Genomic DNA, 54,281 nt, shown 5'->3' on the forward strand with positions numbered 1-54,281 from the left:
GAAGATCGAGGTCGACGACCCGTGGGGCTACGGCCGCTCCCTGGAGTGGGCCACCTCGTGCCCGCCGCCGCGGCACAACTTCCTCACCCTGCCGCGGATCCGCTCCGAATCCCCGGCCTTCGACCTCCACCACCCGGAGATCGCCGCCCTCGACCAGCTCGAGAACGCCGGTCACGGTGAGAAGGTCCTCTCCGGCGGCAAGGAGGCCGGCAAGTGAAGATCCAGGGCAAGATGTTCATGTGGCTGAGCCTCTTCCTGCTCGTCGTGGCGGTCGTCTACGGCGTGTGGTCGAAGGAGCCGGCCGGCACCACGGCCCTCTTCCTGGCCTTCGGCCTGAGCATCATGGTCGGCTTCTACCTGGGCTTCACCGCCCGGCGGGTCGACGTGGGCGCGCAGGACAACAAGGAGGCGGACGTCGCCGACGACGCCGGCGAGGTCGGGTTCTTCAGCCCGCACAGCTGGCAGCCGCTCTTCCTGGGCATCGGCGGTGCCCTCGCCTTCCTGTCCATCGCCATCGGCTGGTGGCTGATGTTCTTCGCGATGCCGGTGATCCTGGCCAGCATCTGGGGCTGGACCTTCGAGTACTACCACGGTGAGAACCGCACCCAGTAGCACATGTCGCGCGACGCAGGGCCCGGACACTCCGTCAGGAGCGTCCGGGCCCTGCGTCTGCCACGCCGAAAATCACTCGTTCGAGTCGCCCGGCGCGCCGGAGTTGACGAGGCTCCCTAGCGTGAGGTCATGAGACGTGATCTGCGCAACCGCACCGTCGTCGGCTGCACGCTGCTGGTGATCGCCCTTGGTGCGAGCGTCGCCGGTTGCTCCGCCGTCGGCGACCCGCTGTCCGCCGAGCCCTACGACGCGGCGGACCAGATCTCCTTCAACGGCCCCACCGCCGAGGGCGCGACGGCCGACCCGGACACCCCCCTGGAGGTCGTCGCCGAGGACTCCGACGGGCGCATCACCGACGTCACGGCCGTGGACACCAAGGGCCGCCACGTGGCCGGTGAACTCGCCGCCGACGGCAGCCGCTGGCACAGCACCTCCCCGCTCGTCGCCGACGCGAGCTACACGATCCGGGTGAGCACCGAGGGCGTGGACGGGGCTCCCGGCCGCAAGGTCCTCGCCCTCACCACCGGCAAGCCCGCCACCAAGAGCCTGGGCGTCGCCTTCGGCCCCGAGGCGGGCACCTACGGCGTCGGCCAGCCGCTCACCGCCGAGCTGACCGAGCCGGTCGCGGACCCCGCGCAGCGCGCCGTCGTGGAGCGCGGCCTGAAGGTGTCCTCCACGCCCCCGGTGGAGGGCTCCTGGCACTGGGTGGACGACAAGAAGCTCCACTTCCGCCCGAAGGACTACTGGCCCGAGAACGCCACCGTCCGGGTGCGCAGCACCCTGGAGGGCGTCAGGATCAACGACCGTCTCCGGGGCGGCAGGACCGAACCGCTGACGATCAGGACCGGCGAACGCGTCGTAGCCGTCACCGACGTCGCGTCGCACCGGCTGACGGTCTACAAGGGCGACAAGCAGATCAGGACGATCCCCGTCACCGCCGGCAAACCCGGGTTCGAGACGCGCAACGGCATCAAGGTGGTCCTCGGCAAGGAGCGCACCGTGCAGATGCGCAGCAGCACCATCGGCATAGCCGAGGGCTCCGCCGATTCGTACGACATGCCCGTCCACTTCGCCACCCGGGTGACCTGGAGCGGCGAGTACGTGCACGCCGCCCCCTGGTCCGTCGGCTCCCAGGGCTACGCCAACGTCAGCCACGGCTGCGTCGGCATGAGCACCGGCGAGGCCGAGTGGTTCTACAACACCGTTCGCAGGGGCGACCTGGTCACGGTCGTGAACTCGGGCGGCGCCGACATGGATCCGTTCGGCAACGGCTTCGGCGACTGGAACCTCAGCTGGACCGACTGGCGCGCGGGCAGCGCACTGACGGGCGGCGCCGCGGGAGGCCCCGCCCCGGAGGAGAAGGCGCGCCTGCGCCCGCAGCCGACCTGACCTCGAGCGCCGAGCCGCGAGCCACCGCGAGCGCCGCGCCGCTGAGGGCCGTGCGTTCAGGCGTTCAGGGCGCTCTTCTGCCGCAGCAGGGAGGCGAGGGCCGAGGCGAACTCCACCGGCTCCACCGGCAGCGTCACAGCCGCCTCCGCACGGCTCCAGGTGGCCAGCCATGCGTCCTGGGGACGGCCCATGAGCAGCAGCACCGGCGGGCACTCGAAGATCTCGTCCTTGATCTGCCGGCACACGCCCATGCCGCCCATGGGCGTGGCCTCGCCGTCCAGGACGCAGACGTCGATGCCGCCCCGGTCCAGCTCCTCGAGGACGGCCGGGACGGTCGCGCACTCCAGGAACTCCACGACGGGCGTGTCCGGGGCCGGCCGCCGGCCGGTGGCGAGCCGCACCTGCTCCCGGGTGTTGGCGTTGTCGCTGTAGACCAGCACCGTGGCGGTCGCCTGCATTGTTCCTCCACGCTTCTGAGGGGGCTCGGCATCGTCGGTACCGCGCGTGCCGATGGCGCGGATGCTACCCCTTCGGACAGCTTGTCAACACTGGTTCGGACGTCACTTCGATGGGCCATCCGGGCCCTGCGGGAGGGGCGAACACACCGAACGGCACCCCCCGGGGTGAGGGCGGGATAAGCGACCGACATAATGTCGGCGTGGCGACAGCAACGACAGTAGACACCGGGCACGCGCTCCCGTCGGTCAACCGACCGAACCTCACCAGCGTCGGAACCATCATCTGGCTGAGTTCCGAGCTGATGTTCTTCGCGGCCCTCTTCGCGATGTACTTCACCCTGCGATCGGTGACCGGACCCGACTTCTGGTCGAAGCAGGCCGACACCCTGAACTTCCCGTTCTCGGCGACGAACACCACGGTCCTGGTGCTCTCCTCACTCACCTGCCAGCTCGGCGTGTTCGCAGCCGAGCGCGGTGACGTGAAGAAGCTCCGGGCGTGGTTCATCGTCACGTTCATCATGGGCTCGGTCTTCATCGGCGGTCAGGTCCTGGAATACACCGAGTTGGTCAAGCACTACGGTCTGACCATCTCCTCCGACCCGTACGGCTCGGTCTTCTATCTGACCACCGGCTTCCACGGCCTGCACGTTCTGGGCGGCCTGTTCGCCTTCCTGCTGGTCCTCGGCCGGACCTACGCGGCTCGGAGGTTCACTCATGACCAAGCGACGGCGGCCATCGTCGTGTCCTACTACTGGCATTTCGTCGATGTCGTCTGGATCGGCCTCTTCGCCACGATCTACATGATCAAGTAGGCGGGCTCGAATCCGCGCGCTCGAAGAGCGCACCTCTCCAGAAGCATCGACGCAGAAGATCCTGACACCGGGGTAATCCGTGAAAAAGCTCTCCGCACGACGACGCCACCCGTTGGCGGCGCTCGTCGTTCTGCTCCTCGCGCTGGCATGCACCGGGGGGCTGTACGCCGTGTTCGCACCCGCGAGCAAGGCGCAGGCCGACGAAACCGCCCAGTCCCTCGCCATCGAGGAGGGCAAGAAGCTCTACGCCGTCGGCTGCGCCAGCTGCCACGGAACCGGCGGTCAGGGCAGCACCGACGGCCCCAGCCTGGTGGGCGTGGGCGCCGCGGCCGTTGACTTCCAGGTGGCCACCGGCCGCATGCCGGCCGCGACCTCGCAGAGCGCGCAGCTCCCGCGGAAGAAGGCCGTCTACAACCAGGCCGAGATCGACCAGCTGGCGGCGTACATCGCCTCCCTGGGTGCCGGTCCGGCCATTCCCACCGAGGAGCAGTACGGCCCCGAGGGCGCCGACATCGCCAAGGGCGGTGAGCTGTTCCGCAACAACTGCGCGCAGTGCCACAACTTCACCGGCAAGGGCGGTGCGCTCACGCACGGCAAGTACGCCCCGAGCCTCGACAACGTGGACCCCAAGCACATCTACGAGGCCATGCTGACCGGCCCGCAGAACATGCCCTCCTTCCCCGACGGTTCACTGTCGGAGCAGAACAAGAAGGACGTCATCGCCTACGTGAACGCGGTCAACGGCAAGGACACCGAGAGCCCCGGCGGCCTGGCGCTCGGCGGGCTCGGCCCGGTCGCCGAAGGTCTGTTCGCATGGATCTTCGGACTCGGCGGGCTGATCGTGATCGCCGCCTGGGTCGCCGCTCGGACCGCAAAGGCCAGGAAGTCATGAGTAGCCAAGAGACTCCCGACGAGAAGCTGCCCGCGGAGCAGGGCGCCGCGCACGGCGCGGTCCGCGTCGCGGACGAGAAGAACCCGTTCGCCGACCCCGGGCTGCCTCCGCACGAGCCCCGGATCCAGGACGTCGACGAGCGGGCCGCCAAGCGGTCCGAGCGTACGGTCGCCCTCCTGTTCACGGTGTCGATGCTGGCCACCGTCGCCTTCATCGCCTCGTACGTGGCGATCCCGATCGACAAGTCCGTCTTCATCTTCCCGCTCGGCCGGATCGGCGCGCTGAACTTCGCGCTCGGTACGACCCTCGGCATCGCCCTGTTCACCATCGGCGCCGGCGCGGTCCACTGGGCCCGCACGCTGATGTCGGACCAGGAGCTCACCGACGAGCGGCACCCGATCACGGCCTCGCCCGAGGTCCGCGAGAAGGTCATGGACGACTTCCGTCAGGGCGCCAAGGAGTCGGCGCTCGGACGGCGCAAGCTGATCCGCAACACGATGTTCGGCGCGCTCGCCCTGTTCCCGCTCTCCGGAGTGGTGCTGCTGCGTGACCTCGGGCCGCTGCCCGAGGACAAGCTGCGCCACACCCTGTGGTCCAGGGGCAAGCTGCTCATCAACATGAACACGAACGAGCCCATGCGGCCGTCCGACATCGCCGTGGGCTCGCTGACCTTCGCCAAGCCCGAGGGCCTGGAGGAGGACCAGCACGGGTTCATGAACGAGATCGCCAAGGCCGCCCTGATGCTCGTCCGCATCCAGCCGGACAACATCAAGGACAAGCAGTCGCTCGAGTGGTCGCACCAGGGCATCCTCGCGTACTCGAAGATCTGTACCCATGTCGGTTGCCCGATCTCCCTGTACGAGCAGCAGACGCACCATGCGCTGTGCCCCTGCCACCAGTCCACCTTCGACCTTGCCGACGGCGCCCGGGTGATCTTCGGTCCCGCCGGACACGCCCTGCCGCAGCTGCGCATCGGTGTGAACGACGAGGGCTACCTCGAAGCGCTCGGCGACTTCGACGAGCCCGTCGGTCCTGCATTCTGGGAGCGCGGATGAGTACCACGACCAGCAGCACGAACCCATCGGGCGCGGGCCGCTCCCGCGGGAAGGCGCCGGCCGGCGAACGGGTCGCCGACTGGGCGGACGGCCGGCTGGGGATCTACTCCCTGGCCAAGGCCAACATGCGCAAGATCTTCCCGGACCACTGGTCGTTCATGCTCGGTGAGGTCTGCCTCTACAGCTTCATCATCATCATCCTCACGGGTGTGTATCTGACGCTGTTCTTCCACCCGTCGATGAACGAGGTGGTGTACCACGGCAGTTACGTCCCGATGCAGGGACAGCTGATGAGTGAGGCGTACAAGTCGACGCTCGACATCAGCTTCGACATCCGTGGTGGTCTGCTGATCCGGCAGATCCACCACTGGGCGGCGATCGTCTTCCTCGCCGGCATGTTCGTGCACATGATGCGCGTGTTCTTCACCGGCGCGTTCCGCAAGCCGCGTGAGATCAACTGGGTGTTCGGCTTCCTGCTGTTCGTCCTGGGCATGTTCACCGGTTTCACCGGTTACTCGCTCCCGGACGACCTGCTCTCCGGCACCGGTGTCCGCTTCACGCAGGGCGCGATCCTGTCCGTGCCGATCGTCGGCACGTACATCTCGATGTTCCTGTTCGGCGGGGAGTTCCCGGGGACGGACTTCGTCGCCCGGTTCTACTCGATCCACATCCTGCTGCTGCCGGGCATCATGCTCGGCCTCGTGGTGGCGCACCTGATCCTGGTCTTCTACCACAAGCACACGCAGTTCGCGGGTCCCGGCAAGACCAACAAGAACGTCGTGGGCATGCCGCTCCTGCCGGTGTACATCGCCAAGGCCGGAGGCTTCTTCTTCCTGGTCTTCGGTGTGCTGGCCATCATCTCGGCGACCGTGTCGATCAACGCGATCTGGAACATCGGTCCCTACCGGCCGGACATGGTCTCCACCGGGGCTCAGCCCGACTGGTACATGGGCTTCGCCGAGGGCCTGGTCCGTGCCATGCCCGGATGGGAAGTCAACTTCTGGGGTCACACGCTGGTTCTGGGCGTCTTCATCCCGCTGGCGCTGTTCGGCGTCTTCCTCGCGATGATCGCGCTCTACCCGTTCATCGAGTCCTGGATCACCGGGGACAAGCGCGAACACCACATCCTGGACCGGCCGCGCAACGCCCCGACCCGTACGGCCTTCGGTGTCGCCTGGGTCACCGCGTACATGATCATGTTGATCGGTGGTGGCAACGACATCGTCGCCACGCACTTCAACCTCTCGATCAACGCGGTCACCTGGTTCGTCCGCATCGGGTTCTTCCTGGGACCGGTCGTCGCGTTCATCGTCACCAGGCGGATCTGCCTCGGCCTGCAGCGCCGGGACAAGGACAAGGTGCTGCACGGCCGCGAGTCGGGCATCATCAAGCGCCTGCCGCACGGTGAGTTCATCGAGGTCCACGAGCCGCTCAGCCAGGAACAGCTGCACACCCTCACGGCGCACCACCAGTACGCGCCGGTCGAGATCGGCCCGCTGGTCGACGAGAACGGCGTCGAGCGCAAGGTGAAGCCGACCGAGAGGCTGCGCGCCAAGCTCAGCAAGGAGTACTACGGCGAGGGGTCCCAGATCCCGAAGCCGACCGTCGAGGAGTACAAGGAGATCACGAGCGGCCACGGCCACCACTGATCACCTGAACCTCGTACGACATCCAAGTCGCCACACGACGGCGAAGGGCCCCCGTCCGCAGACCGGACGGGGGCCCTTCGCCGTGCTCCGGGCTGGATAAGGTGGGGGACGAACCCCCTTTACACCTGTCTACGACCCAGGAGCGGCAGATGAGCGCTGTGACCCCCGCAGGAGGCAATACCGCGGCGGACCGCTCCTGGCCCGTCCTGCTGAACGGACTGCTGGACGGACACGACCTGTCCGCCGACGACACGGCCTGGGCGATGGACCTGATCATGCGCGGTGAGGCCACCGACGCGCAGATCGCCGGGTTCGCCGTGTCCCTGCGGGCCAAGGGAGAGACGGTCGACGAGATCGTCGGCTGCGTCCGGGCGATGTACGACCACGCCATCGCGATCGAGGTGCCGGGGGAGACCGTCGACATCGTCGGCACCGGTGGCGACGGCGCCAAGACGGTGAACATCTCCACGATGTCCTCGATCGTCGTCGCGGGCACCGGGGCGAAGGTCGTCAAGCACGGGAGCCGGGCCGCCTCCTCCGCGTCCGGTGCCTCCGACGTCCTGGAGAAGCTCGGCGTCAACCTGGAGCTGACCCCGCGGCGGGTCGCCGAGGTCGCCGAGCAGGCCGGGATCACCTTCTGCTTCGCGGTGAAGTTCCATCCGGCGCTGCGCCATGTGGCCGCCGCGCGAGGACAGCTGGGCATCCGTACGGTGTTCAACTTCCTGGGCCCGCTGGCCAACCCGGCCCGGGTCCGGGCCCAGGCCGTCGGGGTCGCCGACCCGAGGATGGCGCCGATCATGGCCGGTGTGTTCGCCGACCGCGGTCACTCCTCGCTGGTGTTCCGCGGTGACGACGGCCTCGACGAGCTGACGACCACCGGCACCTCGCGGGTGTGGGTGGTCCGGGACGGCAAGGTGACCGAGGAGCACTTCGACCCGCGGGACGTCGGCATCGAGCCCGTGCCGCTGGAGGCGCTGCGCGGTGCCGACGCCTCGTACAACGCCGAGGTCGCCCGGCGGCTGCTGGACGGCGAGCGGGGCCCGGTGCGGGACGCGGTGCTGCTGAACTCGGCGGCGGCGCTGGTGGCGCTGAAGCCGGGCGCCGGAACCCTGGCGGAGCAGATCCGGGCGGGGATGGCCGAGGCCGCCGAGTCCATCGACTCGGGAGCCGCCAAGCGGGTCCTGGAGCACTGGGTGGCGGTCAGCAACGCGTGAACCGCCGCGGCGGCCGGCCCCCGTTCGGCCGCCGCCCGGCCGCATCCGACGCGACAGGGGCGCGGTCCGGAACCGTCCAGGATCCGGACCGCGCCTTGCGCGTCGCGGACCGTGTGGCAGGATCTGGGACCAGGTCATGAGCGACAGCCATCAGGCCCCGGCCGGCTGTCCGGCAACCCTCCGTCCGTGGCGGGGTGCCCCGGGTGAGGACCAGGCCGCGAGCAGCAGGGCTCGCGGCAAGCGCGGACCCCTCGCACTCGATCGAGTGGAGACACCAGGGGTCCTGGTCGTTCGAGGGAGCCTCCCGGTGAACCAGCGAATGCGCTAGGGCGTTTCTGACGGCCCCGAAGAGGCCGCAGAGCCCCGCCTCCGCACCCCTCCTTTCGCCTCTCCCACGCTCGAGCCGTGTGCGCTCGCGTGGTGATTCCGCCTGCCCCCACGGGAGTCCACCCATGTCCGTCTCCGCCGTCTCCGCCCCCGCCACTGTCCCCGCGGTCTCCGCTGTCACCCCCGCCCCCGCCGTCGCCGGCGACCGGTTCGGCGGTGCGCTGCTGCCGGTCCTGGGGCGCGACGTCGCCGTCCCGCTCGTCACCGGCGGCGAGATCGGCCACGCCGCGCTCGACTACGCCGCCAGCGCCCCCGCACTCCAGCGTGTGTGGGACGACGTGGCCGCGTACGCGCCGTACTACGGCAGCGTCCACCGGGGCGCGGGACATCTCTCCCGACTCTCCACCGACCTTTTCGAGAGCGCCCGCCGGACCGTCGCCGAGTTCCTCGACTGCCGCATCGAGGACAGCCCGGGCGAAGCCCGGTCCGGCAAGGGCGGTGGTGGGCGACGGGAGGGCGACCAGGTGGTCTTCACCCGGTCCACCACCGACTCGCTCAATCTGCTCGCCGCCGCCCTCCCGGACGACTGCCGGGTCTTCGTCTTCGAGACCGAGCACCACGCCTCGCTGCTGCCCTGGCGCGGCGGTTCCCGCGTCACCCTCCTCGACGCCCCGGACAGTCCGGAGCAGGCGGTGCGGTCCCTGGAGCACGCCCTCGCCGACCGTGAGCCCCACGGCCCGGCCCTGGTCTGCGTCACCGGTGCCTCCAACGTCACCGGCGAGCTGTGGCCCGTACGGGAGCTGGCCGCCGCCGCCCACGCGCACGGCGCCCGGATCGTCCTGGACGCCGCCCAGCTCGCCCCGCACCGCGCGGTGAGCGTGCGTGACCTGGACGTCGACTGGGTGGCCTTCTCCGGGCACAAGCTGTACGCGCCGTTCGGCTCCGGTGTCCTGGCCGGCCGCGCCGACTGGCTGCGCCAGGCCGAGCCCTACCTCGCGGGCGGCGGCGCCAGCCGCACCGTCACCCGGCGCGAGGACGGTGCGCTGGACGTCCGGTGGCACGACGGCGCGGCCCGGCACGAGGCGGGCTCGCCCAACGTCATCGGAGCCCACGCCATCGCCTCGGCCTGCGAGGCGCTCCGTGAGGCCGGGTTCGACGCGCTGGCCGCCCGCGAGGAGCGGCTGATCCGCACGGTGCGGGCCGGGCTCGCGGACGTGCCCGAGGTGCGGTTCCTGTCCCTGTTCGGGGACGACGCGCCGCGCGTCGGAGTGCTCTCCTTCGTCGTCGACGGCTGGAACAGCTCCCACTTCGCCGCGGCCCTGTCCGCCGAGTACGGCATCGGCGTACGGGACGGGCTGTTCTGCGCCCACCCGCTGCTGCGCGCCCTGCTCGGCGGTGACCCGCGGACCCCGGGCGAGTGCGGTGCGCCCGAGGCGGCGTCCGGCGAGAGGCCCCTCGACGCGATCCGCGTCAGCTTCGGCGCGGGGACACCGGACGAACACGTGGAGCGCTTCGTCCGCGCCGTCAGGGAGCTCGTGCGGGACGGCGCCCGGTGGAGCTACCGCACGGTCGCCGGCCGTTGCGTACCGGACACGTCCGCCTGAGCCGGGCCGCCCGGGACGGCGGGCCGGAGCCCGGCGGAGGCGGGACCGGGCAGACGGGTGCCCAGGACGATCATGCGCAGGGCGCGTTCCGTGGCGTCGGTGAGGAGTTCGGCGCCGCGACCGGGCTCACCCCGACGCCCACGGAGGCCGCGACCACCAGCGGCACCAGGGCCGAGGAACGGGCGGAACGGGACTGCAGGACCGGATGGGCCGCCGTACTGACCACGACGACCACGGCCAGTAACAGCATCGGGGCCAGGGCACTGGGATCCGCCCGGGCGGCGGGTCCCAGCCCCCGTGCTCTGCTCCGCAGGAACTCCGTTTCCTCCCCCTGGCTGAAGCCGGTGGCATCCACGAAGGAACCCGGATGGAGAACTCTTCATCTCCGACGCATCCGGCCGCCCGACCGCGGTGGCCGCCTCAGCTGTCCAGACCGATCGCGAACGCGGCCTCCAGGTCGTGCTGCGAGTACGCGCGGAACGCCACGTGCGTGTCGGTCCCCTCCACGCCCGGGATCTTGCTGATCCGGCCCGGGATGACCTCCGCCAGGTCCTCGTGCTGCCTGACCCGCACGATGGCGATCAGGTCGTAGGTGCCGGTGACGGAGAAGACCTCGCTGACGCTGTCCAGCGCGGCGATCTGCTCCGCGATCTCGGGGATCCGGTCCACGCTGGTCTTGATGAGGACGATCGCGGTGATCACGGCTGGTTCTCTCCCTCGGGGGCCGGAGCTGGGGCGGCTCTCACTGTAGTCGCCCCTTGGAAACGCGCCCACGCGCAGCAGAAGCCCAGCCCGAAGCCCACCAGGTGCGCCAGGTACGCCACCCCGGGACCGTCGGAGGCGGGCACCGCCGCCAGACACTGCGACACCGCCCAGAACGGCAGCACGACCCACGCCGGGAAGCGCACCGGCAGGAAGAACAGGAACGGCAGCAGACTGGTCACCCGCGCCCGGGGGAACAGGAGGAGAAACGCGCCGAGGACCGCCGAGATGGCTCCCGAGGCCCCCACCACGGGCTGCTCGGAGTCCATGTGGACGGCGGCGTACCCGAGCAGGGCCAGGTAGCCGCAGCCGACGTAGAACAGGAGGAACTGCAGGCGGCCCATCCGTGCCTCGGCCATCGTCCCGAAGACATGGAGGAAGAGCATGTTGCCGAGCAGATGCACCCAGCCGCCGTGGACGAACAGGGCCGTGGCGGGGGCGAGGGCGGCGCCGGGGTGGCCTTCGAACAGTTCTGCGGGGATCACGCCCCAGCGGCGGAAGTAGCTCCGCTGCGCGGCCGGCAGCTCCTCCCCGGACCCGTACGCCGGATCGAGCCCCGAGGCCGGCCCCATGAGGAAGACCGCGCAGCACAGGACGATGAGGGTGTGGGTCACCGGTGCCGACGGGCGCCTCAGCGCTCTGGCGGCCGACGCCCCCCAGTCACGGATCATGAACACAGAGCATGACGTAAGGGGACGCAACCGCACAGACCGCCTCGCCGCCGTGGACGGGCGGGCGGCGAGGACCCGCCAGGCCGTAGGGTTACGTGCCACACGTGCCGGGGTGCCCGGCACGTCACGGACACTGGAAGAAAGGCGAAGAGCCACGATGACGGTCCCCCAGCCGACTGCCTCGACACGGTGGCGCTGCACCCTCTGCGGCAACCTCACCCGGTTCGACGTGACCCGCTCGTCCAAGGTCGTCGAGTACGTCCACCTCGACCTGGCGGGGGAGCCGAAGGTCGAGGAGCGCGAGGTCCTCGGTGAGACGATCGAGTCGGTGCGGTGCCGCTGGTGCAACGCCGTGGACCAGGTGGAACTCGTCGACAGGCCGGGTGCCGGCTCCTGAGCGGAGCGGGCCCCGCTCAGGAGGCCCCGTACGCGGGGTCGCACACAGGCATTGGGGTGTGACGGATGGTGGAGACCGTGGGCGGGAGGCCGGAGGACGGCGCCGCTGAGGTGCTCGACCGTCCGCTGCCCGACGGCGTGCGCCGCCGGGTCGTCCAGATCGTCTCCGACGGCTTCGGCGGACTGACGGTCGCCGAGTTGCCCGCCCAGCTCAGGCAGTACGCCCGGTTCACCCCGAACCGCCGCGCCAAGTTCGCCGGCAACGCCATGGCCGCCGCGCTGGAGAGCGAACCGCTGTTCCGCCAGCGCATCGCGGAGCGGCTGAAAGAGGCCCAGCCGGAACTGTCCGGCGCCCTCGAGTCGGGTTCCCCGCCCCCGGCCGCCGATCCGCTGGACGTGGCGGCCGCGGCCTATGTCATGCGGCCGCCCGGCTGGGTGAAGCTGGTGACCGCCGCGGGCGAGGAGGCCCAGCGGGCCGACGCCGAGCGCGCCGACGAGGAGAGCCGGGCCGAGGTGGAGCGGCTGCGCGCCGAACTCGCCCACGCCCGCGAGCACGCCAGGTCCGAGACCGAGCGGCTGCGCGGCGACCTGGACTCGGCCAGGAAAGAAGCGGACTCCCTGCACCGCAAGCTGCGGTCCGCGCTCAGTGACGTCAAGCGCGGCGCGGCCGCGCTGCGCAAGCTGCAGGGGGAGATGGACGCCGTCCGCGCCGAGGGGCAGGCACAGGTGTCCGCCGCCGAGAGCGAGAGCCGGCGCCTCAAGGCGCGCCTCGGCGAGTCGGAGGCCGCCCTGGAGGCCGCCCGCCGGGCCGCCCGTGAGGGCCGCAGCGTCGAGGACATGCGGGTGCGGCTGCTCCTGGACACCGTGCTGGACGCCGCCCAGGGGCTCCGGCGCGAGCTCGCGCTGCCCCCCGTGTCCGTCCGGCCCGCCGAGACCGTGGACGCCGTCGAGCCGGGGCGCATGTCCCCCAAGGACATCGCGGCCCGCGCGCTGTCCGAGGACGACCCGGCCGTCCTCGACCAGCTGCTGGCGCTGCCGCAGGCGCATCTCGTCGTCGACGGCTACAACGTCACCAAGACCGGCTATCCCCAGATGCCGCTGGAGAAGCAGCGCCTGCGGGTGCTCGGCCAGCTCGCCCAGCTCGCCGCGCAGACCGGCGCCGAGGTGACCTGCGTCTTCGACGGGGCCGAACTGGTCGCTCCCGTGCTGCTGGCGCCGCCGCGCGGGGTGCGGGTGCTGTTCTCCAAGCCCGGTGTCACCGCCGACGAGCTGATCCGCCAGCTGGTCCGGGCCGAGCCGCCGGGGCGGCCGGTCATCGTCGTCTCCACCGACCGAGAGGTCGCCGACGGAGTCGCCCGCGCGGGTGCCCGCCCGGTCGCGTCGGCGGTCCTGCTGAAGCGCTTCTCCCGGGCGTAGGGCGCAGAACACGAAGTCCGGTGGCGGCGGCGGTGCGGTACGTCCCATCCAGAACGTAAGCCCCAACCGCAACGTACCTGCTGATTGACCGAATTGGCGCGGTATTCACGCAACGTAGTGTCAGGTCGATATCACTGCACGTGAGTTGAGGGCAGAGAAACGCACTGTGACATAGATTTTGTGCCCGAGGATTTGAACTGATCACAAGAGAATCACTAGGGTCAGGCCTCGAACCTCCGCTCGGGTGATCGTTCACATGGGGTGGCGACGGCGGAGGTCCCGCCCGCCGGCGTGTCGGTAGGCGGCTGGAGGAAGAAGGAGCTCGCCTCCGTGGCGTCCCACCGTCGTCCCAAGCAGCCGAACCGGGCACGTGTCACTGTGCTCACCACCGCTGCCGCAGCTGCCGTCGTCCTGAGCTCGCAGGCCGCCAACGCGGCCCCCAGCGAGAAGCCGAGCAAGGACGAGGTGAAGGCCAAGGTCGACAAGCTCTACCAGCAGGCGGAGCAGGCCACCGAGAAGTACAACGGCGCCAAGGAGAAGCAGGAGAAGCTCCAGAAGGAGATCTCCACCATCCAGGACAACGTCGCCAAGGGCCAGCAGGAGCTCAACGAACTGCGCGACGGCCTCGGTTCGATGGCCAGCGCCCAGTACCGCAGCGGCGGCCTGGACCCTTCGCTCCAGCTCTTCCTCTCCGCCGACCCGGACGACTACCTCGACAAGGCGTCCACCCTCGACCAGCTCAGCATCCAGCAGGTCGACGCGCTGAAGAAGATCCAGGAGAAGCAGCGCGAGCTCGCCCAGCAGCGCTCCGAGGCCTCCGGCAAGCTCGAGGACCTCGCCTCCACCCGCACCGAACTGGGCAAGAAGAAGAAGGAAGTCCAGGGCAAGCTGGGCGCCGCGCAGAAGCTGCTCAACAGCCTGACCGCGGAGGAGAAGGCGAAGCTCGCCGAGGAGGAGGCCCGCGCCACCCGCGCCAGCGAGCGGGAGGTCCTCAAGGCTTCCGGCACCGACGCCGGCACCGCCGCCGGCACCGGCACCTCCGCCCCGGTCTCGAGCGGCTCCGGCCGCGCCGGCGCCGCCTTCGCCGCCGCCCAGAGCAAGCTCGGCACCCCTTACGTCTACGGCGCCACCGGCCCGTCCTCCTTCGACTGCTCGGGCCTCACCTCCTGGGCGTACGCCCAGGCCGGCGTCGGCCTCCCGCGCACCTCCGAGGCGCAGACCGGCGCGGGCACCAGGATCTACTCGGCCAGTCAGCTCCAGGTCGGCGACCTGGTCTTCTTCTTCAACGACCTGCACCACGTCGGTCTCTACGCGGGCAACGGCCAGATCATCCACGCCCCGCGCAGCGGCACCGTCGTCCGCTACGAGTCGATGAACACCATCGGCGGCCCGTTCATGTTCGGCGTCCGCGTCTAGGAGCGGTCGGACCACAGGGTTCGTCGGAGCCCCGTACTCCTGTCGGCCTCCTGTCGGCCGCGGCGGGGTCGCGTGCCTCCGTTCGGGGGAATCGTGGCCCGCCGCCCGACCCCGCGCCCCGCCTGTGACCTGCGGTCAGAGGCGGGGCGTCACCGTGTGTGGCCACCCGGGTCGTTGGTCGGTCGCCCGCCCCGGGGTTACTGTCTGCCGCGTTTCCCCGTCCGTCAGCGGAAGGAGCGCGGTCCCCGTGGGGTCCCATCGACGCCTTGCACCCTCCCCCGGTCTCGACCGGGGCACCACCGTCGCCTTAGGCCTCCTGTCCGCGGCGGCAGCCGCCCTGGGCGCCGTACCGGCGACGGCCGCCCCGCACGACGACCCGACGGCCGACGTGGACCGCCTCTACGAGGAGGCCGAGCGGGCGACCGAGGCGTACAACGAGGCCGACTCCCGCGCGGACGCCCTGCGGGGGCGGATCAACACCGTCCAGGACGAGATCGCCCGGCAGCAGGAGCGTGTCAACACCCTGCGGGAGTCGCTCGGTTCGCTGGCCGGCGCGCAGTACCGCTCCGGCGGGCTCGACCCCTCCCTCACCCTGCTCCTCTCCGACGACCCGGAGGACTACCTCGAACGGGCCTCGGTGCTCGACCGGCTCACCGCCCGCCAGGCCGGCCGGCTGAAGGAACTCCAGAAGGCCGGGCGCTCCCTGGACCAGAACCGCGCGCAGGCCTCCCGCAAGCTGGAAGAGCTGGAGCGGAGCCGCAAGGCGGCCGCCGCCCACAAGAAGACCGTGGAGCGCAAACTCGCCGAGGCCCGGCGGCTGCTCGACGCGCTCCCCGAGGCCGAACGCGCCGCCTACGAGCGGGCTGCCCGATCCGGCCGATCCGGCCTGCCCGGCCCGATCGGTGCCGCGGCCGCCTCCGGCCGCGCGGCCGCCGCCGTCGCCGCCGCCCGCTCCGCCCTCGGCTCGCCCTACGTCTGGGGCGCCAACGGGCCCTCCGGATTCGACTGTTCCGGCCTGATGCAATGGTCGTACGCGCAGGCCGGAGTGGCCCTGCCACGCACCTCGCAGGCCCAGCGGCACGCCGGCCGGCAGGTCCCGCTCTCCCAGGCCCGACCCGGCGACCTGGTGCTCTACCGGTCCGACGCCAGCCATGTCGGGATGTACGCGGGCAACGGTCAGGTGATCCACGCGCCCCACCCCGGCGCCCCCGTGCGCTACGACCCGGTCGGGATGATGCCGGTCTCCTCCGTCACCAGGGTCTGACCGGAGCGGTCCGGCGCCCGTACCCTCACAAGGATGGCTGGTCGAAGGCGGGTGTCGGGTGCGCCGGTGATGGCGCTGTGTCTGCTGCTCGTCTCCCTGGTCGGCTGCGGCGACCGGCCGGCCGTCGACGGCGCGCACGCCGAGGTGCAGGCACTGCTCGACCGGCGGGCCGGGGCCGTCCTCGGCCACGACGCCGCCGCCTACGCCCGCACCGGCACCCGGGCCGGGTACGACAGCCTGCGGGAGGTGCCGCTGGCCGACTGGGCCTACCGCGTGACCGCGGTGCGCCGCACGGGCGACACCGCCACCGTCGACGCCGACCTCGGCTACCGCGTCGCCGGCTACGACCGGGCCCCGGTCACCACCGCCCGCACCCTGCGCCTGACCCGGCACGACGACGGCCGGTGGTCCGTCGACTCCGACCGGCCGGCCGAGAAGGCCGGCCGGCAGCTGTGGGACCAGGGAGCGGTGCGTGCCGTGCACGGGGAGCGGAGCCTGGTGCTCGGTGTCGGACAGCCCGAGGGGAAACTGCGCGACTACGCCGAACTGGCCGACCGCGCGGTGCCGTCGGTGTCGGACGCGTGGGGTCCGCGGTGGGAACGGCGCGTCGTCGTCCTGGTCCCGGGCTCCCTGGAGGAGATGGCGGGGCTGCTGGGCTCGCCCGCCTCCTCCTACCGGGGGATCGCGGCCGTCACCACGGGCGAGACCGGTGCCGGCGCGAAGTCACCCGCGGACCGGGTCATCGTCAACCCGGACGCCTTCGGAATGCTCGGCGACTCGGGCCGGCAGGTCGTGGTCACCCACGAGACCACCCACGTCGCCACCCGCGCCCACACCACCGCCTCGACCCCGCTGTGGCTGTCCGAGGGCTTCGCCGACTGGGTCGGCTACCGGGGCGGCGACCGCCTCCCGGCCGACGCGGCACCGGAACTCGCCCGTGCGGTGAGGCACGGAGAGGTGCCCTCCGGGCTGCCGGACGACGACGACTTCGGCTTCTCCGGCGACGCCGACGACCTCGCCCGCGCCTACGAGAGCGGCTGGATGGCCTGCCGCCTCATCGCGGAGCGCTGGGGCGAGGAACGCCTCGGCGCGTTCTATCGCGCCGTGGGCGCGCACGCGCGGCGGGACGGCGCGGTCGAGGACGCGATGCACCGAGTCCTCGGCACCACACCGGAGGCCTTCACCTTCGCCTGGCAGGACTACCTGCGCGAGCAGCTCGACTGACCCGGCCCGGACGTTCGCCGCACCGGGAGACCGGGCCGGAGTCAGGAGGAGACCGGTGTTCTCGTGGCGCTCCGGGGGTGGGGGGCGGGAGCCGCGGGCGGGAGCCCTCGGGGGACCGTCGCGCGCCACAGGGTGCGGGCGGCGAGGAAGGTGGCGGCCACCAGCAGGCCGTTGCGGAGGAACAGCAGGGCGATGCCGAGCGGGTCACTGGCCACGACGTGCGCGAACCACAGCGGGAACTCCAGCACCGTCACGAACGACGCGACCAGCACCAGGGCCACCGGCAGCCGCATCCGGCTCCCACGGTGGCACAGGCAGACCGCGGCGAGCCCGACCAGCCACACCATGTACTGCGGGCTGATCACCCGGCTGGTGGTGGTGAACATCAGCACGGCCACGAACGCGGCGTCGGCGAGGGTGTGCGGCTCGAAGCGGGTGGCCAGCAGCCGCCACAGCACCAGCCAGGCCAGGGCCGCCCCGGTCAGCACCATGGCGCCCGTGCTCACCCAGGTCACATACGGGCCGAGGAACTCCACCGAGCCGTAGTTGAGCAGCACCTGGCCGTCCCAGCCGTGGTGCCGGGCGACATGGAGGACCAGCGCGCCCAGCGACTCCACCTCCGTGCCCCGGTCGCGCTGAAAACCCAGGAACGCGAAGGCGCCCGGCATGAACACCGCGAACACGCCCGCCACCGCGACACCGGTCACCACGGCCGACACCCACGCGGAACGCCGGCGGACACCGAGCAGCAGCATCGCCGGCCACACCTTCAGCAACGCGCCGAAGGCCGCCAGCGCCCCCAGCAACCGGGGACGCCGGGCACCGGCCAGCAGCGCGGCCACCGCCACCGCGGTCACCATCACGTCGTAGCGGGCGTACACCGTCGGCCCGAGCAGCGGCACGCCCGCCACCCACACCCAGGCGCCGCGACGGCTTCGGCCCGGCCGCCCGCCCGCGTACAGCAGCAGTGCCAGGGTGGCCAGGTCGGCGAGGAGCACCAGGACGAAGAACGCCGTGGCGTACTCCAGGAACGGCAGCAGACCGGGGGAGAGGATCGCCAGCGCCGCCGCGGGCGGGTACTGCCAGGTCACGTCGTCCAGTGGGAACGTTCCGGTGCGCAGGACGTCGTACCAGCCCCGGTAGATCCCGGACACGTCGCTGGTGACGTCCGGGCCGGGGAAGACGACCACCTTCAGGACCCACAACAGCAGGACGGTCCTCGTCAGCCCCCAGAGCACGAGCAGCCGAGCCGGGGACCCGCGCGAGCCCATCGTGTTCACGTGATCTCCTTCGAGGACGCCCAGGCCTTCAGGCCGGGGCGGGGGTACGTGACCGGGTGGAGTGCCTGCCGTGCGTTGCGAGAACCAAGCGCGCACACCGTGCCGATCGAGAGCCAAGACGGCACACCCGAGCTTCGCTCGACAAACCGGGCAGGTTCCGTCCCGGCTGGTGTTGAGGGAGTAGGACCTTGCAGGTCGCTGACCTGTGGGGCTTCCTGAGCCAGGAATCCCCTCGCTTGAGCTGGGGGAGGGTTCAAGTGATTCCTGCCCGTCCGTGTGCGGCCCTGAGGGGCCATGATGTCGCGGACCCCGGTGAGCGTGCCACAGCGGCCCGCCGGGACCCGGCGCCGAATCAGCCCTCCCGGCCGGTTCGGTGCCGGGCGCCGGCGGTTCGGTAGGGTCGGCGACGATGCACAAGACCCTGATCGTGACCAATGACTTCCCGCCCCGGCCCGGCGGCATCCAGGCATTCCTGCACAACATGGCGCTGCGGCTCGACCCCGAGCGCCTCGTCGTCCACGCCTCCACCTGGAAGCGTTCCCGGGAGGGCGTCGAGGCTACAGCCGCCTTCGACGCCGAGCAGCCCTTCACCGTCGTACGCGCCCGTACGCCGATGCTGCTGCCGACCCCGCAGGCGACCCGGCAGGCCGTCGCCCTGCTGCGCGAACACGGGTGCACCTCGGTGTGGTTCGGGGCGGCGGCGCCGCTCGGACTGATGGCGCCGGCGCTGCGCCGGGCGGGCGCCGAGCGGATCGTGGCCACCACCCACGGCCACGAGGCGGGCTGGGCCCAGCTCCCCGCCGCCCGGCAACTGCTGCGCCGGATCGGCGAGTCCACGGACACGCTCACCTACCTCGGCGAGTACACGCGCTCGCGGATCGCGGGGGCGCTCACGCCCGGCGCGGCCTCGCGGATGGTGCGGCTTCCGCCCGGGGTCGACGAGAAGACCTTCCACCCCGGCTCCGGCGGCGACGAGGTCCGGGCCCGGCTCGGCCTGACCGACCGCCCGGTGGTCGTCTGCGTCTCCCGGCTGGTGCCGCGCAAGGGGCAGGACACGCTGATCCGCGCCATGCCCGCGATCCTGGCCGCCGAGCCGGACGCCGTACTGCTGATCGTCGGCGGCGGGCCCTACGAGAAGGACCTGCGCCGGCTCGCCCAGGACACCGGGGTGGCCGGCTCCGTCCGCTTCACCGGCGCCGTGCCCTGGTCCGAGCTGCCCGCCCACTACGGCGCCGGGGACGTCTTCGCGATGCCCTGCCGCACCCGGCGCGGCGGACTGGACGTGGAGGGGCTCGGCATCGTCTACCTGGAGGCCTCCGCGACCGGCCTGCCCGTCGTCGCCGGTGACTCGGGCGGCGCCCCCGACGCGGTCCTCGACGGCGAGACCGGCTGGGTCGTCCGGGGCGACACCCCCGCCGAGTCCGCCGACCGCGTCATCGCCCTCCTCGCCGACGAGGAACTCCGCCGCAGGATGGGCGAGCGGGGCCGGGCCTGGGTCGAGGAGAAATGGCGCTGGGACCTCCTGGCGGACAAACTGAAAGCCCTGCTCTGATCCCAACTCGGCCCCCCGGCCGCAAGCCGGCCCCTCCGGCCTCAACTCAGCCCCTCCGGCGCTTGAGGAGCGGGGGGCCGGGTGGCAGAGCCCCCGTGGACGGGAAGGGGCGACGGGGGCGAAAAACGCCTACTTCGCGTAGATCGCCTCGATCTCGTGCGCGTAATCCTTCGCCACCACATTCCGCTTCAGCTTCAACGACGGGGTCAAATGCCCCGACTCCTCCGTGAACTGAGCAGGCAGCACCCGGAACTTCCGCACCGACTCCGCCTTGGACACCGCCGCGTTCCCGTCGTCGATCGCCGTCTGGATCGCGGCGATCAGATCGGGGTCCTCGCTCAGCGACGCCGCCGTGGACCCCTCCGGCTTGCCGTGCTCCGCCGCCCAGCGGACCAGGAACTCCTCGTCGACGGTGACCAGCGCGCCCACGAACGGCCGCCCGTCGCCGACCACCATGCACTCCGCGACCAGCGCGTGCGCGCGGATCCGGTCCTCGATCACGGCCGGCGCCACGTTCTTGCCGCCCGCGGTCACGAGGATCTCCTTCTTGCGCCCGGTGATGCTCAGGTACCCGTCCTCGTCGAGGGTGCCGATGTCGCCGGTGTGGAACCAGCCGTCGGCCAGCGCCTCCTCCGTCGCGCCCGGGTTGTTCCAGTACTCCTTGAACAGGTGCTCGCCGTGCAGCAGCACCTCGCCGTCGTCGGCTATGCGGACCACCGAGCCGGGCAGCGGCTGTCCGACCGTGCCGATCTTCGGCCGGTCCCAGGGGTTGAACGTGGTGGCCGCGCAGGACTCGGTGAGCCCGTACCCCTCCAGCACCGTGAAGCCGATGCCGCGGAAGAAGTGGCCGAGGCGCTCGCCCAGCGGCGCGCCGCCGGAGATGGCGGCCTCGCCGCGCCCGCCGAGCACCGCGCGCAGCTTGCCGTACACGAGCCGGTCGAAGAGCTTGTGCTTGATCCGCAGACCGAGGGACGGGCCCGACGGCGTGTCCAGCGCCTTGCTGTACGCGATGGCGGTGTCCGCCGCCTGGTCGAAGATCCGGCCCTTGCCGTCGGCCTGCGCCTTGGCCCGCGCCGAGTTGTAGACCTTCTCGAAGACCCGCGGCACGCCCAGGATCAACGTCGGCCGGAACGCGGCCAGTTCGTCGGTGAGCTGCTTGATGTCCGGGACGCAGCCCAGCTTGATCGGCGCCATCATCGGCGCGATCTGCACCAGCCGGCCGAAGACGTGCGCGAGCGGGAGGAAGAGCAGGACCGAGCACTCGCCGGTGCGGAACAGCGGGCGCAGCCGCTCCACGATGTTGCCGCACTCGGCGAAGAAGCTGCGGTGGGTGAGCACGCAGCCCTTGGGGCGGCCGGTGGTGCCGGATGTGTAGACGATGGTCGCCGGGTCGTCGGCCCCGGCGACGGAGCTGCGCTCCTCGACCGTCTCGTCGGTGACGTCCCGACCGAGCCGTCCCAGCTCGGCGATCGCACCGCCCGCGATCGCGCCGTCGATCTGCCACACGTGCTTCAGCGCGGGCAGCCGATCGCGCAGCGACTCCACCGCGGCCGCGTGGCCGTCGCTCTCCACCACGCAGGCGGTGGCGCCGGAGTCGCCGAGGATCCAGGCCACCTGCTCCGGCGAACTGGTCTCGTACACCGGCACGGTGACCGCGCCGGCGCTCCAGATCGCGAAGTCCAGCAGGGTCCACTCGTAGCGGGTGCGGGACATCAGCCCCACCCGGTCGCCGGGCCGGACACCGGAGGCGATGAGCCCCTTGGCGGCAGCCCGCACCTCGTCGAGGAAGGCGGTCGCCGTCACGTCCTGCCACGCGCCGTCGACCTTGCGGGCGATGACGGCGACGTCGGGGTGCTGCGCGGCGTTTCTGCGGATGATGTCGGTCAGATTGCCGTCCGCAGGGACCTCGTACAGAGCCGGAAGGCTGAACTCGCGCAAGACTGCTGCTCCTCTTAGGGCGCCGGCGCCACGACGTTGTGCGACGCGACGAAGGTGCGGTCCAAGGCTTGGGCGGGTACTCGAGGATTCAGCCGTTGAAAACCCGAGCACGAGTGGACTGCCCGGACGTTACCCGTCGGTATGGGTACTACGACAGGGGGCCCGGAGAGATGTTCGCTGCGTCACACAGCTGGGTGGTTCATCACGCACAGTATTCCACTGCCGCACCGCCGAGCCAGTTACCGCAGGTCCGGCCACCACTGTTCACACGGGACGTACCCGCCTACCCTTGATCGTCATGGCTTCCACACCAGACGGGGACCGGCGCACGCGCGTCCATGTGGTCAGCGACGTGCACGGCAACGCCCGTGACCTGGCCCGCGCCGGCGACGGCGCGGACGCCCTGATCTGCCTGGGCGACCTGGTGCTCTTCCTCGACTACGCCGACCACTCCCGCGGCATCTTCCCCGACCTGTTCGGCGTGGAGAACGCCGACCGGATCGTGGAACTGCGCACCGCTCGCCGCTTCGAGGAGGCGCGCGTGTTCCAGTCCCGGCTGTGGGCGGGCATCGGCGAGGACCGCGCCGGGGCGATCGAGAAGGCGGTGCGCAAGCAGTACGCCGAGATGTTCGCCGCCTTCCCCGCACCCACGTACGCCACCTACGGCAATGTCGACATACCGGCCCTGTGGCAGGAGTACGCCGGCCCCGGCACCACCGTCCTCGACGGCGAACGGGTGGAAATCGGCGGCCGGATCTTCGGCTTCGTCGGCGGCGGACTGCGTACGCCCATGAGAACGCCGTACGAGATCAGCGACGAGGAGTACGCGGCGAAGATCGAGGCCGTCGGCGAGGTCGACGTGCTGTGCACGCACATCCCGCCGGAGGTCCCGGAGCTGGTGTACGACACCGTGGCGCGCCGCTTCGAGCGCGGCAGCCGGGCCCTGCTGGACGCCATCCACCGCACCAGGCCGCGGTACGCGCTGTTCGGGCATGTGCACCAGCCGCTGGTCCGGCGCATGCGGATCGGGGCCACCGAGTGCGTGAACGTGGGGCACTTCGCGGCCGGCGGCCGGCCCTGGGCCCTCGAATGGTAAGGATGTCCCAGGTCGGACGAGTCGCGGTCGGATGAGTGGCGCCCGCCGGGTGCGCGATAGCCTTCCGCTGCACAGGCGTGCGCGTGGGCCGCGCACGGCGATCCGAACTACCGGCCCGCACCTGGAGGAGCCACGGCGATGGCGGAACACACCAGCTCGAGCATCACGATCGAGGCGGCACCGGCCGATGTCATGGGGGTGATCGCCGACTTCGCCCGCTATCCGGACTGGACCGGCGAGGTGAAGGAGGCCGAGGTCCTCAAGTCCGACGACCGGGGCCGGGCCGAGCAGGTGCGCCTCGTCATGGACGCCGGAGCGATCAAGGACGACCAGACCCTCGCGTACACCTGGACCGGTGAGCACGAGGTCTCCTGGACGCTGGTGAAGTCCCAGATGCTGCGCTCCCTGGACGGCTCCTACCTCCTGACGCCGACCGGCGCGGGCACCACCGAGGTCACCTACCGGCTCACCGTCGACGTCAAGATCCCGATGCTCGGCATGATCAAGCGCAAGGCCGAGAAGGTCATCATCGACCGGGCCCTGGCGGGACTGAAGAAGCGGGTGGAGTCGGGTGAGGAGCCGGCCGCCGGGCCCGGCGGGAAGCCGACGGCGGAGTAGCACCGGCCGGGAGGGAACGGCGCCGGCCGGGCACGGGCCCGGGTACCGTTCACCCTCATGCGTACCCTCCTGATCACGGGCCCCGGCGGCAACGGACGTACCACCGTCGCGGCGGCCACCGCGCTCGCCGCAGCCCGTGCGGGCACCCGCGTCCTGGTGCTGGGCACCGACCGGGTGGACACGCTGGGCGCCGTCCTGGGGACGCCCGTGGGCGCCGAGCCCGTCGAGGTCGAGCAGGGGCTCACGGCCCGGCGGGTCGACGCCGACGCGGACTTCCGCGCCGACCTGGCCGCCCTGCAGGACCGGGCCGCCACGGCGCTCGACCTGCTCGGCGCGTCCCGGCTCGACCCCGAGGAGCTCGGCCCGCTGCCCGGCGCCGAGGAGCTCTCCGTGCTGCGCGCCCTGCGGGACGCGGCGCTGTCACAGGCGTACGACCTGCTCGTCGTCGATCTCCCGCCCACCCCGCAGTCCCTCGCCCTCCTCGCCCTCCCCGAGGAGCTCCGCCGCTGCCTGCGCCGCCTGCTCCCGCCGGAACGCCAGGCCGCCCGCGCCCTGCGCCCCGTGCTCGGCCGCCTCGCCGGGGTCCCGATGCCCGCGGAGTGGCTGTACGAGACGGCCGCCCGCTGGGACACCGAACTGGCCGCGGTCGAGGCCGTCCTCGCCGACCGGGGCACCGCCGTACGGCTGGTCGCCGAACCCGGACCGGCCGGCGCCGACGCGGTACGCGCCGCGGGCCTGGGCCTCGCCCTGCGCGGACTGCGCACCGACGCGCTGGTCGCCGGACGCCTCCTGCCCGAGGACGTCGAGGACGGCCGGCTCGCCGGCCTGGTCGCCCAGCAGCGCAAGACCCTGGACGAGTGGCGCGAGACGTATGACGTCCACCCGGTCGCCCACCTGGGACGCGATCCGCGGGGCCCGGACGACCTCGCCGCGCTCGCCGTACCCGGCGTGCCGGCCGTCGAGGGGACGCGGGCCGGGGTCGAGTGGCCCGTCACCGGCCTTCCCCACTCCCGGCTCTCCTCGAGCGGGGAGCCCTCCACCGCCGACGACGTACTGGTCTGGCACATCCCCCTGCCCGGCGCCCGGCGCGAGGAACTGGACCTGATCCGGCGCGGCGACGAACTCACCGTCACCGCCGGGCCGTTCCGGCGGACCGTCCCGCTTCCCTCCGCGCTGCGCCGCTGCACCGTGGACGGCGCGGCCCTGCGCGAGGGCGAGCTGCGCATCCGGTTCCGGCCGGATCCGCGGCTGTGGCCGCGCACCCCGTGAAGCCGGTGCGGCCGTTCGGGTAACGTCGGAAGGGCCCACCGTAGTCAGGAGTCCGTCATGAGCGATCAGCTCCCCCCGCCCGACGCCGCCGGGGACGACCCCGTGGAGGACGTGCGCGCAGTGGAGGACGACGTGCGCGCCGTGGACGAGACGCGCACCGCCTTCGACGCGGACGCCTGGGCGACGGCGTGCGCCGAGGACCTCGAGGCGGAGAAGGCCCGCCGCCGCGCCCAGTACGGGCCGCCGCCCGGGTCGGCCGCCGAGGAGCTGAAGAAACTCGTCGACGCGGTCGCCGAGAAGTTCGACCAGCTCACCGGAGGCCTCCAGGCCCCCCTGTTCGGAGCGGTCGCCGGGCCGGCCGCGCAGCAGGTGGTGCGCCAGGTCGTCCAGCAGGCCAAGGCAGTCGTGGAACCGGTCGTCGAGCGCAACCCGGACGTCTTCGACCACCTCGCCGCCGCGGGCAACGAACTGCTCGCCGCCTACCGTTCCGCGGTCCAGGACCAGGAACGCCGCTGGACGACCCGGGACACCCGCGCCTGGGACCCCGACGAGGCCCGGGACGAGGACGGCGAGGGCGACCCGGGCCGGGACCGGGGCGACGAGCCGGGCCCCGGCGGGGAACGCATCGACCTGGACTGAGGGCCCCGGAGTCGGTGAGCGGTCCCGCCGGTGCCGGGAACCCGGCGGCAGGGCCTCGGGTACCGTGGGCGGTAGCGGGGCTCGACCGGAACTGAGGGATTCATGGGACTCACCATCGGCGTCGACATCGGCGGCACCAAGATCGCGGCCGGCGTGGTCGACGAGGAAGGCAACATCCTCTCGGTCCACAAGGTGCCGACCCCGGGCACGCCCGACGGCATCGTGGACGCCATCGCCTCCGCGGTGGAGGGAGCACGCGCGGGCCACGAGATCGTCGGCGTGGGCATCGGTGCGGCCGGATACGTCAACCGCCAGCGTTCGACGGTGTACTTCGCCCCCAACATCTACTGGCGCAACGAGCCGCTCAAGGAGAAGGTCGAGGCCCGCACGGGTCTTCCCGTCGTCGTGGAGAACGACGCCAACGCCGCGGCCTGGGGCGAGTACAAGTTCGGTGCCGGCAAGGGCCACCGCAACGTCATCTGCATCACGCTCGGCACCGGCCTGGGCGGCGGCGTCATCATCGGCAACAAGCTGCGCCGGGGCCACTTCGGCGTGGCTGCCGAGTTCGGGCACATCCGGATGGTGCCGGACGGCCTGCTGTGCGGCTGCGGCTCGCAGGGCTGCTGGGAGCAGTACGCCTCCGGCCGCGCCCTCGTCCGGTACGCCACCCAGCGCGCCAACGCGACCCCCGAGAACGCGGAGGTCCTGCTCTCCTTGGGCGACGGCACCCCCGAGGGCATCGAGGGCAAGCACGTCTCCATGGCCGCCCGCAAGGGCGACCCGGTGGCCGTCGACTCCTACCGCGAACTGGCCCGTTGGGTCGGCGCCGGCCTCGCGGACCTGGCCTCCCTCTTCGATCCGTCCGCATTCATCGTCGGCGGCGGTCTCTCCGAGGAGGGCGAACTGGTCCTCGACCCGATCCGCAAGTCCTACAAGCGCTGGCTGGTCGGCGGCAACTGGCGTCCGGTGGCCGAGGTCCGCGCCGCCGAACTCGGCAACAAGGCCGGCCTGGTGGGCGCAGCCGACCTGGCCCGGCAACCCGACCCCATCATGTGATCTCCCCTACCCACGCGCACGGCGGCGCCCGCCCGGCCCCCTCGGGGACCGGGCGGGCGCCGCCGTTTCCGCGCCGTACGCGCCGCGGCCTTCTGTAACAGGACGGCCGCAGGCTGCATAGGACGGCCGCACGACACTTCTGACGGGGCGGGTCGGCGTATCTTGATCCCCATGGCGACGACTCCGCTGCTGCCGGACTCCCGTACCGAGCCGGACGGTTCGGCCGTGGTCCGGGTGCTGAGTTACAACATCCGTTCGATGCGTGATGACACCGACGCGCTGGCCCGGGTGATCGGGGCGTGTGCGCCCGATCTGGTGCTCGTGCAGGAGGCGCCGCGGTTCTTCCGGTGGCGCAAGAAGCTGGCACGGCTCGCCTCCGCCTCCGGACTGGTCACGCTGTCCGGAGGCGCCACGGCCGCCGGACCCGCCGTCCTGTGCTCCCTGCGGACGACCGTCGAGCGCACCGAGGACGTGCTGCTGCCGCTCACCCCGGGGCTGCACCGGCGCGGCTTCGCCACCGCCGTCGTACGGTTCGGCGGTGCCCGGCTCGGGGTGCTGAGCTGTCACCTGTCGCTGGCGAAGGACGAGCGGTACGAGCAGGGCGGCATGCTCCTGGACCGGCTCGCCGGGATGGGCGTGGAGCACGCGGTCGCGGGCGGTGACGTCAACGAGCGGCCGGACGGCCGCACCTTCCGGCGGCTGGGCGACTCCCTCACGGACTGCTGGGCGGCCGCGCCCTGGGGCGGTGAGTACACCTCGACGCCCACCGAGCCGCAACAGCGCATCGACGCCCTGTTCGCCACGGAGGGCGTCGAGGTCCTGGGCTGCGGTGTCCCGCTCGACCAGCCGGGGGTGAGCGAGGCCGACCTGAGGGCGGCCACCGACCACCTGCCGGTCCTGGCCGCCCTCAGAGTGCCGGCGGCCGCGTAGACCGCGTGGGTGAGGGGCCCGTTCTCAGACCACCGCGCCGCGGCCGGGATCGTCGTCGTCCTCGTCGCCGGTGCGCATCCGCATCACCAGGGTGGCGAAGCCGCCCAGGAAGCCGCCGATGCAGAGCGTGGTCAGCCACCAGGTCATCTCCCAGCCGAGCAGTATCGCCAGCAGGAGCAGCACCGGACCGCCCAGCACCCCCAGCCAGGCGAGCTTGGAGGTGAGGTCTGACTCGGGCAGCGGCGGCGGCTCCGGCGGTACGAAGTGGCCCTCGTCGCCGTCGTCGAAGTCGTCGTCCGAGGGCTCGGACACGCTGTAGTCGCGCGGGCCCACACCCGGCGCGAAGGCGATGGAGCCGCCCAGCGGCTTGGCCGGCTTCTCCCCGGTCCTCGTGGGGGCCTCGGCCTGTGCCGACCCCTCGTCATTGGTCTCGGACTCCAGCAACGCCAGATCCTCGACCGACTTGAACGGCTTGGCGCCCGCGGGGTCCGGCGGCTCGTCCCCGTACCCGGCGACGATCGCCGCCCACGCGGCGTCCTCGTCGAAGGGAACGGCCTGTTCCTCCGGACCCCGGCCGTCACGGTCCCGGCCGACCTCGCGCGCCTCCCGGTCCTCACGCCCCTCGCGGTCCTCGCGGTCCGAGTCGTGCTCAGCCACCTGTGGTCGTCCCTTCCTTGCCGAGACCGGGCTCGTTGACGGCGCCGGGTGCGAGCCGGCCGATGAACGCGGTGCTCTCCTGGAAGATCCGCTCCGCGTCGTAGTCCAACGTCGCCACGTGGTAGCTCTGTTCCAGCAGGATCTCCGTCACGTCGAGCGACGAGACCCGGCCGAGGATCCGGGCCGAGTCCGCGGGCGGCACCACATGGTCCTGCGGGCTGCGCAGGAGTAGCAGCGGCTGGGTGACCTGGGGCAGTTCGCCGTCGAGCATGCGCAGGAAGGCGCGCAGGGAGTGGGCCGCGTGCAGCGGTACCCGGTCGTACCCCAGCTCCGTTACCGACGGGTTCGCGATGTCGCTCGCGATCCCCTTCGTCGTGGGGATCAGATGGCGGGCCACGGGCAGCGCGTGCGCGGTCGGTCCGTGCACCTTGTTCGCCGGGTTGACGACCATGACGCCGCTCACCGCGTCGCCGTGCCGCGCGGCCAGCCGCAGGGCGAGCGCGCCGCCCATGGACAGGCCGGCCACGAACACCCGCGCACACCGGTCCCGCAGCAGCCGCAACTCGCGGTCCACCTCCGCGTACCAGTCCTGCCAGCCGGTCAGCCGCAGGTCCTGCCAGCGGGTGCCGTGCCCGGGGAGCAGGGGCAGCGAGACGGTCAGGCCGTGCTCGGCGAGGTGCTCCGCCCAGGGGCGCAGCGACTGCGGTGAACCGGTGAAGCCGTGGCAGAGGAGGACTGCGGTCTCCCCGCCCTCATGGCGATACGGCTCGGCTCCGGTCAGGAGCGGCACCTTGGCCTCCCGGTCTGAAAGTCGTAGGAGTCGTAGCAGTCGTACGGAGGGGCTGTACGTCATGACGGTCATGGCACGGGTGTCATGGGTCGCGCCCGCAAACGAGTTGCAGGACCTTCACCGTACGCGACCGCACTGACACCGACCAGGGCCGTCGGAGCCATTGACGGCGCCCCGGGATATGGTCTGATTCACACGCACAGGAAGGCACTCGCTTGTTGTACGGCGCGATGAAGTTCACCGTCGGAGGGTCGCTGAAGCTCGCCTTCAGGCCCTGGGTGGACGGCCTGGAGAACGTACCCGCCGAGGGCCCGGCCATTCTGGCCAGCAACCACCTGTCGTTCTGTGACTCCTTCTTCCTGCCGGCCGTGCTCGACCGCAAGGTCACCTTCATCGCCAAGGCCGAGTACTTCACCAGCCCGGGTGTCAAAGGCCGGCTCACGGCCGCCTTCTTCAAAGGGGTGGGTCAGCTCCCGGTCGACCGCTCCGGCGCGCGCGGCGCGGGCGAGGCGGCGATCAGGAGCGGTATAGAGGTCGTCGAGCGTGGCGAGCTGTTCGGCATCTACCCCGAGGGCACCCGCTCGCCCGACGGGCGTCTCTACCGGGGCAAGCCCGGCGGTCTCGCGCGCGTGGCGCTGGCCACCGGCGCGCCCGTGATACCCGTCGCCATGATCGACACGGAGAAGGTCCAGCCGCCCGGGAAGGTCGTCCCGAAGCTGATCCGGCCGGGCATCCGCATAGGCAGGCCGTTGGACTTCAGCCGCTACCACGGTATGGAGCACGACCGTTTCGTGCTCCGCGCGGTGACCGACGAGGTCATGTACAAAATCATGAAGCTCTCCGGCCAGGAGTACGTCGACATCTACGCGACCGCCATGAAGCGGCAGCTCGCGGAGGCGGCCAAGGCCGACAAGGAAGCGGAGAAGGCGCAGAGGGCGGAGAAGAAAGCACAGCGGGAGGAGGCCGCCGAGCAGCGGCCGTCCGATCTCCGGTAGTCCGTCAGCGGGTCCGGGGCGGGAGTGGGGGAGGACATGCCCAGGGGCGGGGAAGTCATGAGGATGTCGGTCGAGCAGCCGCTGTGGCGCGCGCTCACCGGCTACCGGGTCCTGACCATGGTCTACGCGGTCGGCCTGTTCGCCACCGCCTACGACGAGTTCGAGCGCCCGTGGCTCGCCGTGGTCTACTTCGCCGTGCTGGTCGTATGGACCCTGGCCACCCTGCCCCTGGTCGCGAACGCCGCCCGCTGCACCAGACGCTTCCTCACCGCCGACCTGACCATCGCACTCGTCGGCATCCTGCTCACCCCCGTCGCCGACGCCCACGAGCGGATCCAGGCGGGCGGCCCGACCATGCCGTCGATCTGGACCGCCGGCTCGGTGCTCGCCTTCGCCATCAAGGGCGGCTGGCGCTGGGCGGCCCTCGCCTCCACCCTGGTCGCCGTCGCCAACCTGGTCGAGCGCGGCGGCCCCGCCCGCGACACCGTGCACAACGTGGTCCTCGTCTGGGTCGCCTCCATCGCCATCGGCTACGTCGTCGAGGTCGCCCGCGCCTCCGAGCGCACCCTCGCCCGCGCCCTGGAGATCGAGGCCGCGACGAGGGAACGGGAGCGGCTCGCGCGGGACATCCACGACGGCGTGCTCCAGGTGCTCGCGATGGTGCAGCGGCGCGGCGCGGTGATCGGCGGCGAGGCGGCCGAACTGGGCCGGATGGCCGGCGAGCAGGAGGTGGCGCTGCGCACCCTGGTCTCCGGCGGCCTGGTGCCCGTGCCCAGGGCCTCGCGGGACACGGCCGGGAAAGAGGCCGTACGCGCCGCGGACGACACCGCCGGTGAGGCCGGGGGCGGCCCCGTCGACCTGCGTGCCCTGCTCGCCCCGTACGCCGGTGCCCTGGTCAACCTCGCCGAACCCGGGGCGCCGGTGCCGCTCGCACCGGCCGCCGCGCGGGAGGTCGCCGCCGCCGTCGGGGCGGCCCTGGACAACGTGCGCGAGCACGCCGGGCCGGACGCCCGGGCCTGGATCCTGGTCGAGGACGAACCGGACGAGGTGATCGTCACCGTCCGCGACGACGGGCCCGGCATCCCCGAGGGCCGGCTCGCCCAGGCCGAGGGCGAGGGACGGCTCGGGGTGGCCCTGTCGATCCGCGGCCGGCTGCGCGACCTCGGCGGCAGCGCGGAACTGATCTCGGTGCCGGGTCAGGGCACGGAGGTCGAGCTGAAGGTGCCCAAGGACACGAGGGAAGCGGACGACCCGCGGGGGAAGGCGGAGCAGCGATGACGGACACGGCAGCCGAACGGGAAGCCGGCCGGGGCCCGGTCAAGGTGATGGTGGTCGACGACCACCCCATGTGGCGCGACGCCGTCGCGCGCGACCTGTCCGAGTCCGGCTTCGCGGTGGTGGCCACCGCCGGTGACGGCGACCAGGCCGTGCGCCGCGCCGGGGCCGCCGCCCCCGACGTCCTCGTCCTCGACCTGAACCTGCCCGGCAAGCCCGGTGTCCAGGTCTGCAAGGAGGTCGTCGCCGCGAACCCCGCCCTGCGCGTGCTGGTGCTCTCGGCGAGCGGTGAGCACGCCGACGTCCTGGAAGCGGTGAAGTCGGGTGCCACCGGCTATCTGCTGAAGTCGGCCTCGACCCAGGAGCTCCAGGACGCGGTGCGCCGTACGGCGGCCGGCGACCCGGTGTTCACCCCGGGCCTGGCCGGGCTGGTCCTCGGCGAGTACCGCCGGCTGGCCTCCGATCCGGCACCCGTCCCGGAGAGCGGTGGGGCCAGGGCGCCCCGGCTGACCGACCGGGAGACCGAGGTGCTGCGTCTGGTCGCCAAGGGCCTCAGCTACAAGCAGATCGCCGAACGGCTCGTCATCTCCCACCGCACGGTGCAGAACCACGTCCAGAACACCCTCGGCAAGCTCCAGCTGCACAACCGCGTGGAACTCGTCCGCTACGCCATAGAACGCGGCCTCGACGACGAGTAGGGCCCGTCCGGCCCCAGCGCGATCCCTTTCCGGACCCGTATATTCACGCATGCGGCAGCAATCCCGGCACGACCCCCGGAGGGACCCCGTGGAGATCCTCGCGTTCGGTGTGCAGTCCGATGAGAAACCCATGATCGAACAGGCGTTCCAGGGCCACCACGAGGTACATGGCCTGGACGTCTTCCTCAACGAGGACACCGCCCTCATCGCGACCGGCCACGAGGTGATCTCCACCAGTGTCAACTGCGACCTCGGCGCCGGGGTCCTGGAGAACCTGGCGGCCGGCGGCACCCGGATGATCGCCCAGCGGTCCACCGGCTTCAACAACGTCGACCTGAAGACGGCCGAGCGGCTCGGCCTGACGGTCGCCCGGGTGTCGTACTACTCGCCCCACTCGGTCGCCGAGTTCGCCTGGACCCTCGCCATGGCGGTCAACCGCCGTATCGTCCGCGCCTCCACCCGCACCCGCGACTTCGACTTCCGCCTCGACGGCCTGATGGGCCGCGACATGCACGGCCGCACCGCCGGCGTCCTCGGCACCGGCAAGATCGGCGAGGCGTTCGCCCGGATCGCGCACGGCTTCGGCATGCGGCTGCTCGGCTGGGACGTCGCCGAGAACCCGGCCTGCCGGAAGCTCGGCATGACCTACGTCTCCAAGGAGCGGCTGCTCGCCGAGTCCGACCTGGTCACCCTGCACGTTCCGCTCGTGCCGGAGACCCACCGGCTGATCGACGGGCCCGCCCTGAGGACGATGCGGGACGACGCGATCCTGGTGAACTCCAGCCGCGGCGGACTCGTCGACACCGCCGCCCTCGTCGCCGAACTGCGCGCGGGCCGCTTCACCGGCGTCGGACTGGACGTGTACGAGGCGGAGGCGGGCCTGTTCTTCCTCGACAAGTCCCTGGAGGCCGTCGAGGACGACACCCTGGCCCGCCTCGTCACCTTTCCCAACGTCCTGGTGACGTCCCACCAGGCGTACTACACCGTGGACGCCGTCAGCCAGATCATCGAGACCACGGTGCGCAACGTGCTCGACTACACCGCGGGCCGCCGTTCGGAGAACGTCCTCGTACCGCGCAGCTGACCCATCAGCCGCGCGACGAGCGCCGCGCCGTTCAGGGTGAGCACCGACTCGGGGTGGAACTGCAGCGACGCGAAGCCGGGCCCGCGCAGGGCGTGCACCTCGCCGTTCGCCGCGCGGCTCACCTCGATGCCGTGCGCGGCCAGTTCCGCCGCCGCCTCGTCGTCGCACCGGGCGACGAAGCTGTTGTAGAAGCCGACCGTCTCCGGCCGCCCGAAGAGGTCGATCTCGGTCTGCGCCCCCTGGTACGGCACCTCCTTGCGGACCGTGTCGAGACCCAGCTCGGCCGCGATCAGTTCGTGGCCGAGGCAGACGCCGAGGACGCCGTGCCGGTGGTCCCTGATCACCGCGGCGGCCAGGCCGCGCAGGAACCGCATCTTCGCGTCGGCCGGGTCGGACGGGTCACCGGGGCCGGGCCCCAGCACCACGGGCCCCTCGTGCCCGAGCACCGTCTCCCGCAGCCCCGGTTCGTCGTACCGCCGGACGGTGACCGCGAGCCCCGAGGAACGCAGCACATGCGCGAGCATCGCCGTGAAGGTGTCCTCCCCGTCGACGACCAGGGCGTGTCCCTCCAGTCCTTCCCGTCCTTCCTGTCCTTCCCGTCCCGCCGGCGCGGCCGACGGCTCCCGCATTCGCAGCCAGAACGGGGCCAGCGAGGCCCGCCGCCCGTCCAGCGCCGCCCGCACCCGCGGATCGTCGGCCAGCCGCGGCCGTACGGACTCCTCGCGCGGCCGTCCCGGACGCACCCCCAGCGCGGCCAGCACCCCGGCCGCCTTCGCATGGGTCTCGGCGACCTCGCCCGCCGGGTCCGAGCCCCGCACCAGCGTGGCGCCGACCGGCACCCGCAGCCGCCCCGCCGCGTCGATGTCGGCGGTGCGGATGAGGATGGGGGAGTCGAGGGTCTGCGCCCCGACAGATCCTTCCCGCCCACCACCCGGATACCGGCCGATCAGCGCCAGCGCCCCCGCGTAGTACCCGCGCCCGGTGGACTCGTGCCGTCGGATCACCCGGCAGGCGTTCTGCACCGGCGACCCGGTGACGGTCGCGGCGAACATGGTCTCCTTCAGCACCTCCCGCACGTCCAGCGAGGACCGGCCGCGCAGCTCGTACTCGGTGTGGGCGAGATGCGCCATCTCCTTCAGCCGGGGACCGACCACGACCCCGCCCATGTCACCGACGGTGCACATCATCTTGAGCTCCTCGTCGACGACCATCGACAGCTCCTCGATCTCCTTGCCGTCGGCGAGGAAGTCCAGCAGGTGCTCGGGGGTCGGTCCCCCGGCCGGGTAGCGGTACGTGCCGCTGATCGGGTTCATCACGACGGTCCCGCCGGACGCCCGCACGTGCACCTCGGGGCTCGCGCCGACCAGCGTCCGTCCGCCCGCCTCCCGTCCGGTGCACACCACGAACGTCCAGTAAGCGCCCCGCTCGCCCTCCAGCAGCCGCCGGAACAGCGCCAGCGCGTCGGCCCGCCCGAACCCGGGGATCTCGCCCTCGTAGGTCCGCCGGATCACGAAGTTGGCGCCCTCGCCCCGCCCGATCTCCTCCCGCAGCACCCGCCCGACGATTCCGGCGTACGCGTCGTCGTCGACGTCGAAGCCGCCGCCCTCCACCCGGACGTCGTGCGCGGGCAGCTGTTCCAGGGCGGCGGTGAGCGGGATCTCGTGGCGCTCCTCGGGAGTCAGCACCAACAGCGGGGTGCCGTCGTCGCACACGTCGAAGCCGCGCTCCCGGATCTGCCGGAAGGGGACGAGCGCCAGCCCCTCGTCGGGCAGGTCGGCCAGCCGGTCACGGGGGCTGACGGGGCCGAGCAGCAGCTCCACCACGGTGTCGTCGTGGCCGGGGGTGCGGCGGCGCAGCAGGGCGAACGGACGGGGATCGTCCAGCAGGTCGAGCAGGTTCATCGGTCGTGGTCCCTCGGTGACGGAGGGCCGACCGGGCGCCGCGCGGGCCGCGAACGCCGAAGGCCGCCCCTCGGGCGGCCTTCGCGGAGTCTTGTGTACGCGCGATGGTTCAGTGGGCCGCCGGAGAAGCGGTCCACCACCAGTTCTGGGCGGAAGGGTTCTGAACCGAACCGTTCCGGGTCGAAAGCGCGAACATGCGACGCACCCTAGCGCATGTCCTCGGCGTGGTCCTCAGGTGTCCACGGAGAACATTCCCCGTCTCACTTGCTGGGCATGGGCCTGGAAGGCGCCATTCCACCCCGTAGTGTTGAGACGTGACCGTGAACGCTAAGACCAGCCCGAGTGCTGGCAACACCTGGCGAGACCTGCCCGCGGCGCAGCAGCCCGAGTACCCCGACACCGAGGCTCTGCGCGCAGTGATCGCGGACCTCGAGTCGTATCCACCGCTCGTCTTCGCGGGCGAGTGTGACCAGCTGCGCGCCCGGATGGCGGCCGTCGCCAAGGGAGAGGCGTTCCTCCTCCAGGGCGGCGACTGCGCCGAGTCCTTCGACGCGGTGTCCGCCGACCACATCAGGGCCAAGCTGAAGACACTGCTCCAGATGGGCGCCGTACTGACGTACGCCGCGTCCGTGCCCGTCGTGAAGGTGGGCCGGATCGCCGGCCAGTACTCCAAGCCGCGCTCCAAGTCGACCGAGACCCGCGACGGCGTGACCCTGCCCAGCTACCGCGGCGACTCCGTCAACGGCTTCGACTTCACCGAAGAGGCCCGTGTCCCGGACCCCGAGCGGCTGAAGCGGATGTACAACGCCTCGGCCTCCACGCTGAACCTGGTGCGCGCCTTCACCACCGGCGGCTACGCCGACCTGCGCCAGGTGCACGCCTGGAACCAGGACTTCGTGAAGTCGTCCCCGTCCGGCCAGCGCTACGAGCAGCTCGCCCGCGAGATCGACCAGGCGCTGAACTTCATGCAGGCCTGCGGGGTCGAGCCGGAGGAGTTCAAGACCGTCGAGTTCTTCTCGTCGCACGAGGCGCTGCTGCTGGACTACGAGTCGGCGCTGACCCGCGTGGACTCGCGCACCGGTCGGCTGTACGACGTCTCCGCGCACATGGTGTGGATCGGTGAGCGCACCCGGCAGCTGGACCACGCGCACATCGAGTTCGCCTCGAAGATCCGCAACCCGATCGGCATCAAGCTCGGCCCGACGACCACCGCCGAGGACGCGCTGCAGTACATCGAGCGGCTCGACCCCGAGCGTGAGCCGGGCCGGCTGACCTTCATCGTCCGGATGGGCGCGGACAAGATCCGCGACAGGCTTCCCGAGCTGGTCGAGAAGGTCACCGCCTCCGGTGCCACCGTGGCCTGGGTGACCGACCCGATGCACGGCAACACCTTCGAGGCGGCCTCCGGGCACAAGACCCGCCGCTTCGACGACGTGCTCGACGAGGTGAAGGGCTTCTTCGAGGTCCACAAGGAGCTCGGCACCCACCCGGGCGGCATCCACGTGGAACTCACCGGTGACGACGTCACCGAGTGCGTGGGCGGCGGCGACGAGATCTTCGTCGACGATCTGCACCAGCGCTACGAGACCGCCTGCGACCCCCGGCTGAACCGCAGCCAGTCGCTGGACCTGGCGTTCCTCGTCGCCGAGATGTACCGGGACCAGTAACACCGCTCACCTGCCGGAACGGCGAGGGGTGGGGCACGGATCACACAGGATCGGTGCCCCACCCCACTTTTGTGCCATCCGGACGGCAGGTAAGGTTAGGTTAGCCTCACCGATCAGGGGTCGGTACGGCACGACCCAGAACTATGTCGGGAGGTGGACCGCGTGTTCGTCTGCAGCTGCTTCGGAGTGACCGAGGAACAGGTGAGGAGCCACGCGGACGCCGGGGCCTGCACTCCCCGGCAGATCGCCTCCGCCTGCAAGGCGGGCACCGACTGCGGCGGCTGCGTGCGCCGCATCCAGGCGCTGCTCGGGCGTGGCGCCTGCCCCCGTCGGCAGCAGGCCGGCCAGGACCGGCCGCCCCTCACGGCGGAGCTTCCCGAAGCCGCATAGGCCCGGTCGCCCTAGTGGGTCGAGAACCCGCTCGTCCCCGGGCCCGAGGGGTCCGGCTGCGACTGCTCGATCACCGTCGACAGATACAGCGCCTCGCCCAGCTTCTCGATGAGCTCCAGCTGGGTGTCCAGGTAGTCGATGTGGTGCTCCTCGTCGGCGAGGATCGCCTCGAAGATGTTGGCGGACGTGATGTCGTTCTTGGTGCGCATGACCTCCACACCGCGGCGCAGGCGGTCGATGGCCTCGACCTCGATCTGCCGGTCGGCCTGGAACATCTCCGTCACCGTCTGCCCGACCTGGACGTGGAAGAGCCGCTGGTAGTTGGGCAGGCCGTCGAGCAGCAGGATGCGGTCGGTGAGGACCTCCGCGTGCCGCATCTCGTCGAAGGACTCTGCGCGCGTGTACTCGGCGAGCTTGGTCCAGCCTTTGTGGTCCTGCAGCTTCGAGTGCAGGAAGTACTGGTTGATCGCGGTCAGCTCGGCGGTCAGTTGCTCGTTGAGGAATTCGATGACCTCGGGATCGCCCTGCATCGCAGCGGCTCCTTCCACACGGATGAACGGGCCAGATGCGCCGCATGATTCCACCGGCCGAGAAGATCGTCCAGTAAGTACATACTTACTGAGTAAGGGTGCACTCATTGCGGTTTGGCGGATATTGTCCGACTTCATGGGGCCCCGGTCCGATGCGTCGCACCGGGTCTGTCAGGATGGAAGCATGGGTCAGCCGGCGGAACACGAATCGGGGGAGCGCACAGCAGGGGGAGCGGCGAGGTTCGAGCTTCCGCCGGGGCAGCGACTGCAGAAGGGCTGGCCGGTCACGCACTACGGGCCCGTCCCCAGGTTCCGGCCCGAGCGCTGGGAGTTCAGGGTGTTCGGCGCCACCGCCGACGGCGACAAGCACTGCTGGAACCACGAGGAGTTCACGTCCCTGCCGTACCGCAGCGTCGTGGCCGACCTGCACTGTGTCACGAAGTTCAGCATGCTCGGCGCCGAATGGGGCGGGATTCCGGCCCGTACCCTCCTGGAACTCGCCCCGCCCGCGCCCGACGTCACCCATGTGATGGTGTGGGCCGAGTACGGATACAGCTCCAACCTGCGGCTGGCGGACTTCTCGTCCGAGCATGCCCTCTTCGCCACACACAAGGACGGCGAACTGCTGACCGCCGAGCACGGGTTTCCGCTCCGTCTGATCGTCCCCCACCTCTACGCCTGGAAAGGGCCGAAGTGGGTCCGCGGCGTGGAGTACATGACCGCCGACCGCCGCGGCTTCTGGGAGGAGCGCGGCTACCACAACATCGGCGACCCCTGGAAGGAGCAGCGCTACTCCTACCAGGAGGAGCCAGGGGACGGCCCCGAACTCTGACCGGGGCCGGGCACCCGGGCCCCTGAACTGCGGATCAGTGGCCCCCCTGGTCCCGGAGTTTCTTCAGCCGCTCCACGTCCGCCGCATGCCCCTCCTTGCCGCCGGGCGTCTCGATGACCAGGGGCACGCCCTCGGTCGCCGGGTGCGTCATCAGCGCGCGGAACGGGTCCTCGCCGATGTGGCCTGCGCCGATGTTCGCGTGACGGTCCTTGTGCGCGCCGACCACGTCCTTGGAGTCATTGGCGTGGATGAGCTTCAGCCGCCCCTCGCCGACCGTGTCCACCAGCAGATCCAGTGTCCGGTGCATCCCGCTCGGCCCGGTCAGGTCGTGGCCGGCCGCGAAGACATGGCAGGTGTCCAGGCAGACACCCAGCTTCGGATGGGCGTCCAGCACCTCGAAGTACGGACCGAAGTCCCGGATCAGGGAGCACAGGGAGGCGCCCTGGCCGGCCGTCGACTCCAGCAGCAGGAACGGGTCGTCGTCGTGGGTGAGCTCGTCGAGCAGCGGCAGCAGGTGCTCCCGTACCTGCCTCAGCGCCACCGGCCGCTCCCGTCCGCCGGTCGCGCTGCCGGTGTGCACCACCACACCCAGCGCCCCGATCTCGCGCCCGCGCCGCAGCGAGTGGCGCAGCGACTCGGCGGACCGTTCGACGGTCGCCTCGGTGTGGGACCCGAAGTTGATCAGATACGGAGCGTGCACGTACGCCGGGATCGACCCGGCCGCACACGCCTCGCGGAACGCCGCGTCCTGCTTCGGGTTGCCGGTCGGCGTCGCCCAGCCGCGCGGGTTGGCGACGAAGACCTGCACGGCCTCCGCACGCAGCTCGCGGGCGTAGGACAGGCCGACGGAGTGCAGACCGCCGGCCACGGGGACATGGCTGCCGACCGGGTTGCGGGCGGGGCCGGACAGGTGACTCTTCACCCTTCCAGGGTGTCATGCCCCGGGTCGCCGAAGCCCCTGAGCCCCACGTCAGCGGATCTTGAGGGTGATCGTCGAGCCCTTGGGCGCGGTGTCCCCGCCGGACACGGACTGGGCCTTGACGGTGTCGCCGAACAGACCGAGCAGCCCGCGGTCCTCCTTGACCTGGAACCCGGCACCCTCCAGCTTCCCGGTGGCCTCGTCCACACTGTCGCCGACCACGTCCGGGACCGGGACCATCTCGGGCCCCTTGGACAGCGTCAGTGTCACACTGTCCCCCTCGGCGGCCTCACGGCCGGCCTCCGGGCTCTGCCGGGCCACCCGGCCCGCGTCGTGCTCGGAGGTGACCCGCTCGGCGGCGATACTCACCTTGAGGCCGGCCTCCTCCAGCTCGGCGCGCGCGGCGTCCAGGTCCTGGCCGACCACCTCGGGGACGTCCACCGGGCTGCCCTTGCTCACGGTGAGCGCCACCGCCGAGCCCGCACGGACCTTCGTGCCCTTGCCCGGCCCGGTGGAGACCACGAAGCCCTTGGACACGTCCTCACTGAACTCCCGGGTGACCATGCCCGGTTCCAGGCCCGCGTCCTTCAGCACGGACCGCGCCTTGTCCAGCCGGTAGCCGTCGACATCGGGCACCCGCACGGTCTGCGGCCCCTTGGAGAGGGTGAGCGAGACCGAGTCGGTGCCGCGGATACGGGCACCCGCCTCGGGATCCGTGCTGATCACCGTGCCCCGCTCCACGGTGTCGCTGTACGCCTCCTCGACCTGGCCGACGCCCAGCCCGGCGTCCGCCAGCCGCTCCCGGGCCTCCTTCTCGGTCTTCGCGAGCAGCGGCGGGACCCGGGTGAACTGGCCGGAGTTGATGTACCACACGCCGGCCCCGGCGCCCAGCACCAGCAGCACGGCGACGACGACCGCCATCGGGCCGCGCCGCAGCAGCGACACACCGCGCCGGGGCGGCGGCGCCGGGGACTGGAGGCGGCTGGTGCGGCGGACCTCGTCGACGGGCAGCGGGCGGGATGGGGGTCCCCCCGCTCGTGCGAAGCCGAGAGTGGGGGAGAAGCCGAGAGTGGGGGACGTCAGTGCGCGCGGGATGACGCTCGTACGGTTCTCGGAACCCCGGGCGGGCTGGTCCTCCGACGCCAGCGCCTGCGGCGGCAGCGCGTCCAGCTGCTCGTCGTCGAGTCCGCCGCGCGCCTCGCGGACCTGTGCGAGGAGCGCCACCGCGTCGTCCGGGCGGACCTCCGGGTTGCGCGCGGTCGCCGAGGCGACCAGCTCGTCCAGCGCGTACGCCATACCGGGTACGGCGGCCGACGGCGGCGGCACGTCGTCGTGCAGGTGCTTGTAGAGCACGATCGCGGGGGAGTCGCCGTCGTGCGGCTTCTCACCGGTCAGCATCTCGTACAGCAGGATGCCGCACGCGTACACGTCCACGCGGGGGTCGGCGCTGCCGCTCTCGATCTGCTCCGGCGCCAGGTACGAGACCGTGCCCAGCACGGTGCCGGTGGTGTTCGTCACCGTGTCCACGGCCCGGACCAGCCCGAAGTCGGCGACCTTGACCCGGCCGTCGTCCCCTATCAGCACGTTCTCGGGCTTCATGTCCCGGTGCACGAACCCGGCCCGGTGCGCGGCGCCGAGCGCGGCCAGCATCGGCTCCAGGATGTCCAGCGCGGCCCGCGGCTGCAGCGCACCGCGCTCGCGCAGCACGTCACGCAGGGTGCAGCCGGCGATGTACTCCATCGCCAGGTAGACGTACGCCCCGTCGGTGCCCTGGTCGAAGACCTGGACCACGTTCGGATGGGCCAACCGGGCGACCGACTTCGCCTCGCGGATGAACCGCTCGACGAAGGAGCCGTCGGCGGCGAGCGCCGGGTGCATCACCTTGAGCGCGAGCACACGGTCCAGGCGGGTGTCCACGGCCCGGTAGACCGTGGCCATCCCGCCGACCGCGATCCGCGCCTCGACGCGGTACCGGCCGTCGAGCAGCTGCCCGACCAGAGGGTCCTGAAGGGTCGTGTCCACGCTGGGAGTCTACGAGGAGCCGCCGACAGAGCCGGTCGGATCGGTCCGGATCGATCCGGAACGGTCCCGGATCGGGGCGCGACTGCAGCCGACCTGTGACGCACCCCACGAAGGGACGCCCCACGACCACCGACGGTGCTCGGTCCGGCGGCCACCGACGGTGCTCGGCCCCACGAGGAGCCCGCACCTCTCGACCGACCGGAAACGGGTGGTGCGCGGGTGGGAGAACCCCCTCAGAACGCCGGCCGCTCTGGATCCAGCACGGCAAGCCCCTCCGCGGGAGAGGACGCCTCGGCGAAGTGCCGCCGCGGAATCCGCCCCGCCCGCCGCGCCAGCCGTCCCGCCTCGACCGCGCTCCGCATGGCGGCGGCCATCAGCACCGGCTCCTGCGCCCGCGTCACCGCCGAGGCGAGCATCACGCCCGCGCACCCCAGCTCCATCGCCAGCGCCGCGTCCGACGCCGTACCGGCACCCGCGTCCAGGATCACCGGCACGCGCGCGTGCTGCGTGATCAGCTCGAAGTTGTGCGGGTTGCGGATGCCGAGCCCCGAACCGATCGGCGAACCGAGCGGCATGACCGCCGCACAGCCGGCGTCCTCCAGCTTCCGTGCCAGCACCGGGTCGTCGTTGGTGTACGGCAGCACCGTGAACCCGTCGTCGACCAGGGTCTCGGCCGCCTCCAGCAGTTCGACGGGGTCCGGCAACAGGGTGCGCTCGTCGGCGATGACCTCCAGCTTGACCAGGTCGGTGCCGAGTGCCTCCCGCGCGAGACGGGCGGTGAGCACCGCCTCCCCGGCGGTGAAACAGCCGGCCGTGTTCGGCAGCACCCGGATGCCCAGCCTGTCCAGCACCGAGAGCACCGAGCCGTGCACAGAGGGGTTCACCCGCCGCATCGCGACGGTCGTCAGCTCGGTCCCGGACGCCACCAGCGCCCGCTCCAGCACCTCGAGGCTGGGCGCCCCGCCGGTGCCCATGATCAGACGGGACGTGAAGGACGTACCGCCGAGGACGAACGGATCGTCGGCCATGATCAGCCTCCCTGCACGGCGGTCAGGACTTCCACCCGGTCCCCCTCGACGAGGGGCGTGAGCGGCCACTGCGCGCGCGGGACGACCGTTTCGTTGAGGGCGGCGGCCACCCCGGAGTGCGCCTCGGTGAGCGTGCCGACCAGCGCGTCGAGCGCCGTGCCGGGAGCCACCTCGCGAGGCTCCCCGTTGACCGAGACCATGACCGGGGCGTGCGCGGGAGTGTGCGTCGACGTGTCCACAGGAGGGTTCATGCGGGTTGCTCCGTGAGTGCGGCGGCGGGCGCGGTGAACCGCCGGGGGGTGAAGGGGCGGGCCTCCGCCGGGAGTTCACCGGTGGCCAGGAACTCCGCCAGAACGTCGCCGGTGACCGGAGTGAGCAGCACGCCGTTGCGGTGGTGCCCGGTCGCCAGGACCAGCCCCTCGAGCCCGGACGGACCGAGCAGGGGCGCGTTGTCGGGGGTGCCGGGGCGCAGCCCGGCCCGGGTCTCGGTGAGCGGCAGCTCGGTGATGCCGGGGACCAGTTCGTGGGCGTCGCGCAGCAGCTCGTACACCCCGCCCGCGGTGACGGTCGTGTCCCAGCCCTGTTCCTCGCTGGTCGCCCCGATCACCAGCTCCCCGTTCTCGCGCGGCACCAGGTACACCTGGCTGCCCCGCACCACCGCACGCACCGTCCGGCTCAGGAACGGACCGAACCGGTCGGGCATCGCCAGCCGGAGCACCTGCCCCTTCACGGGACGCACGGGAGGCAGCAGGTCCGCGGGGACGCCCGCGAGCCGCCCGCTGAGGCTGCCGCCGGCCAGCACCACCTGCCCGGCGGCCAGCCCGGTGCCGTCGGCGGTGACCACGCCCGTGGCCCGCTCCCCGGAGACGGTGAGCCGGTCGGCCCACGCGCGGTGCAGGACCACGCCCGCCCGCTCGCAGGCGGTCACCAGCGCCGCCGCCAGCCGCCGGGGGTCGATCTGGTGGTCGCCGTCCACCCGCAGCCCGCCGCGCACACCGGGGGCGAGCATCGGTTCCAGGCGCCGGCACTCCCGTCCCGACAGCCACTGCGCGTCGAGCCCCGACTGCTGTTGCAAGGCGTGCAGTTCGCGCAGATGGGCGCGGTCGTCGGCGTCCAGCGCGACCGCGAGGGTGCCGCACCGGCGGTAGCCGAGGTCGTGGCCGGCGGCCTCGGTGAGCTCGGCCGCGAAGTCGGGGTAGCGGAGCGCGGAGGCGAGGTTCAGGCCGAGCAGGGTCTGCTCGCCGTAGTGCAGTTCCGTGACGGCGGCCAGCATCCCGGCGGCCACCTGGGCGGCGCCGCCGCCCGGTTCGGGGTCCAGCACGGTGGTGGCCAGCCCGCGCTGCGCGGACCGCCAGGCCGTGACCAGGCCGATGACGCCGCCCCCGACGACGAGGACGTCGGGGGAGCGCTGCGAGGTGTGTGTGGGCGGCATGGGCGTCCAGCCCCTCCCTTCGCCGGCATGACCCGGATCAGGTGCATACGGTCGGAGGCCGCCAGCCTCCCTCTCAGCCCGGTGCGTCCGGGCTCCCGCGAGTGTCTTACGGTGGCCACCCTAGCCTCCGGATCAACGAACGTGTAGGGAGCCTTCGCATGGCTGGTTCGCTCGACGGTCTCGTCCTCGCCCCCGTCGCCGACCAGGCGCCGGGCCAGGTCGGCACCCGCACCCGGTTCGCGTACCACGAGCGGGACGGCGGGATCTGGGCCGAGTACGCGGGCGGTGACGTCGTCCGCGGGTACCTGGTGGGCACCCGGGAGGGGGACCGGCTGGACTTCCGGTACGTGCAGCTCAGGCAGGACGGCACCACCTCCTCGGGCCACTGCGTGTCGACGGTCGTGGAGCTGCCCGACGGGCGGGTGCGGCTGGAGGAGACCTGGGAGTGGGAGTCGCAGCAGGGCAGCGGGACCAGCGTCGTGGAGCAGCTCACGGGACCCGGAGACTGACTGACCGATGGTCAGGTGTCTATGGTGATCAGGTGAGCGAGCAGACGCAGGAACGGGGACCGTCCGAGCCGCGGCGCGTGGTGGTGACGGGGGCCGGAATGGCCGGCGTGCAGACCGCCGTCGCCCTCCGGGAGCAGGGATTCACCGGCACCGTGACGCTGATCGGCGCCGAACCCCACCAGCCGTACGACCGGCCTCCCCTGTCCAAGGCGGTGCTGCTCGGCAAGGCGGAGGGTTCCGCCTTCGACGTCGACTTCGAGGCGCTCGACATCGAACTGCGGCTCGGCTGCGAGGTGCTCGGGCTGCGTCCCGCCGACCACGAACTGGACACGGAGGCCGGGCCGGTCCCCTACGACGTCCTGGTCGTCGCGACCGGTGCCGAACCGGTCCGGCTGCCGGGCGCGGACGGGGTCCCGGGCGTCCATCTGCTGCGCACCCTGGACGACGTCGAACGGCTGCGGCCGGTGCTCGCGGGCCGCCAGGACATCGTGGTCGTCGGCGCCGGCTGGATCGGCGCCGAGTTCGCCACGGCGGCGCGCGAGGCGGGCTGCGCGGTCACCGTCGTGGAGGCGGCCGACCGGCCGCTGGCCGAGGCGCTGCCCGCCGAGGTGGCCGCCCCGATGACCGCCTGGTACGGCGACGCGGGGGCGGTGCTGCGCACGCACGCGCGCGTGGAGCGCGTCGAGCCCGGCGCGGTGGTGCTGGACGACGGCTCGCGACTGTCCGCGGGCGCCGTCGTCGTCGGGATCGGGGCCCGCCCCGCCACCGCCTGGCTGGCCGGCTCCGGGGTCGAACTCGGCGAGCGCGGTGACGTGGTCGCCGACCCTCACCTGATGACCTCCGTCCCGGACGTGTACGCGGTCGGCGACTGCGCCTCCTTCCCCTCGGTGCGGTACGGCGAACGCCTGCTGGTGCACCACTGGGACAACGCCCTGCAGGGCCCGCGCACGGTCGCGGCGAACATCCTCGGGGCGGCCACCGGTGAACCTCCGGCGGTGTACGACCCGGTGCCGTACTTCTGGTCCGAGCAGTTCGGCCGCTTCGTCCAGTACGCCGGGCACCACGCGGACGCCGACCGGACGGTGTGGCGCGGGGACGCCGACGGGCCGGCCTGGACGGTCTGCTGGCTCCGCGCCTCCCGGCTGGTCGCGCTGCTCGCGGTGGGCCGCCCCCGCGACCTGGCCCAGGGGCGCCGGCTGATCGAGGCGGGCACGGTGCTGGACGCGGAGCTGCTGGCCGACCCGGCGAGGCCGCTGAAGTCGGCGAAGGGGTGACCCCCGGGCCCGTCCGGCCGACACGTCCGTGCACGGTGATCCGCCGGACGGACCCCGGGCGGAGGGGCTCGACTTCCGACTGTCAGTGCCAGATGGCACGCTTGTCCCGTGACCGAGATTGACGCAAAGATCGATGCTCTCGTCCCAGCCTGGCTCCCCCTGCCCGACATCGCCGAGATGCTCGGCGTCGAGGTGACGCGCGTCCGGCAGCTGGTCAAGGAGGGCCAGCTCATCGCCGTGCGCCGAGGTGAGAACCGCGCACTGCACGTCCCCGCCGCCTTCATCGACGGGGACAAGGTCGTCAAGGGCCTCTCCGGCACCCTGACGCTCCTGCGGGACGACGGTTTCACGGACGAAGAGATGCTGGAATGGCTCTTCACCCCCGACGAGAGCCTGCCGGGCACGCCCGCGCAGGCGCTGAGCGAGAACCGCGGCACGGAGGTGAAGCGCCGCGCCCAGGCGCTCGCCGTCTGAGCCCGCGACGAAACACCCGGACCCGGGCCCGTACCCGCATCGGGGCGGGAACCCGCATCCGGCTGTGAACCGTCGCCCGGCGCCGCTGTCCCAGGGCGCCGGGCCCGGGTCCACGACCGTCCGGCACCCCGTGCCGGAGTCCGCCGTGGGCCGCGCTCCACCCGGCCCCGGGCCCGCCCCGGTCCGGCCGCCACCGACACACGGGGGACACCCGCATGCCAGTTACTTCCGCAGGCACTGCCGCCGGCACCGTCGCGCGCGCCCGGCTCTCCGACGCCCTGGTCTATCTCTGCACCGACGCCCGCAAGCGGCAGGGCGATCTCGTGGAGTTCCTGGACGCGGTCCTGGCCGGCGGCGTCGACATCGTGCAGCTGAGGGACAAGGGCATGGAGGCCGGCGAGGAGCTGGAGCACCTGGCGGTCCTCGCGGACGCCTGCGCCCGGCACGGCAAGCTGCTCGCGGTGAACGACCGCGCGGACGTCGCCCACGCCGCCGGCGCCGACGTACTGCACCTCGGCCAGGGCGACCTCCCCGTCCCCGCGGCCCGAGCCGTCCTCGGTGAGGACGTCCTGATCGGCCGCTCCACGCACGCCGAGTCCGAGGCGGCCGCGGCGGCCGTGCAGGAGGGCGTGGACTACTTCTGCACCGGTCCCTGCTGGCCCACCCCCACCAAGCCCGGCCGCCACGCCCCCGGCCTCGACCTGGTCCGGTACGCCGCCGCCCTCGGCACCGACCGCCCCTGGTTCGCCATCGGCGGCATCGACCTCGGCAACCTCGACGAGGTGCTGGAGGCCGGAGCCCGCCGGGTCGTCGTCGTACGGGCCATCACCGAGGCGGACGACCCGGGCGCGGCGGCGTCCGAGTTCGCGAAGCGGCTGCGGGCGGCGTCCGGCGCCCGGTGACCGGGTTCGTCTCAGGTTTGTCCAAAGGGCGGACAAGAAAGCGGCCAATCGGGCAAATAACCCTCATTCGGTTGGGGGACCGCCGCCCCCTGGCTAACCTGCCGGTATGGCCCTCGGAACCGCATCGACCAGGACTGATCGCGCACGCACCGTGCGCGACATGCTCGCCGCCGGAAAGACGACGTACTCGTTCGAGTTCTCGGCGCCGAAGACCCCCAAGGGCCAGCGGAACCTCTGGAGTGCGCTGCGCAGGGTCGAGGCGGTCGCCCCGGACTTCGTTTCCGTCACCTACGGTGCCGGGGGCTCCACCCGCGCGGGCACGGTCCACGAGACCGAGCAGATCGTCGCGGACACCACGCTCACCCCGGTCGCCCACCTCACCGCGGTCGACCACTCCGTCGCCGAACTGCGCAACATCATCGGCCAGTACGCCGACGCCGGGATCCGCAACATGCTCGCCGTGCGGGGGGACCCGCCCGGCGACCCGATGGCCGACTGGATCCCGCACCCGCAGGGGCTGACCTACGCCGCCGAACTCGTCCGGCTCATCAAGGAGTCGGGAGACTTCTGCGTCGGTGTCGCCGCCTTCCCGGAGATGCACCCGAGGTCGACCGAGTGGGACACGGACGTCGCGCACTTCGTCGACAAGTGCCGGGCGGGCGCCGACTACGCGATCACCCAGATGTTCTTCCACCCCGAGTCGTACCTGCGTCTGCGTGACCGAGTCGACGCGGCGGGTTGCGAGACACCGGTGATTCCCGAGGTCATGCCGGTGACCAGTGTGAAGATGCTGGAGAGGTTGCCGCAGCTCAGTAACGCGTCGTTCCCGGATGCCCTGAAAGAGCGGATCCTCGCAGCGGCGGACGATCCGGCGGCGGTACGCTCCATTGGCATCGAGTTCGCCACGGAGTTCTGCGCGCGGCTGCTGGCCGAGGGAGTGCCCGGACTGCACTTCATCACGCTCAACAACTCCACGGCGACGCTGGAAATCTACGAGAACCTGGGCCTGCACCACCCACTGCGGGCCTAGACCGGTCGCACCGGTGTACGACACACTGCGGAGCGACCGCTGGGAGAGGGGCGTACATGGGCTGGACGGTCCTCTACATCGCGTTCGGAGTGGTCGCGTTGTGGCTGCTCGGCGAAGTGTTGTTGCAGTACAAGGCACGCCTGCGCTGGCGACTGCTCGCCTTCGCCGGCTTCCTGGGCGTCGTGCTCGGCGTGCTGATCCAGGCCGTCCTCGTCATCGGACTGGGTGCCGCGGCCTTCGCGATCGGCCAGACCTACGTCACCCTGTCGTTCCGCCGCGGCTTCGCGGCCGGCTGGGCGGTCAACGCCCCGGCACTGGCCGCCGTCAAGGGCGGCCGGGCTGACCGCGGGCGGCAGGAGCCGACCCTGGAGGTCTCCGGCCTGGAGGCCACCGGCGACGGCTATGACGGCGGGGACGGCTATGGTGACGAGGCCGCCGCCTACCGCACCGACCGGAACGCCCACGCCGCGGACGACTACGACCGCGACGACGTGTTCACGCCGGCGCGCACCGAGCAGTCGACGGCCGCCGAGACCACCGCCGTCTACGAGCCGCAGCCCATGCCCGACGACACCGGCTCGTACGGCGTCTACGGCGACAGCGGTGACAACGGTGACAACGGGTACGGCACCCCGGCCCAGGACCAGTACGCGGCGACCGCCCAGAGCCCCGACCAGGGCTATGCCACCGACCAGAACTACGCCTACGACTACTCCGGTTACGGCCGGCAGCAGGCCGCCTACGACAGCACGGACCAACAGCAGCAGTACGCCGCCTACTCCGACCCGTACATCGGCAACTCGAGCTATGGCGACGCCTCGTACGGCACCGGTTACACCGACCCGCAGCAGTACGGCCAACAGGGCTACGGCCAGGACCAGTACGGCGCCACCTACGGCAACGAAACCCCGGCCGGCGGCCTGTGGGTCCCGCAGCAGCGCAACGCCGACGACCTGTACGGCGGTGAACTCCCGCAGGAGCAGCCGTACCCGTACCAGGGCGACGGCCAGACGGGCCAGGCGTCCGGGAACGGCAACGGGTACGACGAGCAGCAGTACCGCTACTGATCCGCCCGGAGCCGGCCGGATCCGAAAGCGTCCCCGCCGTTCACTGGGAGCCGCGGAACTCCGGACCCTCCACGATCAGGCCGGCGACCAGCGCGCCCGACATCCCGGCGTGCGGCAGCCCCCCGCCGGGGTGCGACCAGCCGCCGACCGTGAACAGCCCCGGCAGGCGTGTGCCGTTGGACGGGTGGAGCAGCCGTCCGCCCGCCGCGGCGAGCGCCGGTACGGGCACCGCTCCGCCCTCCGCGCCCGTCGCCTCCGCGATGTCGGCCGGGGTGCGCACCTCGTGCCGGATCAGACGGTCGCGCAGGCCGGGCACCGCCCGCTCGGCAGCGGTGATCATGCGCTGCGCGTGCTCGTCCAGGCCCGGCCCGGCGCCCGGGGGCACCACCGAGGTGAGGGTGACCGCCTCGTGGGCGCCGTCGGGGACCAGCGCCGGGTCGTCGGGCCGCAGGACCGTGACCGTGGGGTGTGCGGGCAGGCTCGCGGGGGAGCCGGTCAGGGACTCCAGTTCGGCCTCCCGGTCCTCCGCGTGCACGACCGTCCGGTGCGGTGTCCCCTCCGGACGCCCCCCGCGCAGCGCCAGCAGCACCGTCAACCGGCTCGCCGCCCCGGTCCTGCCCGGGACCTCTCCGTCACCGCGCACCGGTGTTCCCCGGGTCAGCCGGTCCAGCACCGCGGGCGTCACCCCGGCGACCACGTGGTCCGCCTCAGCGACCGTCCCGCCCCCGCTTCCGACCCCGGAGGCCGGGGAGGGGCCCCCGGTGAACTCCACGCCCGCCGCCCGGCCGTCCTTCTCCAGCACGCCGGTGACCTCGGCGCCGAAGTGGAACTCCACCCTGCGGGCCACGCACCGCTCGTACACCGCGCGGGCCAGTTCCCGCATGCCGCCGCGGACGTACCAGGTGCCGAAGGCGTGCTCCATGTACGGCAGCACCGCCGCGCTCGCCGGTGTGGACCGGGGGTCGAGGCCGTGCTCGAGCGCGTAACTCCCCAGCAGGGAGACCAGCCGGGGATCGCGCAGCTCCCAGGCACCGATCTCGGCGAGCGTGCCCGCGGTGCGCGTGCGCAGCAGCTTCTTGTGGGGGACGGCCGGGTAGGGCTCGCGGTCGGCGAGCACCCGCCAGTTGGGCCACAGCGGCTCCTCCAGGAGCGGTCTGCGGGTCCTGTCCCAGGCCTCGCGGGCGCGCACCAGGAAGTCGCCCCAGCGCTGTCCGGCAGTGGGGCCGAGGGCCTCCTGCAGGGCGGAGACGACGCCCGCGCGGGACGCGTTCGGCAGCGAGACACGCGTACCGTCCGCGAACACGTGGTGGGACGACGGGTCGACCTGGACCAGGTCGACGCAGGCGTCCAGCGGTTCCTTGCCGGTCTTGACGAACAGATCGCGGTAGACCGCGGGCAGTGGGAGCAGCCCGGGGCCGGTGTCGAACGCGAAGCCGTCCCGCTCCAGCCGGCGCAGCGCACCGCCGTACGTGTCCGTCCGCTCGTACACCGCCACCCGGTGGCCCGCGACGGCCAGCCGGGCAGCGGCCGCCATCGCGCCCATCCCGGCGCCGATCACCGCAATCCGTGCCATGCCAGGGACTTTATCCGCACCCGCTGACACCCCGGCCCCGAGTACCGGAGCCCCCGCTCCGGTGACCAGCCGACGGCACGGCGTGGTGGGGGCGGGTGCGCAGGCCTGAGTATCCGTACCTAGTTCCCGAGATGAGTACGCGCGCGGATGGGCCACGACCTGCGGAAACGAGAAAGTGGAGAGCACGGAGAGGGGGCACGGCTCCGGAACCGGCGACACGGGGCGCCGGAAACGGACCGGCCCGCGATCCGCTCCTTCCGCCGGCGTCGTCGGCGGGAGCGAGGCACGGGGGTTTCGGGGGACGACCGCAACGGGGGCGTACAGGGGGAACCACGGGGGAACAGGAAGGTGCCGGTCCGGCAGTGGCTCGCGGGGGGACGCAGCCACCGCCGGACCGGCGCTTCCGTGCGCGCCGGGGGCACCCGACCGGGCGGCTCCGCCCGGCCGGCCGGTTCAGTGGCGGCCGCCCACGTGTCCCTGCAGCAGCCGGGACAGCGCAGCGTGCACCTCGTCCAGGGAGCGCTCCGGCTGGAAGGACCGCCAGTCGAGCGCGGCCACCAGCACCATGCCGACCAGCGCCGCCGCCGTCAACGGAACGTCGGTCTCCGCGCTGAACTCGCCGCTCTCCACGCCCTCGCGCAGCACGTCCTCGACGACCGCCACGGCCTGCTGCCGGACCACCAGCAGCGTGGACTGCCAGGCCCGGTTGGTGCGCCACAGTTCGGCCACGTACAACTGGGTGAAGGCCGGGTAGCGGTCGATGAAGACGAGCCCCGCGCGGATCATCGCGTCCAGTGCGTCGCCCCTGCCGCCGCCCTGGAGGGCCGTCCGGTCGGCCGCCTCCCGCAGCGAGGCGGCGAGGAGCCCGACCCCGTGCCGCAGCAGTTCCTCGAAGAGGACCGACTTGCTCGCGAAGTTGTAGTAGACCGTGCCCTTCGCGACCCCTGCCCGCTCGGCGATCTCGTCCACCGTGGTGGCGGAGAAACCCTGTTCGGCGATGAGGGTGACGGCCGCCTCGTAGAGCTTCTGCCGGGTGGCCTCGCGGCGGGTGCTGCCGCCCGAGGCGGTGCTGCTGCGTTCCATGGCCCTGATTGTCACAGGACCGCCGCCCCGCCCCTCCACAGGCTCGGCCCAGGGGGCGGCCGGTCCGGGCCCGAACTTTCGATCGAAGCGAAAGTCCAGGTCAGAACGGATTGTCAGTGCCATACCGCACGATGAGCACATACGGCACCCGGTAGCAGGGGATGCCGTCACGAAGACGACAGGAGGTTCGTCATGGCCCACTCCTCCGCAGCGGCCGCCCGTCGGCGCCGCGCAACCGGCCCTGCCCCCTCACTGACCGGCCCGGCGGACGACGTCCACCCCGTGCTGCGCCGTGCCACCGCCCCGCCCGCCGCCCTCGACCTGCTCGCCCAGGCCCGTGCCGGACTCGACGAGGCCGCCGTCCTCGACACACCCAACGAGCGCTATGCGACGGCCCACCTCGCCGCGCTGCGCACCGCCGCCGCCGTGCTCGCCGCGCGGGGACGGCCCGAGACCTCGCCCCGGGCCCGGAGCAGGATCCGCAGCGCCTGGGAAGTGCTCCCCGAGATCGCGCCCGAACTCACCGAGTGGAGCGCCTTGTTCGCTTCGGGCGCCCGGCGTCGCGCGCGGGCCGAGGCGGGCATCCGGGACGCGGCGAGCGGCCGGGACGCCGACGACCTGATACGGGACGTGACGATGTTCCTGCGCCTGGTGGAGCGGATACTCGTCCTCCAGCCGGTCCTCCCGCAGCCCCGCAGCGACGCGGAGCACCCGAACCGCACCGCCCCCACCACCCGCCCTGCCGGCCACGGCCCCGGCGACGGCACGGACCGGGACATGCCCGACGCCGGCTGACCCGCGCGGGCGCACCGGCGCCCGCCGCCGCGGGGCGGCCCGGGGCACCGCCCCGCGGTGGTGGGGGAGCGTGCCGCAGGCAATAGGGTGGAAGACGCCTGAAGCCTCCGCCGTCCTTACGCATGTCCGGGCCGGGGAGGCAGCCCGATCGCTCCGCCGTGAATGAGGCGGTGCCGCGCCGAGGAGTCAACTGCCGTGTCGGACACCCTGCGCCCCCGCGCCGCTCTCCGTACCGCCGTGGTCTGGGAGATCCTTCAGGACGCCCTGCAGCGCCGGACCGAGGCGACCGGCCGGCCGGCGCTGGACGTCCTCGACACCGGCGGAGGCAGCGGCAACTTCGCGGTGCCCCTGGCCCGTCTCGGCCACCGGGTCACCGTCGTCGACCCCAGTCCCAACGCGCTGTTCGCCCTGGAGCGCCGCGCCGTCGAGGAGGAGGTCGCCGACCGGGTCAGGGGCGTCCAGGGTGACGTGCACGGCCTCTTCGACGTGGTCGAGCGCGGCGGCTACGACGCGGTGCTGTGCCACGGCGTCCTGGAGTACGTCGACGACCCGGCCGAGGGCGTGCGCAACACGGTGGCGGCCCTGCGTCCCGAAGGCGTTCTCAGCCTGCTCGCCGCCGGCCTCGGCGGCGCCGTGCTCGCCCGCGCCCTCGCCGGTCACTTCAAGGAGGCCCGGCAGGCGCTCGATGACCCGAACGGCCGATGGGGCACGGGCGATCCCGTACCGCGCCGCTTCACCGTCGACCAGCTCACCGGTCTGGTCGAGGACGCGGGACTGCGGGTCGGCGCCGTGCACGGGGTGCGGGTCTTCGCCGATCTCGTCCCCGGCGTGCTCGTGGACACCGAGCCCGGAGCCCTGGACGCGCTGCTGAAGCTGGAGGCCGCGGCGGCGGAACTCGACGCCTTCCACTCCGTGGCCACCCAACTCCATGTGCTCGGTGAGGCGCGGGGGACCACCGGGGCCTGAGCGATCGCCTGTGACGCGCCGCTGATCAGCGGCGCGCCCGTCGGCCTGCCTGCGCATGGAGTGCGCCACAGGCCCCCCGAATGGCGGCGGGGCACCGTATGATCGAGGGAGACCGACCGGCATGACGGCTCGGCCATCGGGGAATGAGAAGTCTCGAGCGGCCCGGGGCGCGCATGGCGGGTTCCGGTCGGCCAATTGGCGCAGAGGGGCGGGTTTCACGGGGTCGATTCCCTGCCTATCCTGAAGGGACCCCCCCGGGTCGCCCCGGCGACTTGCACGATGAGGAGGACGCCGTGCCGCTCTCGGAGCACGAGCAGCGCATGCTCGAGCAAATGGAGCGAGCGCTGTACGCCGAAGATCCCAAGTTCGCGTCGGCGCTCGAGGGAAGTGGCCTCCGTACGTACACCCGTCGGCGGGTCTACCAGGCGGTCGCGGGCTTCCTCGTAGGTATTGCGCTCCTCATGGCCGGGATGGTCGCCCAGCAGGTCTGGCTCAGTGTGGTGGGCTTCCTCGTCATGCTGGGCTGCGCGGTTCTCGCCGTGACGGGTTGGCGCAAGGCCCCCAAGCCCGGTGAGCAGGCCGTCAGAGCCGAGGGTTCCGCGGGTCCGCCGCAGTCCGGCCGTCAGGGCAGGCAACGGCGCTCCGTGATGAATCGCATAGAGGAGCGCTGGCAGCGCCGCCGCGACGAACAGGGCGGCGGGCAGTAGCTCCCGCGGACAGCCCCCAGGCATCTGAAGACATGGATCAGGGGGTGGCCACCGGCTCGGTGGCCACCGCGGCCCGCCGCGGGCAGACGCTCGCCCAGATGGCGCTGGCCTGGGCCCTGCGGGACCGGCGTGTCACCTCGCT

At 72.0% G+C, this 54,281-nt stretch carries 53 protein-coding genes, 2 pseudogenes and 2 riboswitches; of the genes and pseudogenes, 37 read left to right on the forward strand and 18 right to left on the reverse strand.

Translation table 11 applies throughout. The features are described from left to right. From AB0I73_RS27255 to AB0I73_RS27265, 3 genes and pseudogenes are all read left to right on the forward strand, one after another. Nucleotides 1-217: pseudogene (locus AB0I73_RS27255) on the forward strand (cytochrome ubiquinol oxidase subunit I); the annotation flags it as partial. Continuing rightward, entirely contained in the window at nt 214-612 is a 399-nt protein-coding gene (locus AB0I73_RS27260; RefSeq protein WP_109377924.1) for a cytochrome c oxidase subunit 4, read from the forward strand. The pseudogene AB0I73_RS27255 and the gene AB0I73_RS27260, both read left to right, overlap by 4 nt. A 129-nt stretch (nt 613-741) precedes the next feature. Continuing rightward, on the forward strand, nt 742-2,001 hold the full coding sequence (locus AB0I73_RS27265; RefSeq protein ID WP_363041579.1) for an Ig-like domain-containing protein: 1,260 nt from the start codon (nt 742-744) through the stop codon (nt 1,999-2,001). Nucleotides 2,002-2,057: 56 nt separating this feature from the next. On the opposite strand, the gene AB0I73_RS27270 is transcribed toward AB0I73_RS27265, so the two are convergent. Further along, nucleotides 2,058-2,459, reverse strand: coding sequence for a hypothetical protein (locus tag AB0I73_RS27270; RefSeq protein WP_363041581.1), 402 nt, complete (start codon nt 2,457-2,459; stop codon nt 2,058-2,060). A gap of 200 nt (nt 2,460-2,659) precedes the next feature. Here AB0I73_RS27270 and AB0I73_RS27275 point away from each other — a divergent pair, with 200 nt between their 5' ends. The 6 genes from AB0I73_RS27275 (at nt 2,660) to AB0I73_RS27300 (ending at nt 10,012) form a co-directional block, all read left to right on the forward strand. After that, the gene (locus AB0I73_RS27275) at nt 2,660-3,271 is read left to right on the forward strand and encodes a heme-copper oxidase subunit III (protein ID WP_109377921.1); all 612 of its coding nucleotides are present in this window, start codon (nt 2,660-2,662) and stop codon (nt 3,269-3,271) included. Between the two features lie 79 nt (nt 3,272-3,350). After that, nucleotides 3,351-4,163, forward strand: coding sequence for a c-type cytochrome (locus AB0I73_RS27280; protein WP_363041583.1), 813 nt, complete (start codon nt 3,351-3,353; stop codon nt 4,161-4,163). Next, a complete protein-coding gene (locus AB0I73_RS27285) occupies nt 4,160-5,218 on the forward strand; it encodes a Rieske 2Fe-2S domain-containing protein (protein ID WP_363041585.1) in 1,059 nt (352 codons plus the stop codon). Before AB0I73_RS27280 ends, AB0I73_RS27285 begins: the two co-directional genes overlap by 4 nt. Beyond that, nucleotides 5,215-6,867 carry a cytochrome bc complex cytochrome b subunit gene (locus AB0I73_RS27290; protein WP_363041587.1) on the forward strand — a complete coding sequence of 551 codons (1,653 nt, stop codon included), beginning with the start codon at nt 5,215-5,217 and terminating at the stop codon, nt 6,865-6,867. The genes AB0I73_RS27285 and AB0I73_RS27290 overlap by 4 nt, the downstream gene beginning before the upstream one ends. A 149-nt stretch (nt 6,868-7,016) precedes the next feature. Further along, nucleotides 7,017-8,081 carry an anthranilate phosphoribosyltransferase gene (trpD, locus tag AB0I73_RS27295; protein WP_363041589.1) on the forward strand — a complete coding sequence of 355 codons (1,065 nt, stop codon included), beginning with the start codon at nt 7,017-7,019 and terminating at the stop codon, nt 8,079-8,081. Between the two features lie 132 nt (nt 8,082-8,213). Beyond that, a riboswitch (SAM riboswitch) is annotated at nt 8,214-8,330 on the forward strand. A gap of 203 nt (nt 8,331-8,533) precedes the next feature. After that, nucleotides 8,534-10,012 (forward strand): aminotransferase class V-fold PLP-dependent enzyme, encoded by a 1,479-nt coding sequence (locus AB0I73_RS27300; RefSeq protein WP_363041591.1) that lies wholly within the window; start codon nt 8,534-8,536, stop codon nt 10,010-10,012. Here the strand turns inward: AB0I73_RS27300 and AB0I73_RS27305 are convergent. The 4 genes and pseudogenes from AB0I73_RS27305 to AB0I73_RS27320 form a co-directional block, all read right to left on the reverse strand. Continuing rightward, nucleotides 9,967-10,131: pseudogene (locus AB0I73_RS27305) on the reverse strand (glycerate kinase); the annotation flags it as partial. The gene AB0I73_RS27300 and the pseudogene AB0I73_RS27305 overlap by 46 nt on opposite strands. After that, complete coding sequence (locus AB0I73_RS27310; RefSeq protein WP_363041671.1) at nt 10,083-10,262, reverse strand: hypothetical protein; 180 nt, start codon at nt 10,260-10,262, stop codon at nt 10,083-10,085. The pseudogene AB0I73_RS27305 and the gene AB0I73_RS27310, both read right to left, overlap by 49 nt. 170 nt (nt 10,263-10,432) lie before the next feature. Then, nucleotides 10,433-10,714, reverse strand: coding sequence for an Lrp/AsnC ligand binding domain-containing protein (locus AB0I73_RS27315; RefSeq protein ID WP_109377914.1), 282 nt, complete (start codon nt 10,712-10,714; stop codon nt 10,433-10,435). After that, entirely contained in the window at nt 10,711-11,445 is a 735-nt protein-coding gene (locus AB0I73_RS27320) for a rhomboid family intramembrane serine protease (RefSeq protein ID WP_363041593.1), read from the reverse strand. The genes AB0I73_RS27315 and AB0I73_RS27320 overlap by 4 nt, the downstream gene beginning before the upstream one ends. A 157-nt stretch (nt 11,446-11,602) precedes the next feature. On the opposite strand from AB0I73_RS27320, the gene AB0I73_RS27325 reads away from it, so the two are divergent. The 5 genes from AB0I73_RS27325 to AB0I73_RS27345 all read left to right on the forward strand — a co-directional run bounded on the left by AB0I73_RS27325 (nt 11,603) and on the right by AB0I73_RS27345 (nt 17,161). After that, nucleotides 11,603-11,842, forward strand: coding sequence for a hypothetical protein (locus AB0I73_RS27325; protein WP_109377913.1), 240 nt, complete (start codon nt 11,603-11,605; stop codon nt 11,840-11,842). Between the two features lie 65 nt (nt 11,843-11,907). Continuing rightward, complete coding sequence (locus AB0I73_RS27330) at nt 11,908-13,257, forward strand: NYN domain-containing protein (RefSeq protein WP_363041596.1); 1,350 nt, start codon at nt 11,908-11,910, stop codon at nt 13,255-13,257. 330 nt (nt 13,258-13,587) lie between these two features. After that, entirely contained in the window at nt 13,588-14,673 is a 1,086-nt protein-coding gene (locus AB0I73_RS27335; protein ID WP_363041598.1) for an NlpC/P60 family protein, read from the forward strand. A 247-nt stretch (nt 14,674-14,920) separates the two neighbouring features. Further along, nucleotides 14,921-15,937, forward strand: coding sequence for an NlpC/P60 family protein (locus tag AB0I73_RS27340; RefSeq protein WP_363041599.1), 1,017 nt, complete (start codon nt 14,921-14,923; stop codon nt 15,935-15,937). Between the two features lie 33 nt (nt 15,938-15,970). Further along, nucleotides 15,971-17,161 carry a hypothetical protein gene (locus tag AB0I73_RS27345; RefSeq protein ID WP_363041601.1) on the forward strand — a complete coding sequence of 397 codons (1,191 nt, stop codon included), beginning with the start codon at nt 15,971-15,973 and terminating at the stop codon, nt 17,159-17,161. A gap of 41 nt (nt 17,162-17,202) precedes the next feature. On the opposite strand, the gene AB0I73_RS27350 is transcribed toward AB0I73_RS27345, so the two are convergent. Continuing rightward, the gene (locus AB0I73_RS27350) at nt 17,203-18,441 is read right to left on the reverse strand and encodes a glycosyltransferase 87 family protein (RefSeq protein ID WP_363041603.1); all 1,239 of its coding nucleotides are present in this window, start codon (nt 18,439-18,441) and stop codon (nt 17,203-17,205) included. Between the two features lie 409 nt (nt 18,442-18,850). Here AB0I73_RS27350 and AB0I73_RS27355 point away from each other — a divergent pair, with 409 nt between their 5' ends. Next, nucleotides 18,851-19,993, forward strand: a complete 1,143-nt coding sequence (locus AB0I73_RS27355; RefSeq protein WP_363041605.1) for a glycosyltransferase family 4 protein — start codon at nt 18,851-18,853, stop codon at nt 19,991-19,993. A gap of 129 nt (nt 19,994-20,122) precedes the next feature. Here AB0I73_RS27355 and AB0I73_RS27360 read toward each other — a convergent pair whose 3' ends face one another. Then, complete coding sequence (locus AB0I73_RS27360; protein ID WP_363041607.1) at nt 20,123-21,931, reverse strand: AMP-dependent synthetase/ligase; 1,809 nt, start codon at nt 21,929-21,931, stop codon at nt 20,123-20,125. Between the two features lie 298 nt (nt 21,932-22,229). Here AB0I73_RS27360 and AB0I73_RS27365 point away from each other — a divergent pair, with 298 nt between their 5' ends. The 6 genes from AB0I73_RS27365 (at nt 22,230) to AB0I73_RS27390 (ending at nt 27,539) form a co-directional block, all read left to right on the forward strand. Further along, nucleotides 22,230-23,027, forward strand: a complete 798-nt coding sequence (locus tag AB0I73_RS27365) for a metallophosphoesterase (RefSeq protein ID WP_363041609.1) — start codon at nt 22,230-22,232, stop codon at nt 23,025-23,027. A 138-nt stretch (nt 23,028-23,165) separates the two neighbouring features. Beyond that, nucleotides 23,166-23,645, forward strand: coding sequence for an SRPBCC family protein (locus AB0I73_RS27370; RefSeq protein ID WP_363041611.1), 480 nt, complete (start codon nt 23,166-23,168; stop codon nt 23,643-23,645). Nucleotides 23,646-23,702: 57 nt separating this feature from the next. Beyond that, nucleotides 23,703-24,914, forward strand: a complete 1,212-nt coding sequence (locus AB0I73_RS27375; protein ID WP_363041613.1) for an ArsA-related P-loop ATPase — start codon at nt 23,703-23,705, stop codon at nt 24,912-24,914. Between the two features lie 57 nt (nt 24,915-24,971). Beyond that, nucleotides 24,972-25,553 (forward strand): DUF5304 domain-containing protein, encoded by a 582-nt coding sequence (locus AB0I73_RS27380; RefSeq protein WP_363041614.1) that lies wholly within the window; start codon nt 24,972-24,974, stop codon nt 25,551-25,553. A 102-nt stretch (nt 25,554-25,655) separates the two neighbouring features. Next, nucleotides 25,656-26,609 carry an ROK family glucokinase gene (locus AB0I73_RS27385; RefSeq protein ID WP_363041616.1) on the forward strand — a complete coding sequence of 318 codons (954 nt, stop codon included), beginning with the start codon at nt 25,656-25,658 and terminating at the stop codon, nt 26,607-26,609. A gap of 171 nt (nt 26,610-26,780) precedes the next feature. Next, entirely contained in the window at nt 26,781-27,539 is a 759-nt protein-coding gene (locus AB0I73_RS27390; protein ID WP_363041618.1) for an endonuclease/exonuclease/phosphatase family protein, read from the forward strand. Nucleotides 27,540-27,563: 24 nt separating this feature from the next. Here AB0I73_RS27390 and AB0I73_RS27395 read toward each other — a convergent pair whose 3' ends face one another. Then, on the reverse strand, nt 27,564-28,196 hold the full coding sequence (locus AB0I73_RS27395; protein ID WP_363041620.1) for a hypothetical protein: 633 nt from the start codon (nt 28,194-28,196) through the stop codon (nt 27,564-27,566). After that, nucleotides 28,189-28,986, reverse strand: a complete 798-nt coding sequence (locus AB0I73_RS27400) for an alpha/beta fold hydrolase (protein ID WP_363041669.1) — start codon at nt 28,984-28,986, stop codon at nt 28,189-28,191. The genes AB0I73_RS27395 and AB0I73_RS27400 overlap by 8 nt, the downstream gene beginning before the upstream one ends. Nucleotides 28,987-29,216: 230 nt before the next feature. Here AB0I73_RS27400 and AB0I73_RS27405 point away from each other — a divergent pair, with 230 nt between their 5' ends. The 4 genes from AB0I73_RS27405 to AB0I73_RS27420 all read left to right on the forward strand — a co-directional run bounded on the left by AB0I73_RS27405 (nt 29,217) and on the right by AB0I73_RS27420 (nt 33,038). After that, the gene (locus tag AB0I73_RS27405; protein WP_363041622.1) at nt 29,217-29,981 is read left to right on the forward strand and encodes a lysophospholipid acyltransferase family protein; all 765 of its coding nucleotides are present in this window, start codon (nt 29,217-29,219) and stop codon (nt 29,979-29,981) included. A 36-nt stretch (nt 29,982-30,017) separates the two neighbouring features. After that, the gene (locus AB0I73_RS27410) at nt 30,018-31,259 is read left to right on the forward strand and encodes a DUF5931 domain-containing protein (protein WP_363041623.1); all 1,242 of its coding nucleotides are present in this window, start codon (nt 30,018-30,020) and stop codon (nt 31,257-31,259) included. Next, the gene (locus tag AB0I73_RS27415; RefSeq protein ID WP_363041625.1) at nt 31,256-31,954 is read left to right on the forward strand and encodes a response regulator transcription factor; all 699 of its coding nucleotides are present in this window, start codon (nt 31,256-31,258) and stop codon (nt 31,952-31,954) included. Before AB0I73_RS27410 ends, AB0I73_RS27415 begins: the two co-directional genes overlap by 4 nt. A gap of 88 nt (nt 31,955-32,042) precedes the next feature. Beyond that, nucleotides 32,043-33,038 (forward strand): 2-hydroxyacid dehydrogenase, encoded by a 996-nt coding sequence (locus AB0I73_RS27420; RefSeq protein ID WP_363041627.1) that lies wholly within the window; start codon nt 32,043-32,045, stop codon nt 33,036-33,038. Here AB0I73_RS27420 and AB0I73_RS27425 read toward each other — a convergent pair. Then, nucleotides 32,990-34,939 carry an anthranilate synthase family protein gene (locus AB0I73_RS27425; protein WP_363041629.1) on the reverse strand — a complete coding sequence of 650 codons (1,950 nt, stop codon included), beginning with the start codon at nt 34,937-34,939 and terminating at the stop codon, nt 32,990-32,992. The genes AB0I73_RS27420 and AB0I73_RS27425 overlap by 49 nt on opposite strands. Before the next feature lie 314 nt (nt 34,940-35,253). Between AB0I73_RS27425 and AB0I73_RS27430 the strand changes: the two genes are divergently transcribed. Both AB0I73_RS27430 and AB0I73_RS27435 read left to right on the forward strand, forming a co-directional pair. Beyond that, nucleotides 35,254-36,606, forward strand: a complete 1,353-nt coding sequence (locus AB0I73_RS27430; protein ID WP_363041631.1) for a class II 3-deoxy-7-phosphoheptulonate synthase — start codon at nt 35,254-35,256, stop codon at nt 36,604-36,606. Between the two features lie 162 nt (nt 36,607-36,768). Further along, the gene (locus AB0I73_RS27435) at nt 36,769-36,996 is read left to right on the forward strand and encodes a (2Fe-2S)-binding protein (RefSeq protein WP_109378089.1); all 228 of its coding nucleotides are present in this window, start codon (nt 36,769-36,771) and stop codon (nt 36,994-36,996) included. Nucleotides 36,997-37,007: 11 nt separating this feature from the next. On the opposite strand, the gene bfr is transcribed toward AB0I73_RS27435, so the two are convergent. Next, the gene (gene bfr / locus AB0I73_RS27440; RefSeq protein ID WP_363041633.1) at nt 37,008-37,526 is read right to left on the reverse strand and encodes a bacterioferritin; all 519 of its coding nucleotides are present in this window, start codon (nt 37,524-37,526) and stop codon (nt 37,008-37,010) included. Nucleotides 37,527-37,710: 184 nt separating this feature from the next. On the opposite strand from bfr, the gene AB0I73_RS27445 reads away from it, so the two are divergent. Beyond that, nucleotides 37,711-38,358 carry a sulfite oxidase-like oxidoreductase gene (locus AB0I73_RS27445; protein ID WP_363041635.1) on the forward strand — a complete coding sequence of 216 codons (648 nt, stop codon included), beginning with the start codon at nt 37,711-37,713 and terminating at the stop codon, nt 38,356-38,358. A gap of 34 nt (nt 38,359-38,392) precedes the next feature. On the opposite strand, the gene AB0I73_RS27450 is transcribed toward AB0I73_RS27445, so the two are convergent. The 5 genes from AB0I73_RS27450 to thiO form a co-directional block, all read right to left on the reverse strand. Beyond that, complete coding sequence (locus AB0I73_RS27450) at nt 38,393-39,280, reverse strand: deoxyribonuclease IV (RefSeq protein ID WP_363041637.1); 888 nt, start codon at nt 39,278-39,280, stop codon at nt 38,393-38,395. Between the two features lie 48 nt (nt 39,281-39,328). After that, nucleotides 39,329-41,299, reverse strand: coding sequence for a Stk1 family PASTA domain-containing Ser/Thr kinase (pknB, locus tag AB0I73_RS27455; RefSeq protein ID WP_363041639.1), 1,971 nt, complete (start codon nt 41,297-41,299; stop codon nt 39,329-39,331). 233 nt (nt 41,300-41,532) lie between these two features. Further along, nucleotides 41,533-42,327 (reverse strand): thiazole synthase, encoded by a 795-nt coding sequence (locus tag AB0I73_RS27460; RefSeq protein ID WP_363041641.1) that lies wholly within the window; start codon nt 42,325-42,327, stop codon nt 41,533-41,535. A gap of 2 nt (nt 42,328-42,329) precedes the next feature. Then, nucleotides 42,330-42,578, reverse strand: coding sequence for a sulfur carrier protein ThiS (thiS, locus tag AB0I73_RS27465; protein WP_363041643.1), 249 nt, complete (start codon nt 42,576-42,578; stop codon nt 42,330-42,332). Next, complete coding sequence (gene thiO, locus AB0I73_RS27470; RefSeq protein ID WP_363041645.1) at nt 42,575-43,759, reverse strand: glycine oxidase ThiO; 1,185 nt, start codon at nt 43,757-43,759, stop codon at nt 42,575-42,577. Before thiO ends, thiS begins: the two co-directional genes overlap by 4 nt. Next, nucleotides 43,757-43,868, reverse strand: a riboswitch (TPP riboswitch). It overlaps the preceding gene by 3 nt. Nucleotides 43,869-43,917: 49 nt before the next feature. Between thiO and AB0I73_RS27475 the strand changes: the two genes are divergently transcribed. From AB0I73_RS27475 to AB0I73_RS27500, 6 genes are all read left to right on the forward strand, one after another. After that, nucleotides 43,918-44,268 carry a hypothetical protein gene (locus AB0I73_RS27475; protein WP_363041647.1) on the forward strand — a complete coding sequence of 117 codons (351 nt, stop codon included), beginning with the start codon at nt 43,918-43,920 and terminating at the stop codon, nt 44,266-44,268. 32 nt (nt 44,269-44,300) lie between these two features. Next, nucleotides 44,301-45,542 carry an FAD-dependent oxidoreductase gene (locus tag AB0I73_RS27480; RefSeq protein WP_363041649.1) on the forward strand — a complete coding sequence of 414 codons (1,242 nt, stop codon included), beginning with the start codon at nt 44,301-44,303 and terminating at the stop codon, nt 45,540-45,542. A gap of 108 nt (nt 45,543-45,650) precedes the next feature. Next, the gene (locus AB0I73_RS27485; RefSeq protein ID WP_363041651.1) at nt 45,651-46,016 is read left to right on the forward strand and encodes an Rv2175c family DNA-binding protein; all 366 of its coding nucleotides are present in this window, start codon (nt 45,651-45,653) and stop codon (nt 46,014-46,016) included. A gap of 215 nt (nt 46,017-46,231) precedes the next feature. Next, a complete protein-coding gene (gene thiE / locus AB0I73_RS27490; protein WP_363041653.1) occupies nt 46,232-46,918 on the forward strand; it encodes a thiamine phosphate synthase in 687 nt (228 codons plus the stop codon). 106 nt (nt 46,919-47,024) lie between these two features. Next, complete coding sequence (gene metF / locus AB0I73_RS27495; protein ID WP_363041655.1) at nt 47,025-47,948, forward strand: methylenetetrahydrofolate reductase [NAD(P)H]; 924 nt, start codon at nt 47,025-47,027, stop codon at nt 47,946-47,948. A gap of 56 nt (nt 47,949-48,004) precedes the next feature. Continuing rightward, complete coding sequence (locus AB0I73_RS27500; RefSeq protein ID WP_363041657.1) at nt 48,005-49,015, forward strand: hypothetical protein; 1,011 nt, start codon at nt 48,005-48,007, stop codon at nt 49,013-49,015. Between the two features lie 40 nt (nt 49,016-49,055). Here AB0I73_RS27500 and AB0I73_RS27505 read toward each other — a convergent pair whose 3' ends face one another. Beyond that, nucleotides 49,056-50,588: an NAD(P)/FAD-dependent oxidoreductase gene (locus AB0I73_RS27505; protein ID WP_363041659.1), complete on the reverse strand. Its 1,533-nt coding sequence runs from the start codon at nt 50,586-50,588 to the stop codon at nt 49,056-49,058. Between the two features lie 453 nt (nt 50,589-51,041). Beyond that, nucleotides 51,042-51,671 (reverse strand): TetR family transcriptional regulator, encoded by a 630-nt coding sequence (locus AB0I73_RS27510; protein WP_363041661.1) that lies wholly within the window; start codon nt 51,669-51,671, stop codon nt 51,042-51,044. A 192-nt stretch (nt 51,672-51,863) separates the two neighbouring features. On the opposite strand from AB0I73_RS27510, the gene AB0I73_RS27515 reads away from it, so the two are divergent. The 3 genes from AB0I73_RS27515 to AB0I73_RS27525 all read left to right on the forward strand — a co-directional run bounded on the left by AB0I73_RS27515 (nt 51,864) and on the right by AB0I73_RS27525 (nt 54,139). Then, nucleotides 51,864-52,466: an SAV_6107 family HEPN domain-containing protein gene (locus AB0I73_RS27515; RefSeq protein ID WP_363041663.1), complete on the forward strand. Its 603-nt coding sequence runs from the start codon at nt 51,864-51,866 to the stop codon at nt 52,464-52,466. Between the two features lie 195 nt (nt 52,467-52,661). Then, on the forward strand, nt 52,662-53,432 hold the full coding sequence (locus AB0I73_RS27520; RefSeq protein WP_363041665.1) for a methyltransferase: 771 nt from the start codon (nt 52,662-52,664) through the stop codon (nt 53,430-53,432). A 293-nt stretch (nt 53,433-53,725) separates the two neighbouring features. Beyond that, on the forward strand, nt 53,726-54,139 hold the full coding sequence (locus tag AB0I73_RS27525) for a DUF3040 domain-containing protein (protein ID WP_363041667.1): 414 nt from the start codon (nt 53,726-53,728) through the stop codon (nt 54,137-54,139). Nucleotides 54,140-54,281: the final 142 nt, after the last annotated feature.

The sequence above is a fragment of the Streptomyces sp. NPDC050388 genome (genome assembly GCF_040655635.1).
Lineage (GTDB): Bacteria > Actinomycetota > Actinomycetes > Streptomycetales > Streptomycetaceae > Streptomyces.

Bases quoted from the DNA above. Each gene is read 5' to 3' on its own strand.
- AB0I73_RS27460 (WP_363041641.1), bottom strand. From the start codon at position 42,327: ATGGCCGACGATCCGTTCGTCCTCGGCGGTACGTCCTTCACGTCCCGT.
- AB0I73_RS27365 (WP_363041609.1), top strand. From the start codon at position 22,230: ATGGCTTCCACACCAGACGGGGACCGGCGCACGCGCGTCCATGTGGTC.
- AB0I73_RS27385 (WP_363041616.1), top strand. From the start codon at position 25,656: ATGGGACTCACCATCGGCGTCGACATCGGCGGCACCAAGATCGCGGCC.
- bfr (WP_363041633.1), bottom strand. From the start codon at position 37,526: ATGCAGGGCGATCCCGAGGTCATCGAATTCCTCAACGAGCAACTGACC.
- AB0I73_RS27330 (WP_363041596.1), top strand. From the start codon at position 11,908: ATGGTGGAGACCGTGGGCGGGAGGCCGGAGGACGGCGCCGCTGAGGTG.
- trpD (WP_363041589.1), top strand. From the start codon at position 7,017: ATGAGCGCTGTGACCCCCGCAGGAGGCAATACCGCGGCGGACCGCTCC.
- AB0I73_RS27290 (WP_363041587.1), top strand. From the start codon at position 5,215: ATGAGTACCACGACCAGCAGCACGAACCCATCGGGCGCGGGCCGCTCC.
- AB0I73_RS27405 (WP_363041622.1), top strand. From the start codon at position 29,217: ATGAAGTTCACCGTCGGAGGGTCGCTGAAGCTCGCCTTCAGGCCCTGG.
- AB0I73_RS27510 (WP_363041661.1), bottom strand. From the start codon at position 51,671: ATGGAACGCAGCAGCACCGCCTCGGGCGGCAGCACCCGCCGCGAGGCC.
- AB0I73_RS27300 (WP_363041591.1), top strand. From the start codon at position 8,534: ATGTCCGTCTCCGCCGTCTCCGCCCCCGCCACTGTCCCCGCGGTCTCC.
- thiO (WP_363041645.1), bottom strand. From the start codon at position 43,759: ATGCCGCCCACACACACCTCGCAGCGCTCCCCCGACGTCCTCGTCGTC.
- AB0I73_RS27445 (WP_363041635.1), top strand. From the start codon at position 37,711: ATGGGTCAGCCGGCGGAACACGAATCGGGGGAGCGCACAGCAGGGGGA.
- AB0I73_RS27390 (WP_363041618.1), top strand. From the start codon at position 26,781: ATGGCGACGACTCCGCTGCTGCCGGACTCCCGTACCGAGCCGGACGGT.
- metF (WP_363041655.1), top strand. From the start codon at position 47,025: ATGGCCCTCGGAACCGCATCGACCAGGACTGATCGCGCACGCACCGTG.
- AB0I73_RS27285 (WP_363041585.1), top strand. From the start codon at position 4,160: ATGAGTAGCCAAGAGACTCCCGACGAGAAGCTGCCCGCGGAGCAGGGC.
- AB0I73_RS27370 (WP_363041611.1), top strand. From the start codon at position 23,166: ATGGCGGAACACACCAGCTCGAGCATCACGATCGAGGCGGCACCGGCC.
- AB0I73_RS27475 (WP_363041647.1), top strand. From the start codon at position 43,918: ATGGCTGGTTCGCTCGACGGTCTCGTCCTCGCCCCCGTCGCCGACCAG.
- AB0I73_RS27325 (WP_109377913.1), top strand. From the start codon at position 11,603: ATGACGGTCCCCCAGCCGACTGCCTCGACACGGTGGCGCTGCACCCTC.
- AB0I73_RS27515 (WP_363041663.1), top strand. From the start codon at position 51,864: ATGGCCCACTCCTCCGCAGCGGCCGCCCGTCGGCGCCGCGCAACCGGC.
- AB0I73_RS27425 (WP_363041629.1), bottom strand. From the start codon at position 34,939: ATGAACCTGCTCGACCTGCTGGACGATCCCCGTCCGTTCGCCCTGCTG.
- thiE (WP_363041653.1), top strand. From the start codon at position 46,232: ATGCCAGTTACTTCCGCAGGCACTGCCGCCGGCACCGTCGCGCGCGCC.
- AB0I73_RS27355 (WP_363041605.1), top strand. From the start codon at position 18,851: ATGCACAAGACCCTGATCGTGACCAATGACTTCCCGCCCCGGCCCGGC.
- AB0I73_RS27410 (WP_363041623.1), top strand. From the start codon at position 30,018: ATGCCCAGGGGCGGGGAAGTCATGAGGATGTCGGTCGAGCAGCCGCTG.
- AB0I73_RS27375 (WP_363041613.1), top strand. From the start codon at position 23,703: ATGCGTACCCTCCTGATCACGGGCCCCGGCGGCAACGGACGTACCACC.
- AB0I73_RS27310 (WP_363041671.1), bottom strand. From the start codon at position 10,262: ATGCTGTTACTGGCCGTGGTCGTCGTGGTCAGTACGGCGGCCCATCCG.
- AB0I73_RS27415 (WP_363041625.1), top strand. From the start codon at position 31,256: ATGACGGACACGGCAGCCGAACGGGAAGCCGGCCGGGGCCCGGTCAAG.
- thiS (WP_363041643.1), bottom strand. From the start codon at position 42,578: ATGAACCCTCCTGTGGACACGTCGACGCACACTCCCGCGCACGCCCCG.
- AB0I73_RS27270 (WP_363041581.1), bottom strand. From the start codon at position 2,459: ATGCAGGCGACCGCCACGGTGCTGGTCTACAGCGACAACGCCAACACC.
- AB0I73_RS27380 (WP_363041614.1), top strand. From the start codon at position 24,972: ATGAGCGATCAGCTCCCCCCGCCCGACGCCGCCGGGGACGACCCCGTG.
- AB0I73_RS27265 (WP_363041579.1), top strand. From the start codon at position 742: ATGAGACGTGATCTGCGCAACCGCACCGTCGTCGGCTGCACGCTGCTG.
- AB0I73_RS27345 (WP_363041601.1), top strand. From the start codon at position 15,971: ATGGCTGGTCGAAGGCGGGTGTCGGGTGCGCCGGTGATGGCGCTGTGT.
- AB0I73_RS27320 (WP_363041593.1), bottom strand. From the start codon at position 11,445: ATGATCCGTGACTGGGGGGCGTCGGCCGCCAGAGCGCTGAGGCGCCCG.
- AB0I73_RS27500 (WP_363041657.1), top strand. From the start codon at position 48,005: ATGGGCTGGACGGTCCTCTACATCGCGTTCGGAGTGGTCGCGTTGTGG.
- AB0I73_RS27505 (WP_363041659.1), bottom strand. From the start codon at position 50,588: ATGGCACGGATTGCGGTGATCGGCGCCGGGATGGGCGCGATGGCGGCC.